Raw genomic sequence first — 57,671 nt, 5'->3', positions numbered from 1 at the left:
GGTTCAGATCCTCAATTCTCAGGTTTTAACCGTGCACTGAATGCTCGCCGTAGTATTGGCTCACTGGCAAAACCGCCGGTTTACCTTGCGGCACTTAGTGAGCCCGATCGTTTCCGTTTAAATACATGGTTATCTGATGAACCGCTGACATTAAAAGTGGGAAATCAAACGTGGAGTCCAAGGAACTATAGCCGTAACTTTAACGGTCGAATGATGCTGGTGGATGCACTAGCAAAATCACAAAATATCCCAACCGTTAACTTAGGGATGGCGATTGGTCTCGATCAAGTGATGAATACCTTTATTCGCTTAGGAGCACCAGCGGGGGCGATGGAGAAAGTCCCAGCGATGCTATTGGGTGCAGTAAACTTAACGCCAGCAGAAGTGGCTCAGGTTTATCAAACCATAGGTGGGGAAGGTAACCGAGCTAAACTGTCCGCGCTGCGTTCTGTGATCGATGGTGAAGGTACTGAACTTTATCAAAGCTACCCATCCGCTGAACGTGCCGTTCCTGCACAAGCCGCTTACCTAACTTTATACGGTATGCAGCAAGTGGTTCAGCAAGGCACTGGGCGTGTATTACTGAATAAATATGGGAAATACAATCTGGCGGGTAAAACTGGGACCACCAACGATCTGCGTGATAGCTGGTATGCGGGAATCGATGGTAAAGAAGTTGCCATTGTTTGGGTTGGACGCGATAACAACGGTCCAACACAATTAACCGGATCAACAGGGGCATTAAGAGTTTATCAACGTTATTTAGATAACCAAGCACCACTGACCCTGCTCAACCGTGCACCGGAAGGCATCACGGATATGCGTGTGATGATGGACGGCCAATTTAGCTGTTCAGACTTTGGTGGTGGCAGAATGTTACCAGTGTGGACTGATGACCCGCAAAGCCTATGCCAAGGTTCAACATCACAAGATCCTGCGTGGAATTTAAATGGGAATAGTGAGGCTCCGCAAGAGGATGGTGCAGCTCCTGACTGGGTGAAGGATATGTTCGGGGATTCTCCGTCATCCCCTTAATTCTCGTCATATTTCACGCTGTGGCTGTGTTGGTTTCACGCAGCCACTTGAGTCACATACTTATGTATGCTCCCCAAGATGTCTTTGTTCACCGCCTTGCCACAACATGAACTATTTAGAGAATTGCATTGTTCATGTTGTGTCTGCGTTGACTTAGTGTCATTGCTGGGGAATGTTATCCCGATAACTCCTCACTTGCCGCCTAGCTACAACGCACGGGATTTTGGAGAATATTGAGTCTGATTGAAAAAGAAAACCAGACCCAAAAATAGATAAAAAATAGGCGCCGTCTTTTGTAGATGGCGCCTATTTTTATGGGTGTTGTTTATTGCGAGGAATTATTCGGCTTTGATTTTTGCCAGTGCAATTTCTGCGGCATCAATGGTGCGTTGAATATCTTCATCGCTATGAGCGATTGACATAAAGCCCGCTTCAAATGCAGATGGTGCCAAGTAAACACCTTGCTCTAACATATAATGGAAGAATTTTTTGAAGCGTTCGACATCGCACTTCATCACGTCTTGGTAGCAAGTGACTTCTTTGGCATCAGTGAAGAATAGACCAAACATACCGCCAACATGGTTGATAACCATTGGAACGCCTTGGTCTTTAGACACCCGCACTAAACCACGAGCCAGTTTATCAGTGAGTTCGGTTAAGCGAGAATGAACGCCCGGTTGAGAAACTTCATTTAGACAGGCTAAACCAGCAGCCATGGCGACTGGGTTACCGGATAAAGTCCCCGCTTGGTAAACAGGACCAATGGGGGCTAATTTTTCCATCACTTCGTAGCGACCACCAAATGCACCGACTGGCATACCGCCACCGATAATCTTACCTAAGCAAGTCAAGTCAGGTTGCACATCGTAATAATCTTGTGCGCCACCTAATGCAACACGAAAGCCTGTCATCACTTCATCGATGATCAGAAGGGCATTAAATTCGTCACACAGTGTGCGTAGGCCCGGCAAAAATTCAGCAGTTGGTGGCACGCAGTTCATATTGCCAGCAACCGGTTCAACAATCACACAAGCGACTTCTTCAGGATAGTTTTCGAATGCTTGGCGAACAGACGCTAAATCGTTATAAGTGCAAGTTAATGTGTGTTTAACAAAATCTTCAGGTACGCCCGGAGAGTTTGGTTCGCCCATGGTAAGTGCGCCAGAACCCGCTTTGACTAATAAGCAGTCGGCATGGCCATGATAGCAACCTTCAAATTTGATAATTTTATCGCGACCGGTGTAGCCACGAGCAAGGCGGATAGCACTCATGGTTGCTTCAGTACCGGAGTTAACCATGCGTATCATATCGATAGATGGGACAAGCTCACACACCAGTTTTGCCATTTCAACTTCAGCAGCAGTTGGTGCACCAAAGCTTAAGCCTTTATTGACAGCTTTGATAACTGCATCACGGATAGCGGGGTGATTGTGACCGAGTACCATTGGACCCCATGAGCCAACGTAATCAATGTAAGCTTTACCATCAACGTCAAAAATATAAGCACCGTCAGCGCGTTCGATAAATAACGGGGTGCCGCCAACACCATTAAATGCGCGAACAGGCGAGTTAACACCGCCTGGGATCAGCTGTTGAGCTTCATTATATAATTCTTCGGAATGGTGCATCGCAGGGCTCCTGAAAGAGGATAAATAAAAAGTTGGCACCATTCTAAAGCACAGAGGCAATTAAACCAATGCCATCAATCACAATGATGAATAGCAACTCTGTGCTCAATTGCATAACAACACTTGAACCAATGACTCAGGTGACGGATAATTGGAAAATTGATCTAAGTGGGCTTTAGCTTACCTATGAATTTACCGGTCACCGGTCTGGAGTAAAAAATGAGTGATGATGCAGCTCTGCCTCTACAGTTTACTGATGCGGCAGCAATAAAAGTTAAAGATCTGGTTGCAGATGAAAACAACCCAAACCTGCGTCTGCGTGTCTATATTACAGGCGGTGGTTGCAGTGGTTTCCAATATGGTTTCACCTTTGATGATCAAATCAACGAAGGGGATATGACGATTGAGAAACAAGGTGTGGCGCTGGTTGTTGATCCAATGAGCCTGCAATATTTAGTGGGTGGTAGTGTGGATTATACTGAAGGGCTGGAAGGGTCGCGGTTTATTGTGACGAATCCGAATGCTAAGTCTACGTGTGGATGCGGGTCTTCTTTCAGCGTGTGATTTTCGTCATATTTTGCGCTGTGGCGTTGTTGGCTTCATTCGGCTACTCGGGTCACATACTTATGTATGCTCCCCGAGATATCCTCAATTGCCGCCTAGCCACAGCACAAACTATTTAGAAAACTTTTTTTCGTCATATTTCAAGTTGTGACTGTGTTGGCTTCATTCGGCTACTCGGGTCACATACTTATGTATGCTCCCCGATATATCCTCAATTGCCGCCTAGCCACAGCACAAACTATTTAGAAAACTTTTTTTCGTCATATTTCAATCGAAAAAAGTGAGTTGAATTCCCTTGTTGTCCTACCGTCTTAACTCAGTTCAAAAAATTCTTTTCTGTGAAGCTTGATTCTAAATCTTTATTTTCAATTCGGTAGCGCATTTAGTTGGTTGCACAGTTGCTCGGTGGCATTGATGATGCGCGGGCCGGCGCGGTGAAACCAATCCTCATTTAAGAGGATGATAGGGACGTTTAGCTGAGAGTGCCAGAATGCTTTTACAGCTTTTTCTTGCTCTTCAGAACCTGTCATGACGATAGCATCGGGTTTGCGGGTGAGTACTTGCTCACGGCTTACTTGGGGCCACGGCACTGCGCTATCTTCAAAAATATTCTGGGCGCCGCAGACCTTGAGCACATCATTTTGCAACGTATGATTTCCAGCGCTGAATAAAGGCTGTGTACCTAATTGAATAAATAGTTGCCTAGGTTTCTTATTATTAGCTAATTTATCTTTTTGCGCTTGTAATGTTGCTTGCATCTGAGCAATATTTCTTTCCGCGATCTCAGGGTGAGGGCTGTATTGCGATAATTCTGCTAAAGCAGAAATAACGCCATCAACAGTTTGTGGGTCAAAATAGACAATGGGAATACCGAGAGCTGCCAATTGATCCAACGGGCGCTGAGGATTTCCACCTCGCCATGCCAGAATCAAATCTGGTTTTAGGGCGATAATTCGTTCAACATTTAAACCCTGCCAATTAGAAACTTGTTCTAGCTTTTTTGCTGCGTTGGGGTAGTCGGAATAAGCGCTGACAGCAATTAAGTTCTCACCTAGCCCCGCAGCGTAAGCCAGTTCAGTATTCGCAGGAGAAAGCGAAATTACCCGTGATTTTTGTGCCGCAACTGCTGGGATGGCAATGCAAGCGAGCAGCAATAAGCTAAAGAGTGACTGAATGAGGTGTTTGATTGAAAGGGTTATCATCATAAATTCACTGAGTAGAGCGCAGAAATAAGGCATAAGTGAAACATACTTATGCCTGATAAATAAGGCGAATATACCTTAAGCGAGTTCAGCTAAAATGGCAGCGATCATCAATGATGATTGACGAGCGGCAACCGGTAAAAACTCATCAAAACTGGTATGGGACTCTTTATCGGCTACATCTGAAATTGCGCGCACGACTACGAAAGGTACGCCAAATTGGTAGCAAACATGGCCTACAGCTGCGGCTTCCATCTCTACGGCTGCGACTTGTGGGAAGTTTGCTTTAATGCGAGCTAAAGGCTCCGCGCCGTTGATAAAGGCATCGCCGCTACAAACCAGACCGCGAACAGCGTTCATACCCAGCGTATTGACGCATTTTTCTGTCACTTCAATCAGCTTAGGGTCAGCAATAAAAGCCGCAGGGCACTGCGCCATTTGACCCGGCTCATAACCAAATGCCGTCACATCGGCATCATGGTAACGAACTTCGGTAGAAACGACGATATCACCGACATTTAGGCGAGGATCTAAACCACCGGCAGAACCTGTGTTGAAAACCACATCAGGTTTGCAATGTTCTAATAGCAAGGTTGTGCCGATTGCAGCAGCCACTTTACCAATGCCGGATTTCAGAAGCGCAACATCAACCCCATTAATTTTACCCGTATAGATTTCGCAACCTGCACGGCTGAATGTTTGGCAGCCTTCGATTTGGGCGCGCAAAAGTGCAACTTCTTGTTCCATCGCGCCAATAATACCCACTTTAATCATTCTTCAGTTCCTCGTTTGCTACCTAGCTATAACACGAATTATTTAGGGTAAATATGCGCCATCGTGCTATAAACAACGTTTAAAAAGATGCGCGAAGTGTACCATTGAAAGGGGCTTTGTGGGGTATTTTTCCTGAGTTTTGCTTCTATACTTAGCAGTAAGTCTATATAGGGAAGGGATTTGCGTGAGAGAGATTAATTTTCTAAAAAAACTGAGTTTTCAACGTAACTACATTAGTGCTAAAGGTCAGAAAGTCTCTCCGCTGGATGAAGACGCGGTAAATCGTTTATTTGAAAGCGACCGTGGACGAATTATTAACTCTGCTGCTATCCGTCGTTTGCAACAAAAAACGCAAGTTTTTCCTCTAGAACAAAACTCCGCAGTTCGTAGCAGATTAACTCACTCCCTCGAAGTTCAACAAGTAGGGCGTTATATTAGCAAAACGGTACTTGGCGAATTAAAAAAGAAAAAATTGCTTGATGAATATGGGCTAACGGATCGTTGTGATGCATTTGAAAGCCTTGTCGAAATGTCGTGCTTAATGCACGATATTGGTAATCCTCCATTTGGGCACTTTGGCGAGGCAGCCATTCAGCGTTGGTTTAGCAAATTACTTGCGCCAGACTATATTTTCTCCCCAGAGGCTCCAGATCCTTGCCGCATCAAAGCATTACAACTGACCGGTAATGAAAAACAAGACTTGTTTCGTCGTCAACTCAAGCGTGACTTATGCTCATTCGAAGGGAATGCTCAAGGGTTACGAATGGCGCATCGTTTGCTCAAACTCAATCTGACTTATGCGCAAATCGGTTCGATTTTAAAATATACCCGCGGGGCTTACGACCTAGACCCTATTCCTGCAGAATTTGACTATTTAATGAAAAAACCGGGTTATTACTGGTCTGAAGCCGATTTTGTGAGTGAGTTGAGTAAAAAACTCGATATGGATCCTTATTGCCGTTTTCCTCTCACCTACATCATGGAAGCCGCCGATGATATTTCCTACTGCATTGCTGATCTCGATGATGCCGCAGAAAAAGGTATTTTTACGGTTGAGCAATTGATCGATTATTTAAACGTCGAGTGGGGGGAGGTTAAGCCGGGTGACTTGTTCGACCAAACCATTATGCGGGCGTTTAACAATATCAGCGATAACCACACAAGGCGTATCCAGCAAGATCAGTTTTTTATGTATCTGCGCGTGAATATCACAGGAAAATTAGCGCATTACAGCGCTCAGCGTTTTATCCAAAATCTGCCAGAAATTTATCACGGTAGCTTTAATAGCGCTTTGTTAGAGGATAAAAGCCAAGAACATCGGTTACTCAAAGTATTGAAAATGGTGGCATTTAAACATGTGTTTAACCATCATGAAGTTGAAGAATTAGAGCTTCAGGGATATCGAATTATTAGCGGTTTATTGGATGTGTATAGCCCATTATTGATGATGGATCGCGATGATTTTGCCTCTTTAGTAGAGCAGAATTACCACAAACATTTTTTTATTGAAACGAGACTGTTTCATAAATTGTCAAATAAGCATCGCTTGTCTTACAACGAGGCATTAGAAAAAATTTCTGCTACAAATGATGCGGATAGATCGATTTTAGAATTCTATTACCGCGCGAGATTAATTCAGGATTACATTAGCGGAATGACAGATCACTATGCCTATGAAGAATATAGAAAATTCATGGTAACTAATTAGAAATTTGCTCAAAAAGAGTATTAATAGGCAGACAAAAAAGCTAAGTGACCACCGCATTTGATAAAAAAATGCTATTATAGCTCGCCAATTTTGGAACAAATTATCTGAAATCGTGCGTTGCTTACAGCGCCATTTTTAACTGTGATTACGGGTTCAGATAGAATTAATTTAACACCACTTAGTGACTACTTATGGCCCAATTTTACTCGCCAAATCGCCGTACTACCCAACGCCGTCAGATGACGGTTGTCGTTGATAGCTTAGATGCCGCTGGGCAAGGTGTTGCTCGCCTAGATGGAAAGGCGGTCTTTATTGCAGGGCTGTTGCCTGGTGAAGAGGCTCAAATCGAGATTACTGAAGATAAACGCCATTTTGCAAAAGCGAAAGTAATTAAACGCCTAAGTAGTAGCCCTCAAAGAGTCAAACCTAGTTGCCGTTATTTCAACCAATGTGGCGGCTGTCAGCAGCAACATATTGACATTGCCTTGCAAAGAGAAAGCAAAGCCCAGTCTCTTCAACATCTAATGAGGCGAGAAACGGGTGTTACGAAGCCAGCCACTCCCGTGATCAGTGGTGAGGAATATGGCTATCGCCGTCGCGCGCGTTTAGGTCTGCAATACCAAAATAAATCACGGCATTTGGTGATGGGGTTTCGTCAAATTCAATCTAATACACTGGTCGATATTAAAAGTTGCCCGGTGCTATACACTGAACTAGATGCGCTACTTGCACCGCTTTCTGAGTGTTTAAATTCATTATCGATAGCCGCCAAATTAGGGCACGTTGAGCTTATTCATGCAGATAACGGTAACGTTATACTGCTACGCCACTTAGTCCCCGTTAACGTTTCAGATAGAAACCGTTTGCTAGAATTTGCTCAGAAACATCAAGTAAACATTTGGTTGGCGGGGGATGAAGGCGAATTACAGCCTCTTGAGCCATCAACACGGTTGCCAGAATATCAAGTTGCTGATGAATCATTGCAGTTTAATCCCTTGAATTTTATTCAGGTGAATGGGGAAATTAATCAGCAAATGGTGGCGCAAGCCATAGCATGGTTGGATATAAGCCCTGAAGATAGAGTATTGGATCTTTTCTGTGGTATGGGTAATTTTACGTTACCTATTGCGCGGATAGCAAAATCTGTCGTTGGTGTTGAGGGTGTTGAAAATTTAGTCAGTCAGGCCAGAAGTAATGCACAGCTCAACTCAATTAATAATGCATCATTCTATAATGCTAATTTGGAAGAACAAATCCATACTCAACCATGGGCGCAGCAAGGTTTCAATAAAGTATTGCTAGACCCTGCTAGAGCAGGCGCTGCAGGAGTAATGGAACATTTAACTAAACTGATGCCAGAAAAAATTGTCTATGTTTCTTGTAATCCAACAACATTAGCAAGAGACAGTAAAGTATTACTTGAAGGCGGGTATCAGTTACATCAGTTGCGGATGTTGGATATGTTTCCGCATACAAGTCATCTGGAATCAATGGCGCTATTCATTCGTAGCCCAGAGGGTTAACAGGTAGGGAGAATATATGGTTGCAGTAAGAAGTGCGCATTTAACCCCAGCAGGTGAATTTGACCCCGAAAAATGGGTCACTGGCTTGGGTTTGAATAATAAACAATCAGAAGAAAAACTCATCCATACCTGGCAGTATTGTCACGATAAATTATTGGGGCAAGAAATCGGTCCTCTGCTGCTATGGCGCGGCATTGAAATGACGGAAATCTTATCCACACTCAGTATGGATATAGAAAGCCTACAAGCCGCATTACTCTTCTCTCTGGTTGAAGAGGGAAAACTCGACGACCAATCTGTCATCGATGAATTTGGTCAATCCATTCATGCACTAGTTAAAGGTGTGATTGAGATGGATGCCATTCGCGAACTCAAAGCCACTCAATCGAATGAAACCAGCTCAGTACAGGTGGATAATATCCGTCGCATGCTTTTGTCGATGGTGGAAGATTTTCGCTGCGTTGTTATTAAGCTGGCAGAGCGTATCGCGCATTTACGTGAAGTTAAAGATGCCAGTGAAGATGAGCGAGTATTGGCAGCTAAAGAGTGCTCCAATATTTATGCGCCATTAGCCAACCGCTTAGGAATCGGACAATTAAAATGGGAATTGGAAGATTTCTGTTTCCGTTATCTGCATCCCGATGAATACAAAAAAATCGCAAAATTACTCCATGAGCGCCGAATTGATCGCGAAGAATACATTGATAATTTTGTGACCACATTACGTAAGTATATGCTCAAAGAGCAAATTCAAGCGGAAGTGTATGGTCGACCAAAACACATCTATAGCATCTGGCGCAAAATGCAGAAAAAATCATTAGCATTTGGTGAGCTGTATGATGTGCGAGCTGTGCGTATCGTGGTTGAGCGACTACAAGATTGTTATGCTGCGTTAGGGATTGTACATACTCATTACCGTCATTTACCGGATGAGTTTGATGACTATGTGGCGAACCCTAAACCGAATGGCTATCAATCAATTCATACCGTAGTACTGGGGCCAAATGGTAAAACGTTAGAAATCCAAATTCGTACTCGCCAAATGCATGAAGATGCAGAATTAGGTGTGGCGGCGCACTGGAAATATAAAGAAGGCTCAACTGGCGTTGGTAAAGGTAGTAGCTATGAAAACCGTATTGCGTGGCTACGTAAGTTAATCTCATGGCAAGAAGAGATGGCAGATTCTGGCGAAATACTGGATGAAGTTCGTAGCCAAGTATTTGATGACCGAGTTTACGTCTTTACGCCAAAAGGGGACGTTGTCGACTTACCAACGGGTTCCACGCCACTCGATTTTGCTTACCACATTCATAGTGATGTGGGGCATCGTTGTATCGGGGCGAAAATTGGTGGACGGATTGTACCGTTTAGCTATCAATTGCAGATGGGCGATCAAATTGAAATTATCACTCAAAAGCATCCAAACCCGAGTCGCGACTGGTTAAATCCAAACTTGGGTTATGTGACAACCAGCCGCGGCCGCGCAAAAATTCAAAACTGGTTCCGCAAACAAGATCGCGATAAAAATATTCTGGCTGGACGTCAGATTCTGGATAGTGAATTATCCCATCTGGATATCAGCTTGAGAGAAGCCGAAAAATTGTTGATTGCTCGCTACAATGTGCATTCATTGGATGAAGTCTTGGCGGGCATTGGCGGTGGTGATATCCGTATCAACCAGCTAGTTAATTTCTTACAAGCTAAGTTTAATAAAGTCACGGCGGAAGAAGAAGACCGCGCAGCAATGAAAACGCTGGAGAGTAAGTCAGCGTTACCAAGAGCGCCTTCCCATGGTAGTGGGCGTGTGGTCGTCGAAGGTGTGGGTAACTTAATGCACCATATAGCACGTTGTTGCCAGCCAATTCCGGGGGATGAAATCGTCGGGTTTATCACAAAAGGTCGCGGTATCTCTATTCATAGTGCCGATTGTGAACAACTTGCTGAATTGCAAAGCCACGCGCCAGAGCGCGTTATCGATGCTGTTTGGGGGGAAAATTACTCCAGTGGCTACTCGTTAGTTGTCAGAGTGATAGCCAATGACCGTAGTGGCTTACTGCGCGATATCACGACGATTTTAGCGAATGAAAAAGTCAATGTATTAGGGGTGAGTAGCCGCAGCGATGTGAAGCAGCAGCTCGCCACCATCGATATGACCATCGAGTTGTATAACATCGAAGTACTGGGACGAGTTCTGACGAAGTTAAATCAGTTGCCGGATGTTATCGAGGCGAAACGCCATTCTTCCTAATTTTCTTCATATTTCGAGCTGTAGGGGTGTTGGCTGCATTCACTAATCCTAGTCACATACTTATGTATGCTCCTAGGGATTAGTTCAATTGCCGCCTACCTACAACTCGAACTATTTTGAAAATGCATTTCCTTCATATTTTGGCGCGCAGCGTTGTTGGCTGCGCGCGCTCGCCTAGCTGTGCATCCAAACTATTTTGAAAATAATTTTTAATAGTTATTTTAATAAAAATCTGAAGATTTAGCGTATTCAATTTAATTTCGTTAAGGTATAACCCTCATTAAATCATAACTAACTAATTTATTGATAAGGGTTAAATATGCAGCAGGGCAATAAACAAATTGAACGGTTACTCACTATTATGGCGCGTTTGCGTGACCCGCAAAATGGCTGTCCGTGGGATACGCAACAGACGTTTAAGACCATTGCCCCTTATACCCTTGAAGAAACCTATGAAGTGCTCGATGCCATTGAGCGTGAAGACTTTACTGATTTAAAAGGTGAGTTGGGGGATTTGCTGTTTCAAGTGGTTTTTTATGCCCAAATGGCAAAAGAGCAAAACTTGTTTGATTTCGATGAAATTTGCCAAGCAGTGAGCGATAAACTAGAACGCCGCCATCCTCATATCTTTGATGCTAACAACCAACTGAGTAGCAGCGAAGTTATTGCGGGTTGGGAACTGCGTAAAGCAAAAGAACGTGCAGAAAAAGAGCAATATTCCGTATTGGATGATATTCCAAACACTTTACCAGCCTTAATGAAAGCCTACAAAATTCAAAAACGTTGTGCTTCTGTGGGCTTTGATTGGGACACCTTAGGTCCGGTGGCAGATAAAGTTACCGAAGAACTGGCCGAAGTGATGGAGGAGGCTACACAAGTCGTCGTTGATGAGCAGCACCTCGAAGAAGAAATTGGTGATTTACTGTTTGCGACGGTGAATTTATCTCGCCATTTAGGCCATAAGCCAGAAATTGCCTTACAAAAAGCATGCAATAAATTTGAGCGACGTTTTCGTGAAATCGAAAGGCGATTAGCAGAAAGTGGCAAAACGACAGAAACTGCTACACTTGATGAGATGGAAGCCTTGTGGGTTTCTATCAAATCAGATGAATAGTGTTTGTAGGTAGATACAATCGCGGATTGAAATAGTTATTCAAAATCAAACTTAATGCAAAATAGCATTTTTAAAGCTATACATGAAGCTGAAAGGATTTAGCTTTTACTCTATAATGTGTTAATCTTGCAAAACAGGTGAATAGTGCGGTAAAAAGTGACTATTTATCAAACGATAAATATTTTTATTTTTAACTTGCTGATATTATTAAGGTATTGATGAAAACTAACCTTATTACGCTTAGAACATTTGTAGGGAATTTAAGGTTCGGGTATACTGTTTTCCCGTCCTGTTATATCCATCATCTTTTAAACCTAAACGTTCAGGTTCAGCATGAAAACTAACTATATTTTTGTGACCGGCGGGGTCGTATCCTCTCTGGGTAAAGGCATTGCCGCAGCCTCATTGGCGGCTATACTCGAAGCCCGTGGACTCAATGTAACCATTATGAAATTGGATCCCTACATTAACGTAGATCCAGGTACTATGAGCCCAACCCAACACGGGGAAGTTTTCGTTACAGAAGACGGCGCTGAAACTGACTTGGATTTAGGTCATTATGAGCGTTTCATCCGTACTAAAATGACACGTCGCAATAACTTTACGACGGGGCGTGTTTATTCTGAAGTCTTACGCAAAGAGCGCCGTGGCGACTACTTAGGCGCGACTATCCAAGTTATCCCTCATATTACTAACGAAATTAAAGATCGCATCATCCGTGGTGGTGAAGGTCATGACGTCGTATTAGTTGAAATCGGCGGTACTGTTGGTGATATCGAATCTCTGCCATTCCTTGAAGCAATTCGTCAAATGGCGGCAGAAGTAGGTCGTGAGCATACATTGTATATGCACTTAACCTTAGTGCCGTATTTAGCGGCAGCAGGGGAAGTCAAAACCAAGCCTACACAGCACTCAGTCAAAGAATTACTGTCAATTGGCATTCAGCCAGATGTATTAATTTGCCGTTCAGACCGCGTTATTCCAGCGAACGAACGTGCGAAAATTGCACTGTTCTGTAATGTCCCAGAAAAAGCAGTTATTTCTCTGAAAGATGCAGATTCTATTTATAAAATTCCAGGCATGCTGAAAGCACAAGGTTTGGATGAATATATCTGTAGCCGCTTCCGTTTAGAATGCAAAGAAGCTGATTTGTCTGAGTGGGAACAAGTTATTTACGAAGAAGCCAATCCAGCGGGTGAAGTCACCATCGGTATGGTCGGTAAATATGTTGAATTACCAGATGCTTATAAATCGGTAATTGAAGCGCTGAAACATGCGGGCTTGAAAAATCGCTTAACCGTCAATATTAAATTGATTGATTCTCAAGATGTTGAAACCCGTGGGGTGGACTTACTGAAAGGTCTGGATGCTATTTTAGTTCCGGGTGGTTTCGGTTCTCGCGGTATTGAAGGGAAAATTCTAACTGCACAATATGCACGTGAGAACAAAATCCCATACTTAGGTATTTGCCTAGGCATGCAAGTTGCTCTGATTGAGTTTGCGCGTAATGTTGCGCATATGGAAGATGCTAACTCCACTGAATTCAAAGCAGATTGTAAATATCCAGTCGTTGCGCTAATTACAGAATGGCGTGATGAAGATGGCAATCTTGAAGTTCGTTCTGAAGAGAGCGATCTTGGTGGAACCATGCGTGTTGGCGGTCAACCATGTCATTTGACAGAGGGCAGCCTTGTTCATGGTATGTATGGCGTAGATACTATTATCGAACGCCATCGTCACCGTTATGAAGTGAATAATATGATGCTGAAACGCATCGAAGATGCTGGTCTGAATATTGCAGGCCGCTCTGTGGACAATAAACTGGTTGAGATTATCGAAAATCCAAACCATCCATGGTTTGTGGCTTGCCAGTTCCACCCTGAATTCACATCTACCCCAAGAGATGGTCATCCGTTGTTTGCAGGTTTTGTTAAAGCCGCTGGTAAGTACCAGAAAGGTGAGTTGAAATAAGATACGGGGAAGTCGGCATTTTTAGCTAACTTCCCGAAATTTAACTTGTACTGAGGAAAACCTAATGTCCAAAATTGTTAAAGTGATCGGTCGTGAAATCATTGACTCTCGTGGTAACCCAACTGTTGAAGCTGAAGTACATTTAGAAGGTGGTTTTGTTGGTTTAGCTGCAGCTCCATCAGGTGCATCTACAGGTTCTCGTGAAGCACTGGAACTGCGTGATGGTGATAAATCACGTTTTCTGGGTAAAGGTGTTCTGAAAGCTGTTGCAGCTGTAAACGGTCCAATCGCTCAAGCACTTATCGGTAAAGATGCTAAAGATCAAGCAAATATCGATAAAATCATGATTGACCTGGATGGTACAGAAAACAAATCTAAATTTGGTGCAAACGCAATTCTGGCTGTTTCTTTAGCAAACGCAAAAGCGGCAGCTGCGGCAAAAGGTATGCCTCTGTATGAGCATATTTCTGATCTGAACGGTACTCACGGTCAATATTCTATGCCTCTGCCAATGATGAACATCATCAATGGTGGTGAGCACGCAGATAACAACGTTGATATCCAAGAATTCATGATTCAACCTGTTGGCGCATCGACTCTGAAAGAAGCGGTTCGTATGGGTTCTGAAATCTTCCATCATTTAGCAAAAGTGCTGAAATCTAAAGGCATGAACACTGCCGTTGGTGATGAAGGTGGTTATGCTCCAAACTTAGAATCTAACGCTGCTGCACTGGCTGCTATCAAAGAAGCTGTTGAACAAGCAGGTTATGTTTTAGGTAAAGACGTTACTCTTGCTATGGACTGTGCAGCATCTGAGTTCTACAACAACGAAACAGGTAACTATGAACTGAAAGGCGAAGGCAAAACCTTCACTTCACAAGAGTTCACTCATTACCTAGAAGAGCTGACTAAACAGTACCCAATCGTTTCTATTGAAGATGGTTTAAATGAATCTGACTGGGATGGCTTCGCATACCAAACTAAAGTTCTTGGTGACAAAATCCAACTGGTTGGTGACGACCTGTTTGTAACCAACACTAAGATCTTAAAAGAAGGTATTGATAAAGGCATCGCTAACTCAATTCTGATCAAATTCAACCAAATTGGTTCTCTGACTGAAACGTTAGCTGCGATTAAAATGGCGAAAGATGCTGGCTATACAGCGGTAATCTCTCACCGTTCAGGTGAAACTGAAGATGCAACAATTGCTGATTTAGCAGTTGGTACTGCAGCAGGTCAAATCAAAACAGGTTCTATGAGCCGTTCTGACCGTGTTGCTAAGTACAACCAATTGATCCGCATTGAAGAAGCGTTAGGTAAAAATGCGCCATTCAATGGTCTGAAAGAAGTGAAAGGCCAAGCATAATTTTTAATTTGCTTTAGTCTAATAAACGGGAAGAGAAATCTTCCCGTTTTTTTTTGCATCTAAAATGCTTTTCGAATTATTTAATAAGTATAAAAAATCCAGATTAAGTATATTTAAATATTTTTATTTTTTATGTTACTAATATTAATGACATTTAAAAATTTAATGTCGTTGATAATTAATATGAATATTAAATAAGGATATTATTATGGGAAAGGACAGTCATGATTCATTATTTTCAACAACGAAAATAATAGAGCAGCGAGCGAAAGGAAGTACAACATTAAATAGATTGGTAACAGAAATAAAAACAGAATATAAAAATAATGGAGGATGGAGTGAATCAATAATTAATAAGAAAAAAGCATTAGAAAGTAAAATTACAAGTATTGCCTATTTTCACTACAGCGGTAATCGACCTGATGGTATTGTAGGTTTAACCATTGATGAACAGAAAATATTTTTAAGTGAGTTTAAAAAATTACTTACCGATAAACCAAGTGTTGAAGTTAGAGTCCAAGGTAAAAATGATGATTATTTTTCTAGCTTAGCTGACCATGATTTATTAGATGGTACTTCCTATCGATTTTTACCTAAAGATTATAAAGAACGATATAATAATCATTCAATGCTCATGTCTCGCTTAACAATAAATGTTAAAAAAGAAAATTTTATTTCTTTATCACAAGCATTAATGAAATTGTATGAACATGATCCAAATAAGCGGGTTATGCAGTCAAAAATTATGGGCCCTAAAAACTTAGGAAAATTAACTGATCAAGCGGTTATTTATTTTTCTAATGCAAATTTACAAGATGCGATTGAAGTTAGCCAACAACTGAGAGAATTAATGCCAGAAGATGCTTTTCTTGAGCATGTGCCAATAGGAATGTACCGGGTAGATAAAGGTATTTCTTATTCAGAAACCCTGAAAGGGCAGTCTAGTAGCCACGGAGAGGCTCGTGCGGAGATAATTGCTAAGGCTGTGACTGAATCATTATTAACAGAAAAACCAGTCGATAAATGCCTTGAGGCTCAGCTTAGAATTTATGGTTATGATGTTGAGCATCCTGCATTGCTCGCTCAATCTGTTCGAGAGGCTTACATTGATACTAGTTTAGCTGGCGGTGGGCATCCATCTGAACGTTTACCGAGTAAAAACATAGAAATATTTAAGCAAGATCCTGTTAGCTTCTCCCAGCAATATATTATTAATACGAAAGAGCTCAATGCAATTTTACAGGCTCCAAATGAAGGAAAGGTTATATTCACAAAAGGAAATAGTAATAACTATGTAGTGGAATTTATTGATGACAGTTATGGAGAGGATCAACCATCTTCTATTGAAAGCTATTTTTTAGAGTCAAAAATTAGAAATAAAGAAAGTAAGCAAGTCGAGTATATTGATATTCTAATTAAGTACCCAGATAAAAAATTTTTATTTACAGGATTATTACTTGGCGATTCTGTTGTTGTAACGGAACTTAATTCTGAAACATATCGTGTTTATCGTGATAATAGGCCTGACGCGTCATTGCTATACGATAATGTTGTTATGGCGGTAGATGAGCGAGACTATAATAATAGGGAAAATAATACAACAAAAGCTAGTTTATTTATGCATTATGAAAATGAAAAATGGAATTTAATTTTACAACCTCAAAAAGGAAAGTATTTTGCGATTACTGAAAGTAATGTTGTACAAGTACAACTACCGGGTGATTACTTACTTCCACTCAAACAGCAACGATTTGATATTTATCGGAATAAAATTCATCAAGACTTAAAAGTTGCAGCTAAAAAATTCAATATTACATTTAGTGATATTCCAAATGATGAAGATTTATTTGAAACTCCATCAGAGCAAAATACCTCAGTAAAAACGTGGTTAGATATCGGAGATGAAATTAAACGAAAACTGGATCATCAAATTACAGCTCTTAATCAATCTCGTGAAAAGTTAGAAATTGAATTCTCTCAAACAATAGATAGTGAAAAAAGAACAATATTAAAAAATATGATTGAGATGAATAAAACTATTATTTCATTAAATAAAAAACAATATAGTGAACTATTTCATGATTTGCGTGAAGTAGAATATGGATGGTTATGGCAGAGTGTGAAAGCTAAAAAAGGAATGAATGCTGTCATTAAAATTAATGACTATGATACGAATATCAGTGTTAATGCAAATTATGATTATCATCTAACAGTCAATGAACGCTACGATAATCTCATCTATTTGCATAAAGTCACACGTAATTTACGCTTTAAAAGTGAGTTTAATCTTGGGGCTAAGCAATATTTGGAGGTCACTGTTCCAGGTGTTGATGAAACGATGTCATCCCAACAATTAAAAAAATTGTATATAACAAGTGAGTATAATGCTAAAGAAAGAGGTGCATTATATCGGCTTATTCAAGAAGTTGGCCATTCAGAATACATATCAAAGGTTCTCACTCAAACGGGTAAATTCAGTGAGTTATTTTCTTCGTTAGGCAGCAAGACGAATCGATTGATACCACAAGACTTTTATTTATCCTTGATGAAGGGAGATTCGAGTGGACGTTGCTATCCCCTAGTTCGAGCAATGTCTGTTGCTTTGGCTCGTAATGGGCAAGCAGGGGCAGATATTCTCATTGATAAATTGTATATTGCAGCTGCTGATCCTGAAAGCCGAGATGCTCTGTTATTGCAATCGTCACTAAAAAATCTTCATTCCAATATCAATGCAGTTGAATCTTCTTTTTCCCATGGTGTGATGGAGCTAAAGCAGATACAAACATTGTTAGAAATGAAAGAGGAAACAAAACTATTTGCTCTGAATAGTAAAAAACATGCAATGCTAATTGGAAAGATTATTGTTGATGGTAAAAGTAGTTATTATTTTTATGATCCTAATTTTGGGTTATTTTCTTTTAAGAATAGTAAACGTTTATTTTCCGCACTAAAAACATTCTTTGTTGATAAAAAAATGGCAGATTACTACTCTTCATTTGAGCGAAATAATAAGCCAGCCTTTGAATTAGTTTTCATTAATACAGATGATATGGAAAGCGTTTCTGTAGGTGACCATTTAACCGTCAAGGATTTAAGTCTATTAGAGCCACTATCCATAAAATCAATTAAAGAGAAAGAAATTGATGCAATTATTTATCAGCAAGATGAAATTATTCATGACACAAAATTAAAAACCACACTGGCTATACTTGATGCCGAGTTATGGGGAGAGAGAATTAATGTTGCATCGATAAATCTATCTTCAGAGTACTCCCTTAATGAAAACTGGATCCCTTTATTTTCTTCAGTCGAAGTAATTGAAAATGATCGTTATAAAATAAAATTTATTAATATAAAAGATACGGAAATAACTCGATGGGTTGAAACATCTGATCACACATTTATGCGATTCCATCGCTATTCAATGGAGCAAATGGGTATATTTGGAAAGTATTATCAATTTGAAGAAAATAAAATACGCTTAAGAAACCATGAGGCAAATTCAATCTCTGTAGATGGACTAAATGCAGGTATTGCTATTCAATCACTTATTCAATGGATTGAGGAAAAAAATCTCGATAAATCATCTGTAAGAAGAAATGCGCCAAATTTATTTCTAGCATTAAAAATTCATAGCTATGTCAACTATACCATGATGGCTCATGGTGCTATGAATGATATGATAAAAATAAATCAGATAATAAAGCTAGGGCTTAATAATGAAAGTAATATCTCTGTAAAAGAAATTAGCTGCTTTTTTTCCTCTTTTGCTAAAACTGCAAATGAAGGGTTAACTGTCATATTTAGTGGCGCGTTAGTTGGTTTTGATATATATGAATTAAGTCATGCAGAAAATGACCCCCAACGTATTATTTTTGGTACTCAACTTGCATTTGACTCGGCGGGACTCACATCGGGCGTTACAGGTATTGGGCTTGGTGCAATGGGCAGTGCGACAGCCGCTGCCGCTTTAGGTAGTGCAAGTGTGATAGTTGCCGGGCTAGGGATTGGTTTTGTTGGTCTAGCCCGTAATTTCGCGATTATAGGGGAAGATGCTAAAGCCGTCGGAAGTTATTTTTATGCTTTAGACCAAGCATATAAAGGCAATGGTTATGATTACCTTGCTGATAAAGAAACATTTATTCCAAAATTTGGGGCTGTATTTAATACGATTGACATTAAAAATAATCAGATTCAATTTGATAGCCAATATATCTATCGTACAACTCCTCATTCAGCCGGTGGTGGTCGTAAAAATTATATCTTTTGGGCGGGCAATTTCCCAACGATGGTAAAAGATAAGCAGCAGGCAATAAATATTCGTCGAGGAATTGGCTATCAGGATGCGGTTCATCAAGTCGATTTTCAAAATGCTAAAGCAGTTATGTTACCCGTAATCCCTAAGTCATATATCAAGTATAGCTACAATTTATGGCCAGGCTGTACTTCCCGTAATGATAGTGGCTTTAATGTTATTCGACGTTTAGAGCAAGCGGATAATTTTGATTATGATTTTTATATTTTCCCAAGTGAAAATACAATCACCCAAATTTTTCATGAGTATGTAAATACGCCAATTGATATTATTTTGGATGAGGAAAATAGGGAACTAGTTGTTCCTCAATTAGCCAAAGAATGGTATGGAAAAATTGAGTATAAACTTAAGGGAAATGGTGGGGAATATAAGCTTAATCTTAATCAGGGTATAAAAGTTGTTCTCATGGATGATATTCAAGCGGATAAACCATCAAAATGGATTATTAATTCCAGCCTATTAGCTGATGATACTATTGAAATTAAAAATAATAATTTAATTATCGGTGGTGTAAAAATAGAGATCGATATTACCTGTAAGCAAGAGAAGATATGGGTGATTAATAAGAAAAGTGAAATAAATGAAATTGATATTTCTTCAGCTCAGATAAATATTGTTAGCGAAAATGAAAATCAGTGGAAAGATTCAACAGAGTCCTTGGATTCTCATCTACAACATTATGCAGATAAGCATCAATTGCATGGGCAATATATTGTTATTGATAATCATCAGTATAATGGTAAAAATGTAGGAAAAGCATTCTATGATGTTACCAATAAACGCTATATTTTCATTGATACTTTAGATGAAAATAAACAACATGCTATTCTAGGGTTTATTTCAAAAAGCGAAGCCTACTTTTATCTCCCTACGCAAAAATCCATCTGGAAAGTGGATATTGCGAGTGGATCTCTTGTCACAGAATACCAATTAAATCATGACATTGATCGTGCTTTTGAAATTATGCAGATATGGGGAGGGGGTGAGGATCTCTATTTTTCATGCCGCTATAATGACTCAAATGAGGTCGCTCATTTCCGACTGGGTCAAGATAATATTGAGATATTGAGCTTAAATGCGGAACATCAGCGATTAATAGAATTGGCTAAAACAGATCCCAAACTGACTCAAAGCACTGTACGAGACATTTTACATGGCTACATGATCAGTGGCGTGAAAAAGGAAAATAACCATACTAATCAAATTGATTCCAGAGCATCGGAGCTGTTGACTCTCTATGGTGTAGATCATAATCAAGTCGAACATCGTTATTGGCTAAGACGCTTAGACAATCTGTTAATAAAGCCCAACCTGTCACCTTCACTGGGTCATGGGGAAATATCGCTAAATCCTAAAATGGTACAGAGTCACTGGTCTATCCCTCATGACCTAGCTCTGATTGGAAATATATTTGACTCTACTGGAAACGAAGTTTTCTATTTCTATAGTGCAAAAAATAAAGAACTCTATCGGCAGGTTGGTCCTGGTCAGAATGTCTTGGATGCAACGAAACCCACAGCATGGTATATGAATATGCCATTTATAGAGAATGTAATTTTCTGGAAAGGTAGTTTATTTGTCGTTAATGTCGATGGTGTTATAGGCCAAATTAATGCCCAAGGTGAATTTCATCCGGTGGGATTGAATGAAAAGTGGTTTACAGAAAATCCTATTTGGTGGAGCAAATTGCAGGATTATTATTGCTGTAAAACGATCGCTTTATTGGGAATTAGGGACTCTTCAGGTCAGCAACTCATACCCGCCTGGTATGACAATGGAAAAATCATTGTTGCGTCTAGTTTATCCACTGAAAATAATCTGCAATTCTTAGGGGTAGATGCTGAAAATATGGGGGGATTGATCTTTGATACAGTGAATAAAAAACTGTATCGGCAATCAGCCATAAGTGAAATAGAATTAAACTCAGCTTTTGGTCAAGATCGGTTGCTTCTTTCCTCGACTGCGCTACCGGAGGCTGTAGATCTTTATCCAAATCTACAATTTAAGAACGTTAAGAACATAGGGCACGGTCTGTTGCTATCTGCTGAAAGTGGTGAAATTTTATATGTCGATATGCTTGAAAAGGAGAATGGAGAAAATCGTTCTCATATTGGTTCTTCGTTGATCATTCGAGGTGGCAAAGAGAATGATACTTTGGTTCCATCGATAATCAAAAATGTTAAACAAATCGTGTTAAATGCTGGTGATGGCCAAGATACGTATTCGATTTCACAAGATACTTGGCAACATTATCAAGCCATCATTATTGATAATAATGCTAATGACTTATTAGTTGATACCTTGATGCTACCGATTGAAAATTTAGATTCGTTGGTGGTTACTCGATATGATGATGACCTATTGGTAATCGATAATGAACAAAATACGGTGCTTATTTTACGCCAAGTTTTTGGTGTAGAAAAACAATCCCATCGGCACTTAAAGCTGCATTTTATCAATCATCCAAATAGCATTTCGATTGAGCAATTTATTGATCGCTATACTTCAGTTAGCGAGATAAAGCCTACGCAATACATTTATAATCATCAAAATATCGAGAGTGATAGTCATATGCGATTAATATCGGAGCACATGGCTGCGCTTGATAGCCGAGATTCATTAACTATGCCAAGAATGGATACCCATCTTGTACCAAATATGATGTTAGGCAACAACGCATCAAACCAAAATTTCACAAGGTAATTCCAAAATTTCACAAGGTAATTCATAAAAATGTAATCCAGCTTGAGTTTCATGGTCAAGCTGGATTGTAGGTCACAAAATCAAAATTGTACTATTTATGATAACTATCAAGTTGTTATATATTTTTAGTGGGAATGATTTATAGAGAAAATAAACGGGCTGTGATTTTATTAACTTATGAATTAAGTGATTAAATAACCTATTTTGTGAATCTATAGATAGATTTTTGATTATTTCACTATAAAACAGGTAAATTGCGGGGCACAGATCGCAATTTTGGACTATCCACATTTTCATCCCATTAAATTAACTCTATATTTTACTCCTTGTAAAAAACCATTAACAAAAAACAACTCAAATATTTATTTTTGCTTCCGAGCTATGGAGTTAACATGGATGCTTCCGAATCTTTGACACCAGCAGTTTCGCCAACCCCACCGAACAAGCGTGGTTGGATAATCTTAGCTGTTGATATTGTACTGCTTATTTTACTGTTGAAATTTTTGCCTTTTGATGACAAAGCAAATGCAGGGCTGGCTTTAATGGTCTTTGTTGGTGTTCTTTGGCTGACTGAGGCGATCCACGTAACGATTACTGCACTTTGTATTCCTTTACTCGCCGTGGGTCTTGGATTGATGGGAACGGGTGATGCATTAAAAGCATTTGCTAACCCAATTATCTTTTTATTTTTTGGTGGCTTTGCGTTAGCAACAGCTTTGCATATTCAAGGTCTGGATAGGCTGATTGCTAATCGCTTGTTAATGGCTGCACGTGGGCGCCTTTCTGTTGCTGTATTATTACTGTTTGGGGTAACTGCAGGGTTATCCATGTGGATCAGTAACACAGCAACAGCTGCTATGATGTTACCGTTAGTATTAGGGATTTTATCTAACTTAGATGTTCGTCATGAACGAAATACTTTTGTATTCGTCTTATTAGGTGTGGCATACAGTGCGAGCATTGGCGGATTGGGTACTATTGTGGGTAGCCCACCAAATGCGATAGCGGCATCTGCTCTTGGTTTAGACTTTTTATCTTGGATGAAATACGGTATTCCTATCATGGTGGTATTGCTGCCAATGATGTTTGTACTGATGTATATGATGTTGCGTCCAAATTTAAAGCATCGTTTTGACATTGAGCTAGAAGAAGTTAAATGGAATGGTAAACGTATTACTGCCATGGTTATCTTCTTATTAGCTGTTATTTGCTGGATCACGAGTACATTTATCAGTAGTGCACTAGGTGGAGTGAAAGACTTAGATACCATTATTGCTCTTAGCGCCGCCGTGTTGATTGCTATCACAGGTGTTGCTAGTTGGTCTCAAATTCAGAAAAACACTGAGTGGGGCGTCTTAATGCTGTTTGGTGGAGGTTTAACCTTGAGTGCAATTTTAAGCACGTCAGGGGCAAGTAAAATCATGGCTGACTGGATGCAAATGACATTTGGTCAAAGCCATTGGTTTGTGATTATTCTTGCAGTGACAACCTTTATTATTATTCTGACCGAGTTCACAAGTAACACGGCAAGTGCGGCGCTGTTAGTTCCAATCTTCGCTACCGTGGCTGAAGCATTAGGTATGCCAGTTATGGCATTAACCATGATTATTGGTATCGGTGCTTCTTGTGCCTTCATGCTGCCAGTTGCAACACCGCCAAACGCTATTGTATTTGGCTCTGGTTATATTCGACAAATTGAGATGGTACGAGTTGGTGCAGTACTGAACGTTGCTTGTATCATTGTCATTTCTCTGTTTGCTTGGTTCTTCTGGATTTAATTGAATCGATAGATTCTAAAAGTATGATAACGGCCCCAAAGAATGGGGCCGTTTTTTTATGCGCTGAGTATGGTGCTGTCTGCTGACATTAAAACATAATGTTTGGGAATGATAAGGATTAAGGTATTAAGAAAGGTCAATTCCAGTGGCCAGTAAAAACATAAAAACAATGTAAGCACTGAAGAAAACATAAGGCGATATTAATAGTAAGGATAAGGCAAAAAATCCGATTTTTAACCAACGATAATTTGAAACGGAAGATAACCACAGTGCCAATAACATCATCAAGACAATAGTGCTAAATCCGAGCCTCCCTATCAACCAAGAAACCACCGTAATTAATGCCAATAATGATGCTCCTTTTTATCCGTACTAACATTGTTTTATGATAGTGACCTGTAGATGACTTTCTTCACCATTCATGCAAAAAAAAGGTCACTTCATTTGAAGTGACCTTTAATTGAGTACTAAGTAAATTTAGTGAGCTGCGGGTGGCTGACTGTGTTCTGCGTTATCAATTTTCTTATCAAAGCGGCGACGGATCACCACAAAGAATACCGGAACGAAGAAGATAGCCAGGGATGTTGCTGCGAACATACCACCAAGTACACCAGTACCTACTGAGTTCTGCGCTGCAGAACCAGCACCATTACTGAATACCAGAGGGATAACACCCAGCATGAAGGCTAATGATGTCATCAGGATTGGTCTGAGACGCATTTTTACTGCATCCAGAGTAGCTTCAATCAATCCTTTTCCTTCTTTTTCCATCAAGTCTTTGGCGAATTCAACAATCAATATTGCGTTCTTCGCCGACAAACCAATGGTTGTTAATAGACCCACCTTGAAGTAAACGTCGTTATCTAAGCCTCGAACAGAGGTAAAGAGTAACGCACCGATGACACCAAGAGGAACCACTAACATAACTGAGAATGGTACCGACCAGCTTTCATATAGAGCTGCCAGACACAGGAATACAACAATCAGTGAGATAGCATATAGAGCAGGGGCCTGGTTTCCAGACAGACGCTCTTGGTATGACATTCCTGTCCACTCATAACCAATACCTTCCGGCAGGTTTTCTGTGGTCAGTTTTTCCATCATCAGCATCGCTGCACCGGTACTTTGACCTTCAGTAGCTTGACCTTGAATGTTCATTGCTGGAACACCGTTATAACGTTCTAAACGTGGTGAACCGAATTTCCATGGATCTTTGGACTCGTCTAAGAATGCAGAGAACGGGACCATTTTACCTTGGTTATTACGAACATACAGGCTGCTAATATCTGACGGTAACATACGGCTTTCCGCGTCACCTTGTACGTAAACTTTCTTCACACGACCACGGTCGATAAAGTCGTTTACATAGGTTCCACCAAACACCGAGCTCAGGGTTGCGTTGATATCACTAATTGCGACACCTTGAGCCTGTGCTTTTTGCTGGTCAATATAGATACGATATTGTGAAGTATCATCTTGACCGTTAGGGCGTACACCTTGCAGAATTTCAGGGTGTTTAGCTGCCAGTCCAAGTAACTGATTACGTGCTTCCATCAGTTTTTCATGACCTAAGCCGCCTTTATCAACCAATTCGAAGTCGAATCCGTTTGATGTACCTAATTCTACAATGGCTGGTAAGTTGAAGGCATAAATGAAGGCACCTTGCTTTTTCGATAATGCTGCGTTTGCGCGAGCAACGATAGCATCAACATGGTTTTCATCACCTTTACGCTCATCCCAGTTTTTCAGAACGACGAACGCTAGACCCATGTTTTGGCCTGCACCAGCAAAGCTAAAGCCACCAACTGTAAACACTGACTCAACGTTTTTACCTTCATCTTTTCTGAAGTAATCACTCACTTCATCCAAGATGACTTGGGTTTGTTCTTGTGTTGATCCTGGTGGTAACTGAACCATTGACAGGAATACACCTTGGTCTTCCGCAGGTAAGAATGAGGATGGTAGCTTCACGAACATAAACGCCATGCCGGCAACCAGCAGGAGGTAAATGACCAAGTAGCGACCTGTCCCATTCAACATACGGCTTACGCTGTCTGTATAATGGTGAGCTTGTTTCTCAAATGTACGGTTAAACCATCCAAAGAACCCTTTTGTCGAGCCATGACTGCCTTTTTCAATTGGCTTCAGGATCGTCGCACAGAGTGCAGGGGTCAGGATCATCGCCACCAATACCGATAACAGCATTGATGAAACAATCGTAATTGAGAACTGACGGTAAATCGCCCCTGTTGAACCACCGAAGAAGGCCATAGGGATAAATACCGCGGACAATACCATCGCAATACCAACCAGAGCACCTTGGATTTGTTCCATAGATTTCTTAGTTGCTTCTTTTGGTGGTAAGCCTTCTTCTTGCATCACACGTTCAACGTTTTCGACAACAACGATGGCGTCATCCACCAATAGACCGATGGCGAGGACCATGGCGAACATGGTCAAGGTGTTAATCGAATAACCAAACGCTGACAAGATAGCAAATGTCCCTAATAGGACAACTGGAACGGCAATGGTTGGGATCAGTGTGGCACGAATGTTCTGTAAGAACAGATACATAACTACAACAACCAACATGATTGCTTCAACCAGCGTTTTAACTACCTCGTTAATCGAAATTTTAACGAATGGTGTCGTATCGTATGGATAAACGACTTCTAACCCATCAGGGAAGAAGGGTTCCATATCAGCTAATGCAGCACGAACGTTATTTGCTGTATCCAGTGCGTTAGCACCTGTTGCGAGTTTAATACCGATACCCGCCGCTGGCATACCATTAAAACGTGCAATCGTACTGTAGTTTTCAGCACCTAACTGAACGGTAGCGACATCTTTCAGGCGAACTTGAGAACCATCTTGGTTCACTCGCAGTAAGATGTTGGAAAACTCTTCTACATTACTTAAACGGGTTTGAGCAATGATTGACACGTTCAAACGCTGACCGCCAACCGGAGGAGTTCCCCCTAATTGACCGGCAGCAACTTGGTTGTTTTGTACACGAATAGCATTAATGACATCCGAAGTTGCCATATTGTACTTAACCAGTTGCTCTGGTTTTAACCAAATACGCATTGCATATTGGGTACCAAACAGCTGAGTCTCACCGACACCATTTACACGGCTAAGAGGATCCTTAATATTCGAACCTACATAGTCGGCAATGTCGTATTGACCCATTGAGCCGTCTTTGGATATGAAGCCTGCAACCATTAGGAATGAGCTACTTGACTTATCGACACTGATACCTTGTTGCTGTACTTCTTGAGGTAAAAGTGGCATAGCCAATTGCAGCTTATTCTGTACCTGTACTTGGGCGATATCGCCATCAGTACCCGCTTCAAAGGTTAGCGTAATGCTTGCTGAACCTGATGAATCACTGGTTGATGACATATACACCAAATTATCGATACCGTTCATATTCTGTTCGATAACTTGGGTCACCGTATTTTGTACCGTCGATGCATCCGCACCTGGGTAGTTAGCTGAAATAGAAACAGCCGGCGGTGCAATCGTCGGGTACTGAGCTACAGGTAACTTGATAATTGCCAGCAGACCTGCAAGCATGGTGATAATCGCAATTACCCATGCAAAAATTGGTCTATCTATAAAAAACCTAGGCATTAATCAATAGCTCCCTTATTTAGACTGTTGTTCAGGTTTAGCCTGAGTGTCTACAATGGATTGGGTTTCTAAGTTTGCTTGCTTCGGAACAACAACCATTCCTGGTTTGATTTTCTGTAAGCCAAGTACAATGACGCGATCGCCATCTTTTAAGCCTTCAGTCACTAACCATTTATTGCCAATTGCTTGTCCAGCTTTAACTTTTCGAACTTCAACTTTGTTTTCTGCACCCACAACCATAACTTGTGCATCACCTTGAGGTGTACGCGCTAAGCCTTGTTGAGGAACCAGAATTGCATCTTGTTTAACACCATCTTCTAAGATAGCGCGCACAAACATACCCGGCATCAATTCTTTGTTAGGGTTAGGGAACACTGCACGCATAGTGATAGAACCAGTGGTTTCATCAACAGTGACGTCAGAGAATTCTAATTGACCCGACTGAGCGTACTCTTGACCATTGTTAATCACTAAGCTAACAGGAGCTTTGCCAGGCTCTTTTTGCAGAGCACCATTTTCAATTTCAGCTTTTAAACGTAAGAAATCTTCACTCGACTGAGTGACATCTACGTAGATAGGATCTAACTGCTGAACTCGCATCAGTTCAGTGGCTTGACCTGCAGAAACTAGCGCACCCTCAGTCACATTTGACTTACTTGTGCGACCACTAATTGGTGAAGTCACTTTAGTGTAGTCAAGGTTGATACGAGCGCTTTCAACAGCTGCTTCTGCCGCTTTTACTGCTGCAAGTGATTGTGCGTAGGTTGAATTCGCTTGGTCGTATTCTTGTTGGCTAATGTAGTTAGTACCAAGTAGTGGTTTATAACGTTTAACCGTTAATGCGGCGAGATTAGCATTTGCTTGCGCTTTTGCTAATTCTGCTTTAGCACTGTTATAGGTAGCTTGGAATGGAGCCGGGTCGATTTGGTATAAGGATACACCGGCCTCAACATCAGTACCTTCTTTATAGTTACGTTTAAGGATGATACCACTTACTTGTGGGCGAACTTCCGCAATACGGAATGCAGATGTACGACCTGGTAGTTCGGTCTTTATAGTCAGAGGTTCAGCTTTAAGCGTAACAATTCCTACATCAGGCGCCGGGCGTTCACCGCCACCTTTCTGTTCTTCGTTACAACCAGATAACGCTAAGCCGCCTGACAGAACCAACAGAGCCAGAGGTAACACCCCTCTGTTTATTCGCATAAGTTAACCTCAATTAATCGATATGAGTTCAAAACAAAAATAGGAAAAATAGCAAAAAATATGAATTATCACTATGCTATAGTACAAACATACACTAATGTATGTAAATCAGCTTTCGATAAAAACGGGTCACAATGGCACGAAAAACTAAACAACAGGCTGAAGAAACCCGTCAGGAAATATTAGATGCCGCTATCAAAACGTTTTCTGAGAGAGGTGTTTCAGCCACATCATTAGCCGATATAGCAAAAGCCGCGGGAGTGACCCGAGGGGCTATATACTGGCATTTTAAAAATAAAGTGGATCTCTTCCATCAAGCCTGTGAGTTTAGCGACAATCAAATTACTCAGGCTGAAGATTATTATCGTTCGAAATATACCAATGATCCACTTTTAATACTAAGAGAATTGTTAATTTATATTCTCACTGATTTCATTAGTATCCCCAAAAACCGCGCATTGATGGAAATCTTTTTCTTAAAATGTGAATTAGTAGGGGAAATGGCATCTGTCGTGGATTTTAAACGTGAAAACTATATGGCAATCCAGCAGCGCATTGTCAAAAATCTTCACGATTGTGTGGCCGCTGGGCAACTCCCTGAGAACTTAGATGTAGAATGCAGTGCGATAATGATCCGTGCATTGATGTCTGGCTTACTCGAAAACTGGTTATTACAGCCAGAGAGTTTTATGATAGGGACACATACAACGACGTTAGTTGATACTCTATTAGAGACACTCAAAAATAGTACGTCATTAAGAGTGTTATCAACGCATAACGATTAATCGGAGAAAGCCATGTCATCCATCCTGATCATTGCGAACGGTGCCCCTTATGGGAGTGAAATGTTATTTAACTCCCTACGCCTAGCCATCACGTTAAAAGAGCAACATCCCCAAACCTCATTAAAAATCTTCTTAATGTCCGATTCAGTCACTGCGGGATTAACAGCTCAAAAACCAAAAGAAGGTTATAATCTTCAGCAGATGCTTGAGATTTTAACCGCTCAAAATGTCCCCGTTAAATTGTGCAAAACTTGCACCGATGCTCGCGGTATCAGTGAATTACCATTAATTGATGGTGTTGAGATTGGTACTCTTGTCGACTTAGCAGCTTGGACGTTAGAAGCAGATAAAGTATTAACATTCTAAGTCGAAGATTAAGCTGCGGTTCTTTTTGAATTGCAGCTTAGTGTTGTATAAATGTAGGATTTTAAATATATCTCATGAGCTTACTGATGCAATTTAGAAAAATGCGGTCATATACTGTCAGACTATTTCTGGTGTTTTTTATTACCCTTTTTTCTTTCCATGTCATTGCCGCACCAACAAATAACCTCCCAACTAAAAATGAGCTCAAAACTGAACTCAATTCATTAAATAAAAAAAGTAGTGCGGGGCAGGAAGATAAATTAGCGATTGCAGATCTAGAGAAATCATTAAATTTTTATGATGAGCTAGATAAAATTGAGCAGCGTTCAGATGAACTGCAAAAAAAACTTAGCCATGCTGATGAAGAATCAAGAAAGGCAATTCAAGGCTTATCGCAGATAAAAAATCAAAGTGAAAATCCTGACATTAACTTTGACCATCAAATTGAAAATAGCAGTTTGCAGCAATTAGAAGCTATGCTGGCAACTTACCTTGAAAATCTACAATCCGAACAAAATGATTTAGCGACCTATAATAGCCAACTGATTGGTTTACAGACTCAGCCCGAACGCGCTCAGGCGATGATGCTAGATAACGCGAATCGGTTACAAGAGATCCGTAATGAGCTCAATACAACCATAACGGGCGCGAGCAAATTACGGCCCTCTCAAGTGAATATGCTGCAAATAGAGCAATATTTATTGCAGCAACAAAATGAATATCAAAAACGAGTATTACAGGCGAATACCCAGTTACAAGATGTACTGCAAAAACAGCGAGACTATACCGCTGCTTATATTGAGCAATTAGATAATCATATTCAGCGTATTCAGGGGGCTATTAGTAAGGAGCGCCTAAAAGATTCACAATCCACTGTCCGAGAAGCTCAAAATTCCTCGACTAATGATGTTGCTGTACAGCAGAATCCTATTCTTCAAAAAGAGATTGAAATTAACAATCAGCTCAGTAATCGCCTGATTGAAGTAACACAAGATGGCAATCGGATGGTGCAAAATGGTATCCGTGTAAAAACCTGGTTAGAGCGAGCCACCCAGTCTGAGCGCAACTTAAAAGAGCAAATTAATGTATTACGAGGTAGCTTATTGTTATCTCGAATTTTATTTCAACAACAAATCGATTTACCTCCTGATATCTTAACGAAAAACTTACCGGTCATTATTGCTGACTTGCGTTTGGAACAATTTGATATCAATCAGCAGCGTGATGCGTTATATCAAACCAACGATTACATTAATAATCTAGAGCACCAGCAAGCAGTAAAAGTTGGAGAGCAAGACAGTGCTGTTTTATTCACCTCCGATGATAAGAGCGCATTAGTCAAAATTTTGGATGTGCGTCGTGAGCTGCTGGATGAGCTCAATTTGCAGCTTGGTGGACAAATATCCCAAGCAATTAATTTACAGCTCGATCAAAATCAGTTACTGAGTGTAGTGGGGTCTTTAGAGCATACGTTGGCACAGCAAATATTTTGGGTAAACAGTAACAAACCCATGGATATTGAGTGGCTAAAAGCGTTCCCCGAAGCCGCTGCCAATCAGCTGACACATGTGGATTTTGATTTTTCACTCTCTAGTCTGAAAAAAGGCTTTATAAATTCGTTACCTGTTACTATCCCACTGTTACTTGCTGCACTGATTTTCATCTGGTTTAACCGAAAAATCAGTTTACGTTTGCAAGCGATCAATCAAAGTTTATCAAGTTTAAGGCACGACAGTGTTTTAAATACGCCATTAGCGCTGCTCTTGACGTTATTGCAAACTATACCAATCTCTTTAGTCGTGATAGCTATTGGTTACTGGTTCTTAAAAACTGGTAACTTACAAGGGGAGTTTGTTTGGGCTTATTGCTTACAACTCGCTATTTTCTGGGCGCTATTTGAGCTAACGTTCCGGGTTCTGAAGCCCGATGGAATTGCAGAAAAACACTTCAATATTGAACATTCTTATGCGCAAAAAATGCGTCGTAGAATGATTCGATTATCAATCCCATTGCTGCCATTAATCTTCTTCTCGACTTATGGGATGAGTAATCCAATGAAAGTGTCAGAGGATGTTATTGGTCAATTGGTGGTGTCGATTAGTTTATTGTTATTGTGCATTTTCACGATCCCATTTTGTAAGCAAGTCTGGCAAGAAAGTGGTAGTCATTTAACACGCTCTATTTTGATTACATTACTGACATTCTCACCACTGATTCTCATTGGATTAATGATTGCAGGGTATTATTACACCACGTTACGATTAGCTAACCGATGGTTAGATAGCCTGTATTTATTAGTGCTATGGTATATCACGTATAACGCATGCTTGCGTGGATTGAGCCTTGGGGCAAGGAAATTGGCGTATAAGCGAGCGCTTGAACGTCGAGCTATGTTGAAGCAAGAAGAGACGGAAAATGAACCAATCAAAGAGCCGCCAATGACGATTGAGCTGATTAGTCAGCAGTCATTGCGCTTAACGACGATGGTGCTATTTATTATTTTCGCCCTTGGTTTCTACGCGATTTGGTCAGATTTTATCACAATCTTTTCATTTTTAGACAGTGTAGAACTGTGGAGCTACGGAACAACCTCTGCGGAAGGCACCAATGTTGTCCGGTTTGTGACTTTAGCCAACCTTATCTTAGCAGTGGTGATTATTGTAGTGGCTTGGATCATGACGCGAAACTTACCCGGGTTATTGGAAGTTTTAGTGCTATCACGCTTGAAACTGCGCCAAGGGTCGACCTATGCCATCACCACGATACTGACTTATATTATTGTGAGTATTGGTGCGATATCCTCTCTTGGAATGATTGGCGTGACATGGAATCAATTGCAATGGTTAGCCGCAGCCCTAACCGTTGGTCTGGGTTTTGGTTTACAGGAAATTTTCGCTAACTTCGTTTCGGGGATCATTTTACTGTTTGAAAGACCGATTCGAATCGGTGATACGGTCACAATTGGGACGTATTCAGGAACGATTAGTAAAATCCGCATTCGTGCAACTACCATTGTGGACTTCGATCGCAAAGAGGTGATCATCCCGAACAAGGCATTTGTGACTGAAAGGTTGATCAACTGGTCTCTATCCGACACCGTGACTCGTATTACGGTATCTATCGGGGTGGCATACGGATCCGATCTGGATAAGGTCAAGCGGGTGTTGCTGCAAGCAGCGACATCAAACAGTAAAGTGATGGCAGAACCTGCACCCGGTGTGTATTTCTTAAGTTTTGGTGCGAGTACGTTAGATCACGAGCTGCGTTTCTATGTTCGTCAAATTGGTGATCGTGCAGTGACTAGTGATGAAGTGAATCGTGAGATTGATAGACTTTGCCGCGAAAACGATATCAATATTGCATTTAATCAGCTTGAAGTTCATCTGCACAATAGTCAAGGGGATGAAGTGCAGGAAGTTAAACGCATAGCAAAAGATGGCCAAGATAAAACTGAGGGTTAAAAGACATCAATCTTCACTGTGGCAGGCTGCTTCGGCAGCTTGCTTATTTAAATAATCGTGCTTAACGATATCTAAGGCTTTTAATACCACATCCGTTTCGACGTCTGATGACTCCAGCAGATAAATAAGGTCGACAGCGAGTTGGATCTCTATCGGGGCATTTTCCAGTGTTCCCATGGGGGCTCCTATCTTTATTCTAAAAATTGATTTTCTTGATGTTCAATGGCTTTTTCAATGCGCAAAAGTGCTTGTCGGCAACGATATAAACGACCCGCTAAAACCGCTAATTCCTTTTGACACTGATGCTGTAAATGGTGGTCAGTTAAACCACTTAAATAGAGCTCTTTTTCACTTACCATTGATTGTAAGCGTCGCTCGTAATCTTGATGTTGTGATAAACGTTCATATAAATCAACCTGTTCCTTTTTTGCACGGAATGAAGATTCTTTTTCGCGTAAGGATTGGGTAGATAGCTCCCGAGAGATTGCTTGCATCTGATGAACAATTTTTTCAGTTAGAAAGTTAACTTGCTGAGTGTGTTTGAGAGTGACACTATGGCACAGTTGCTGATAAAGGTTATTAAGCTCTTTTTGGCAATCACCGAGTCGAGTCGACTTATGGCTGAATAGTTGCATATCAAACCGAGAGTGTGAAAACTCCTGATCCTTTATCGGAGTCACTCGCGCCTCTAATTCATCGATCTGCTTTTTTAAAGCCTCTAAGAGAGCCTGTGTTTTCATTTTTTATTCTCAATAAATGTGAAAAGTGGCGGAATATTGATATCCAGCAATAAAACTTAGCGCAAAAAGGCGGCTTCTTATTGCATTTTTATGGTAGTTTGCATAGATTCTACCCTTTCGTATTTACTTACTACATTATTGGTTTTTATTATGACCGCTAAAGAGCAACAACTGCAATTGATTAAAGAGAGTATCGCATCTATCCCTGACTATCCGAAGGAAGGTGTTTTATTTCGCGATATTACCACACTGCTAAATGAACCTGCCGCTTATCAAGCGACGATTGATATGCTGGTTGAACATTACAAAGACAAAGGTGTGACGAAAATTGTCGGTACTGAAGCCCGCGGTTTCCTATTTGGCGCTCCTGTTGCTTTACGCCTCGGTATTGGCTTTGTTCCAGTGCGTAAAAAAGGTAAATTACCGCGTGAAGTGTTAAGTATGACCTACGATTTGGAATACGGCACTGACACACTGGAAATTCACAAAGACAGTATTGCGCCAAAAGACAATGTACTTGTGGTTGATGATTTACTGGCGACAGGTGGCACTGTTGAAGCAACGGTGAAAATGATCAAACAGTTAGGCGCCAAAGTTGTTGATGCTGCATTTGTTATCGGCCTACCTGATTTAGGTGGCGTTGAGCGCTTAGAAAAACAAGGCGTCACTTCCTACTGTTTAGTTGAGTTTCCCGGCCACTAATCTGATTTGCACTCACACTCTCTTTACTATTTTTACTACAGTCTCGCCGTAAAGGTTGAGGCTGTGGTAGCATGGTACTATTATTAGATCTATCAATGTACCATGTTTAATTACAGTGGAATCCATGAGCTATCAGGTACTTGCCCGTAAGTGGCGCCCCCAAAAATTTTCGGACGTTGTTGGTCAGCAGCATGTTCTGACTGCACTTGCCAATGGGCTTGAGCACCAACGGCTTCATCACGCTTATCTATTTTCTGGCACTCGCGGTGTTGGAAAAACGACGATCGCCCGCTTATTTGCGAAAGGCTTAAATTGCGAAAACGGCATTACAGCGACGCCTTGCGGAAAGTGTGCCAATTGCTTGGAAATTGAACAAGGTCGTTTTGTTGACCTGATTGAGATTGACGCCGCCTCACGAACCAAAGTTGAAGATACTCGCGATCTACTGGATAACGTCCAGTACGCACCTGCTCGCGGACGTTTCAAAGTTTACTTGATTGACGAAGTACACATGTTATCTCGACATAGCTTCAATGCGCTGTTGAAAACTCTTGAAGAGCCACCAGAACATGTGAAATTTTTACTTGCTACAACGGATCCGCAAAAACTTCCTGTTACGATTTTATCTCGTTGCCTACAATTCCATTTAAAAGCATTAGATGTTGATCAAATCAGTGAACAGCTGGAATTGATTCTGAATGCAGAAAATATTGAGCATGATACTCGTGGCCGCCAACTCATTGCCCGTGCTGCCGATGGCAGCTTACGTGATGCGTTAAGTTTAACGGACCAAGCGATTGCAATGGGGCAGGGAACGGTTACTGCAGAAATCGTGAGCCAGATGCTGGGCACCTTAGATGATGAGCAGCCGTTGGCGATTATTGAAGCATTAGTTCGTGCGGATGGCTTAGCTGTAATGGCTCAGGTTGAACAGGCAGCTTCTCGTGGGGCTGATTGGGAAAACCTCTTGGTTGAAATTTTAGCCCAGCTTCACCGTATCGCTATGATCCAGCTACTTCCTCCAGAAAAAGAGACCGACCCGTCATCAACGCAAGGTCGATTGAGGCAAGTCGCAAGAATTATTTCTCCTGCAGATCTGCAACTGTTTTACCAAACATTGTTGGTAGGACGAAAAGAGCTGGCATTTGCACCGGAAAGGCGTATGGGCGTGGAGATGGCATTATTACGTGCCTTAGCCTTCCACCCCAAAAATATTATTGAAGAAATTGAGCTGCCGCCGAAATTAGTTGCAAGTGATTCAGTACCTTCATTTCAGTCAGAATCAGTTCCCGTAACGGTAAAACGTCAAGTTCCACCGCCAGTGAGCGCTGAAAATTTGCCAGAAAATAGCCCGACCTTGCAGTTATTAAAAGCGAGGCAGGCGCTACAAGCACCACAAAGTGAGGATCCGAGTCCAAAAAAGACTAATCCGGTGACGTCCGAAAGGGCTAAGCCGGCGGCATCAGCATTGGAAAGGCTGGCCGCGGTGACCAGCAAGCATCAGCAAAATATGCTGAATAAGGCAACACAAAGCACTAAGCCAACTAAACCAAAACCGTATCAATGGCGACCTCAGAACGGAGAGGTGCTAGACGTAAAAGATGCCGTTACCACGCCAGCTGAAATTAAAGAGGCGCTGGAATACGAAAAAACCCCTGAATTAGCAGCAAAAATTGTTGAAGAAGGTCGTGTTAGAGATAGTTGGTCCGGTGAAATAGCACAATTAAATATTCCAAAGCTAGTTGAACAATTGGCTTTGAATTCATATAAAGAAGAGTTAAGTGAGTCGCAAATCGTTTTACACTTACGCTCATCTCAGCGCCATCTTGATAAACCCAATGCGCACCAAGTATTGCAAGATGCATTGAGTCAACATTATGGTCGCCCTGTTGAACTGAATGTCGTTCAAGATGATAATACTGCGGTAAAAACACCGCTGGAATGGCGTCAGGCGATTTATGAAGAAAAACTGGCGCAAGCTCGTCAGTCTATTATTGCGGATAAAACGATTCAAAAATTGCAGTCAATGTTTGATGCGCAGTTGGATGAAGAGAGTATTCGCCCCGTTTAACGCTACAGTCTAGCTAATTAAGCTGTAGCCTCAGTTGTGAGAGAAAAATATGTTTGGTAAAGGTGGATTGGGTAACCTGATGAAACAGGCCCAGCAAATGCAAGATAAAATGCAAAAAGTTCAGGAAGAAATCGCTCAACTCGAAGCTACAGGTGAATCTGGAGCAGGTTTAGTGAAAGTGACTATTAATGGTTCACATAACTGCCGTCGTGTTGAAATCGACCCTAGCCTGTTAGAAGATGATAAAGATATGCTGGAAGACTTGATTGCTGCGGCATTCAACGATGCAGCACGTCGCATTGAAGAGACTCAAAAAGAAAAAATGGCTAGCGTATCAAGCGGTATGCAGTTACCACCAGGCTTTAAGATGCCATTCTAATGCAAACGAGTCCGCTTCTTGAATCATTAATGGAAGCTCTGCGCTGCCTCCCCGGTGTGGGACCCAAGTCAGCGCAGCGAATGGCTTTTCATCTTTTACAACGCGACCGCAGTGGCGGAATGCGTTTGGCTCAGTCGCTGACTCGTGCAATGTCCGAAATCGGGCATTGCAGCGATTGTCGGACATTCACAGAACAAGATATTTGCAATATCTGCGATAACCCTCGTCGCCAGCAAAATGGGCTGATCTGTGTCGTAGAAAGCCCTGCCGATATCTATGCAATAGAACAAACTGGTCAATTTTCAGGTCGATATTTTGTTCTCATGGGGCATTTATCGCCATTAGATGGTATTGGTCCAATGGATATTGGGTTGGATAGGCTGGAAGAAAGATTGTCATCTGAAACCATTACGGAAGTCATTTTGGCGACTAACCCGACAGTCGAAGGGGAAGCGACCGCAAACTATATTGGGCAGATGTGTGCGCAGTATGGGGTTGTGGCGAGTAGGATTGCCCATGGGGTGCCTGTCGGCGGGGAGTTGGAGATGGTTGACGGAACTACACTTTCTCACTCGTTGGCGGGGCGCCAACGGCTCTAAAGTCCTCGTCATACTTTGCGCCGTAGCGTTGTTGTCTTCATGCATCAACCCTAGTCACATACTTTTGTATGCTCCCAGGGATTAATGCATTCGACGCCTAGCTACGGCACAAATTATTTAGAGGATGATAGTGGGAGTGGTCTTTTAAAGGTAAAAGCAAAAAAACAAAAACATCGTAGTCTTCTGTAATTTCCTTTCATTCATATTAATTTGGCGGCTAATTTGTGGTTAGTGGTTGAATTCTATTTTTTTGTCCCCAGATTAGTTTCCATCGATAAGTCAAAACTAACTATTAGATTGATGAAATAGAGGCGATTAATGAGTATGAAAGGACAAGAAACTCGTGGGTTTCAATCAGAAGTCAAACAACTGCTACAGTTGATGATCCACTCTCTTTACTCAAACAAAGAAATCTTTCTGCGTGAGTTGATCTCCAACGCATCCGATGCGGCAGATAAACTGCGTTTCCGTGCATTATCTAAGCCTGAATTGTATGAAAATGATGGCGAATTACGCGTACGTATCAGTGCAGATAAAGATAAAGGAACTCTGACCATCAGTGATAACGGTATTGGTATGAGCCGTGATGAAGTCATTGATAATTTAGGGACTATCGCTAAATCGGGTACGAAAGCATTTTTAGAATCATTGGGCAGTGATCAAGTTAAAGACAGCCAAATGATCGGTCAATTTGGGGTTGGTTTTTACTCTGCATTTATTGTGGCTGATAAAGTCACTGTGCGTAGCCGTGCTGCCGGTGCCCCAGCAAGTGAAGGGGTATTTTGGGAGTCTGAAGGTGAAGGCGAATACACCATCGCTGACATCGAAAAAGCCGACCGAGGTACTGAAATCACACTGCATCTACGCGATGATGAAAAAGAGTTTTTAGATAACTGGCGTTTACGTTCAGTCATCAGCAAATATTCTGACCACATTGCTCTGCCTGTCGAAATCGAAGAGAAAAATGAAGAAGACGGTACGGTGACTTGGGAGAAAATTAACCAAGCCAAAGCACTGTGGACGCGTAGCAAATCTGAAATCTCAGATGAAGAATATGCAGAGTTTTATAAACATGTTTCCCACGACTATGCAGATCCATTAACTTGGGCACATAACCGTGTTGAGGGGAAACAAGAGTATACTAGCTTGCTGTATATTCCATCTAAAGCCCCATTTGATCTGTGGAACCGCGACCAACGTCACGGCTTAAAACTGTACGTTCAACGCGTCTTTATTATGGATGATGCTGAACAATTTATGCCGAACTATCTGCGTTTCGTTCGTGGTGTCTTGGATTCTAATGATTTGCCACTGAACGTTTCACGCGAAATTTTACAAGATAGCGCGTTGACGCGTAATCTGCGCAGTGCATTAACTAAACGTGTTCTGCAAACGCTTGAAAAATTAGCGAAAAATGACGCTGAAAAATACCAAACTTTCTGGCAGCAATTCGGTTTAGTCATGAAAGAAGGCCCAGCGGAAGATATGAGTAATGGTGAAGCCATTGCTAAACTTCTACGCTTTGCGTCGACTCATAACGACAGCAGTGTACAAAATGTATCACTGGAAGAGTATGTGAGCCGCATGGTCGAAGGTCAGGATAAAATTTACTACATTACTGCAGACAGCTATGCGGCGGCGAAAAGTAGCCCTCACTTAGAGCTGTTCCGCAAAAAAGGCATTGAAGTTCTGCTATTATCCGACCGCATTGACGAGTGGATGATGAACTACTTATCTGAATTTGATGGTAAGCCGTTCCAATCTGTCAGCAAAGCGGATGAGTCTTTAGACAAATTAGCGGATGAGAACAAAGCGGAGCAAGAAGAAGCTGAGAAGCAGTTAGAGCCATTTGTTGAGCGTGTGAAAACGTTCTTAGGTGAGCGAGTTAAGGATGTAAAATTAACACATCGTTTAACGGATACACCTGCGATCGTAACCACGGATGCCGATGAAATGAGCACCCAGATGGCGAAATTATTCGCAGCTGCGGGGCAAGCAGCGCCTGAAGTTAAATATAACTTTGAGCTGAATCCAAACCATCCACTGGTGAAAAAAGCCGCTGAAGTGGAGCAGGAAGCGTTGTTTGCAGATTGGATTGATGTGTTATTAGACCAAGCTTTATTCGCTGAGCGCGGCACATTGGAAGATCCAAACTTATTCATCAAAAAGGTTAACGAATTGCTTTTGAAATAATTCGCTGATTCACTTTCGTTTTCGAGCGTAAACCACGCGAAATATCATTTTTTTGCGTGGTTTTTTTCTTTTGCGAAAAAAGATAAATGGGAAAACGTTTACGTGTCTTCTTGAGTAAGATGCCATGCTAATGGTATGGTAGAGCGTTTTCTTTTCAAATTATAAAAAACTAAATAGCAAGGGGTTTACGCAATGCGTATCATTCTGCTTGGCGCTCCAGGCGCTGGTAAGGGCACTCAAGCTCAATTTATTATGGAGAAGTTTGGGATCCCTCAGATTTCAACCGGTGACATGTTACGTGCCGCTGTAAAATCAGGGAGCGAGTTAGGTATACAAGCTAAAGAGCTGATGGATAACGGTAAATTAGTAACTGATGAATTAGTTATCGCATTAGTTAAAGAGCGCATCAAACAAGATGACTGCCGCAATGGCTTCTTGTTGGATGGGTTCCCACGTACGATCCCTCAAGCTGATGCCATGAAAGAAGCGGGCATCAACGTTGATTATGTTCTTGAATTTGACGTTCCAGATGACATCATTGTTGAACGTATCATTGGTCGCCGTGTTCATGCGCCTTCTGGACGTGTTTATCACGTTACTTTCAACCCACCTAAAGTTGAAAACAAAGATGACGTGACTGGTGAAGAGTTAACTATCCGTAAAGACGACCAAGAAGATACTGTTCGTAAGCGTTTAGTTGAATACCATTCATTGACTGCACCATTAATCGCTTATTATCAAAATGAAGCGAATACCAGCAGCACTCAATACTTCAAATTAGATGGTACCCGTAAAGTTGCTGAAGTTAGCGCTGAATTAGCAAAAATTTTAGGTTAATAACTTTTTGAGTTTCATATACCAAGGCAGCGCTTATCCGCTGCCTTTGTTTTTGTGCCACAAGTTAGCAAAAATAGTTATTAAAACCTGTTATTGTTGGGAATAATTATCAATTAGGAGCTGTTCTGATGTTAGAAAAAAAATATGGAATACTATTGGTAAATTTGGGAACTCCCGATGCCCCAACAGCCTCAGCAGTGAAACGCTATTTAGCCGAATTTTTGACAGATCCACGGGTTATCGATCTTTCTCCACTGATCTGGAAACCTATTTTATACGGTGCGATTTTGCCGATCCGCGCATCAAAAGTGGCAAAATTATATGATTCAATCTGGATGGATGAAGGTTCTCCATTATTGGTTTATTCTCAGCGTCAGAAAGAAAAATTATCTGCATTTTTTCCTAATACGCCGATTGAGCTGGGAATGACTTACGGTTCGCCGTCAATAAAGAGTGCTATCGATAACTTAATTGCACAAAATGTGACAGAATTAGTCGTTTTACCTTTGTATCCTCAATATTCCTGCACCACGACTGCCGCCGTTTATGAAGCTATCACTCGTGCTTTTAAACCTATACGGACTATCCCGTCAGTGCAGTTTATCCGTAGTTACGCCACCCATCCTGCGTATATTCAAGCCTTAGCGGAATCTATTGAGGCCAGTTTTGCTGAACACGGTGAACCGGATAGGTTGATCCTCTCTTTCCATGGTATCCCGCAGCGTTATTGTGATTCAGGGGATATTTATGATAAAGAGTGCGAGCAAACCACAGAATTATTAAAGCAGACCCTGAAATTCCCAAGTGAGCGAGTGTTAATGACTTACCAATCTCGATTTGGTCGAGAACCGTGGTTAAGCCCATACACTGATCAGACGATGAAAAAGCTACCGTCAGAGGGAGTTAAGTCAGTGCAAGTGGTTTGCCCAGGGTTTTCTGTGGACTGTTTAGAAACATTAGAAGAAATTAGCGAGCAAAATAAAGAATTTTTCTTGCACAATGGTGGTGAGCAATATCGTTATATTCCTGCACTGAATGACAGCGATATCAGCATTAATATGATTCGGTTAATTCTGAAAGATATCTTATAACGAGATGATTTCTTAGTTAATCTGATAAAGATGCCTAATGAATGTATCCAAAGCCCAATTTTTGTTTATAATTGACGGCTTGATGTTTAATTAAAAGAACTTGTTGTTTGGAATAAATATGACTGATAAACCAAACTTGTCTCCTGAATTAAAAAATCAGCTAGAGCAAAATCCAGATTTTCAACTACAGAAAAATGATGAAATCGACTTAATGGCGCTGGTCGCTGTTTTATTTAAAAATAAATATTTAATTATCATTTTTACTGTTGTCATTACTGCTTTAAGTATTGGGGTGGTTAAAACGTTACCTCAAAAGTGGACAAGTGAGGCAATCATTATCCAACCTACGTCTGAAGAGACGAAAGAGATAAGTGAATTTGCAGCGCGATTAAGCGCATTAGATTTTAATATCGACCTCGGTTCTGCACGTATTTATAATGAATTTATTACCCAATATCGTTCTAAAGTTAATCAAGAAGATTATGTGAGAAGTACAGAATATTATCAAAGTTTGCTCGCTAAACTGGGTGATAAGAACGATGTTCAGGAAGAGCAGAGACTGGTTAATCGTATCATTTCAGACTCTATTAAACTGAAGTACAACGCAAAAGAAAAAGACAGTGATGATAGCGATATTATCCTTTCTTTTACTGCACCCACAGCGATTGAAGCTCAAGACCTGTTAAATGGCTATATTCGCTATACGGCGTCTCAAGTACGTAAGCGTTTTAAAACGGAAATTGATAATGCCATTTCACGTCAGTTGATTTATAGCGTTGAAGCTTTAAAAAATGATACTGCAAAAATCCAAATTGCTTACGATGTTAAAATTGAACGTTTAAAACGTGCAATTACCATCGCAAAGGCTGCTGGAATTACACGCCCAATAGCGCGAGATGCAGTGGCAATCAATGACGATCCAGATTACCCAATTGCATTAGGTTCTGAGGCGTTAGAAGAAAAATTAGCAATCGAACTGAAAAATCGTGACCTTGCATTAATTAGTGAAAAACTGCAAAACTCAAAAATGCATATTGATAACCTCAATGGGTTAACCACTAAAGAATTAGATTTCCAGCCTGTAAGATTTATCCTGACACCTGATTTACCGATAGCAAAAGATTCTCCTAAGTCGGCATTAATTGTGGCATTAGGGGCTATTCTTGGCTTGATTTTAAGTTGTGCTTTTGTATTAGGGCGTGATCTGTACCGCAACTATAACGGTCAAAATAGACACTATAAGTAATCAATCTATCAAATTATTGATTATGAACCAGCACCTTTCATGGAAGGGTGCTGGTTTTATTTTATCGTGCTAGAATACGCAAATGTTCCTTTTTTGATATTTCCAATATGAAATTCCCCGGTCAACGCAAATCAAAACACTATTTCCCTGTTAGTCTCAGAGATCCTCTCTTGAAACCCATGAAAGAGATGATGACAGATGATGAAAACTGCAAATCCTATATCGTTGGTATCGACCAAACGTTAGTCGACATTGAAGCAAAAATTGATGATGAGTTTATTGAACGCTATCAATTAAGCAAAGGCCATTCTCTGGTTATTGAAGATGATGTTGCAGAAGCACTCTATAAAGAGCTAACGGATAAATCACTTATTACCCATGAATTTGCGGGGGGAACCATCGGTAATACGCTACACAATTATTCAGTATTAGCCGATGACCGCTCGGTATTATTGGGAACCATGTGCAACAGCATTCAAATTGGTAGCTATGCTTACCGTTATCTATGCCATACTTCAAGTCGCATGGACTTAAATTATTTGCAAGGGGTTGACGGTCCCATTGGTCGCTGTTTTACGCTAATCACTGAAAATGGTGAGCGGACTTTTGCAATAAGCCCGGGTCATATGAATCGTTTACATCCAAGCAGTATTCCTGAAGAGATTATTGCAGGTGCGTCTGCACTGGTATTAACTGCTTACTTAGTCCGTTGCAAGCCCGGTGAAACGATGCCAGAAGCGACAATGCAAGCTATCCATTATGCCAAAAAACATAATGTTCCGGTGGTATTAACACTGGGTACTAAGTTTGTGATTGCACAAGACCCTCAATTTTGGCGCGATTTCCTTGCTGAACACGTTTCTGTGGTCGCAATGAATGAGGATGAAGCGCTTGAACTGACGGGCTTTAGCGATCCTCTATTAGCATCTAATATGGCGCTGGATTGGGTTGACCTTGTTCTTTGTACCGCAGGTCCAGCAGGGCTGTATATGGCCGGATTTACAGAAGAAGACTCTAAGCGCAAAACTCAGCATCCATTGTTACCGGGAGCCATCGCTGAATTCAATCTTTATGAATTTAGCCGAGCAATGCGTTTGCAGGATTGCAAGCAACCATTGCGCATATTCTCTCATATCGAACCGTATATGGGGGGGCCAGAGAAAATTATGAACACCAATGGTGCTGGAGATGGTGCGTTATCAGCTTTATTGCATGATATTACTGCAAACTCGTATCATCGTTCGAATGTGCCAAATTCCAGTAAGCATGAGCGGCAATATTTGACCTACTCTTCGTTAGCTCAGGTTTGTAAATATGCCAACCGAGTCAGCTACCAAGTGCTTTCTCAACACTCACCGCGCTTAACCCGTGGGTTGCCGGAAAAAGAAGACAGCTTAGAAGAATCGTACTGGGATCGTTAACTTGAAAGTAAAAACACCTCAATAAATGTTGAGGTGTTTTTGTTTGTATTGCAGTGACTTCACATTGAAGTTATTAAGCTTCTTTGGTAATACCTGCTGGGTTCTCGGCTTTAACTGCGTCAATGGCCTTAGCATCTTCCTCTTCATAACGCATCGCTTGCGGCACTGAAATCTTAATCGCAATAAACACCGCTAAGAACCCACCGACTAATTTACCTAATAAAATAGGCAAGACGAGACTTGGTTGGAAGTTAGCAGTAAAGGCTAGGTGATCACCGATAGTCGCTTGCGCACAAACCCCAAATGCCACACATAACACTTTATCTCTTGCTCGCATATCTTTGAATAAGTGGTACGTTGCAATAATGTTTGCCAACACCATAATAAAACCTAAAGATCCGGTATCACTCAGCTTTAAGCGACGACTTAACGTGTTTACTAGTGGTTTACAATAGCGCTGGAACAGATAACAGATAGGGAAAGTACCTGCGAGCATGATCCCGATATAACCTGCAATTTCAATCGCTCGGAATAATTCATTTTGGTCTGCAAATAATGGGTCGAAGCCCCATGCTCCAAAAACTTTACTGAAGAAACCGGTAAAATGCTCAACGATGGAAAATGCCAAAACAAGTTTAATAAAGGCATCCATGATCTTACCGAAGATCAGAAAGCCAGTTACCATCAGCATTGGACGATATTTTAACCCTGCGGCTAGTAAGAAACAGAAGACAAACAGCGGCATTAGGTACTGAAGCATCGTCAAGAAGTCCAATGTCAGCTGGTGGGTTGTTGGGGAATTGGTCGAGATAATCTCCCGCACGGGAATATTGTTGAAAGTGATCAGCAGCAAAGAGGCTAACACCGCAAACGGGATCGAAATCAATCCTGCCATTGCCCCTAAGGCGAGATATTTGTGATCCTTACGATTTAACATGGTTAAACCGACAGGGATCAGGTAAACAATGGTGGCACCAGAGGTATAGCCGATCAACATCGCAGTGATCCACATATCTCTGTTGGTGGTTAAGGCATCAGCTAATTGATATCCGCCCATATCGACGGCGATAATTGATAGCGCGGCAATAGATACATCGGATCCCACTGAGCTAAAAACGGGACCTAAAATATACGAAATCAGCTGTGAAAGTAGAGGAACTGCGGCCATGATCCCTGCTTGAGCAAGGAATACAGGACCGATAGAGAAAATACCGTTAACAAACTCTTTTCCGAGATCGCTGGCAGGTCTCACTATCGATGCAACGGCACCGATCACGGCCCCGCACATGATTAAGTAGATAATGTAGTTTCCGAATTCGGCCATAGTAGGGTTTCCTTTCTTTTTTATTGTTGGAAAATTAATTTCTGAGCTGGCGAGAACGGGCAATAATGTCGCGATACTGTTCCATTACGCCCTGCATATTCGTGCCATCAGGGCGTGTGATACTGGTATTGCGTCTTACTGCCATGTCATGGGTGATCCCTAAACCTTTACGAGCAAGTAAGGCGGCCCCGAGAGCTGTGACTTCACGATTTGCTGGTGCTTCAATATTTTTTTGTAATAAATTGGCTAAAAACTGCTTAAAGTACTGATTTGACGATAGCCCCCCATCCACAGAAATGGATTGTCCTAATGGGGAAATCTTCTCCATTGCAAAAATAACTTCCGCAGAGCGAGCGGCAATCCCTTCTAATATCGATTGCATCATATCTTTCTTATCGGTATCTAATGAAAGCCCCGCCCACAGCCCTGCGGCACTGCGATCCCAATATGGACAACCCAAACCAGATAGCGCAGGAACAAAGGCTAAACCGCGTTTAATGGCTGATTCATCACGAAAATCGGTTAATTCATCAAAGTCATCAAATAGGCCAATTTTTCTAGCCCAATTGACGGCTGAGGCTGCGTTATAGACTCCTCCATCCAAGCCAAAAACTGGTGCCTCCCCTGGGAATTTCCAGCATAGGGTAGGCAGTAAACCTGATTCATGGGTTTGGGGAATATCATTGCCTGTTAGTGCCTGCAAGAATGCCCCAGTTCCAAAGGTAATTTTGGCATCCCCTTGATTACGGCAACCATGACCAAAGGTTCCGGCAAACTGATCAACAATAATGGCGGTGACTGGCGTGAGATGCCCATCGAGATTAATGGCACCAAAATCACCAATGTTATCGCGCAGTGGTGGTAAGCAGTGAATAGGAACACCAAAAATTTCACACAGCTGTGGATCCCATTCCAAGGTATGGATATTCAGCAGTGAGGTGCGTGATGCAGAGTTATAATCAGTGACGAACACATCGCATAATCGGTCTAGGAAAAAGGCATCCATAGTGCCAATTCGTAGACGATTTTTATCTGCAAGTGATTTTGCTCCAACGACGTTATCAATGATCCAACCCATCTTACTGGCGGAAAAATAAGGGTCTAACGGTAACCCAGATTTAGCCTGTACAATGGATTCCAATCCCGCATCTTTAAGTTTTTGAATCGTTTTTTCTGTGCGAAGATCTTGCCAAACAATTGCGTTATACAGGGGATGTTTAGTTTCAGAATCCCATGCAACAATACTTTCCCCTTGGTGACAAATACCAATCGCATCCACAACCTCACAACTATTTAGACACTTTATAATGTTGGCCAGAATCTCTTCAGGATCATGTTCCACCCAACCACTGTTCAGTGTGATCTGTTTATGAGGAATACTCATCGGAGAGTGGTAGTGACCCCCTTCTTCAAAGACGACGACCCGGGTTCCCGTTGTTCCCTGATCGATAGCGGCATAACGTTGATTGAGCATCGGTGAATTCCCCAGTGTTATAAATGTTGTTAATTGGTTTGTTTTTTTGCTTACTATCGTTTAATCGGAAATAAAATCCACAAAAAACTCACAATAACTTCTATGAATGTGAGAACTGTCACAATAAAGTAACAATGTGAGAGGTTGTTGAGTTATTCCTGTGAGTTGTGTTGTTTTAATTATTGTGATTGTGGGAATTATGTGGTTTTATGTGTTCAAGTTTGAGATTAAGGATTTCAGCCATGAATATTAATAATAAAAAAATTTGGGATGTCATTGTCATTGGCGGTGGTGTCATTGGCTGTGCGGTGACACGAAAATTCACATTGATGGGGGCCAATACGCTGCTACTAGAACGTGGCGGCGATATTCTATCTGGAGCCAGTAAGGCAAATAGCGCACTGTTACATACAGGTTTTGATGCCACACCAGGGACTTTAGAACTTGAATGTATGCAAGATGGGTATCAGGAATTCATTGATATTAGAGAAAAAATGAATTTACCATTACTCAAAACAGGGGCACTCGTCGTTGCTTGGAACGACGAGCAGCGGAGCAAATTACCCGGTATTGTAGAACAGGCGCATACAAACCATGTTCTAGATGTGGGGATGATCGATAAAGACGAACTTTATCGTCGGGAACCTCATTTAGCATCGGGGGCGCTTGCCGCAGTCGAAGTTCCTGGAGAAGCGGTCATTGACCCATGGAGTACCCCGCTGGCTTATTTAACTCAAGCCGTAAAACATGGGGCTGAATATCAGTTTCACTGCGAAGTGACCGCGGGTGAGCTAAATGAGGGAATCTGGAAATTAGTCACATCTAAAGGTGAATTTTCTGCCCGTTTAGTGATTAACTGTGCTGGAATTAATGGGGATATTGTGGAATCTATCTGCCATCCATCTCCATTTGAAATTAAGCCGCGCAAAGGGCAATTTTTAGTGTATGACAAAGCGGCAGCTGCGGATATTAATGCGATCATTTTACCTGTACCAACTGCCATCACTAAAGGCGTATTGCTCTCAAAAACTATCTTTGGCAACTTATTACTGGGGCCAACCGCAGAAGAGCAGAGTGACCGTTGGAAAGCCGAAGTAAAAGAAGACGTTCTTCAAGATTTAATTGACCAAGGCTCACGAATGCTTCCTTCGTTACATAATTACAGTGTGACGGCAACGTATGCGGGTCTTCGTCCTGCAACAGAAGAAAAACATTATCGAATTAATGATTATCCAGATAAACAGTGGATATGTGCTGGGGGAATTCGTTCGACGGGTTTAACCGCAGCGCTGGGTGTTGCTAATCACCTTGGAAAGCTTTATCAAGAAAATTTCACGCCATTATTTGAACTATCACCACCAACAGAGCTAATTTGGCCAACCATGCCAATGTTATCTGAATACGATAAACGGGACTATCAATGTAAAAGTAATGGCGGCATTGTTTGTCACTGTGAATTAGTGACTCAGCGAGAAATTGAAGCTGCATTTGACTCTGATATTCCTCCTGAGTGTTTAGGTGCTCTACGCCGTAGAACCCGGGTCATGATGGGGCGTTGCAATGGTTTTTATTGCAGCAGTCAGGTGGCTGAAATAATTAATGGTCGCTTTGACAACACATTAGCCGTGGAGGCCGTGAAATGAGTTTTAATTATGATGTGATCATTATTGGTTCTGGTCCTGCTGGAGTAGCTGCCGCGCAAACTCTACGTCGTCGTGGGATCCATAATATTGCTATTTTGGAGCGTGAAGCTCATGCAGGGGGTGTTCCTCGCCATTGCCAGCATCCTACCTTTGGCGTACTTGCCTTTAAACGCCCAATGAAAGGCAATAAATTTGCAGAGAAAATCATCAAGGATTTAGGTGATACGAGGATTTTTACTCGAAGTACAGTGACTCAATTGCAACCTAATGGTGTATTGACAGTCAGCATGCCTGAGGGCGTCGTTGAAATGCGAGGAAAACGTATTTTAATTGCGACAGGGGTACGTGAAACGCCTCGTCATCCTCGCTTGGTTTCAGGATTAAGACCTCAAGGAATATTGACGGCGGGGGCACTCCAACAATTCGTTTATCTCACGGGTAAAAAGCCGTGTTTAAATCCAGTGATTGTGGGCAGTGAGCTCGTTAGTTTCTCTGCTCTATGGACGTTAAAAAATGCGGGAGTTAAAGCTCAAGCAATGATCGAAAGTGGTGAACGAATTCTTTCGTTCAAGCCTGCAACGTTATTTGCCAAAGCCATGGGAACACCCGTTTATTTAAAGAGTAAAATCACTGAAATTGGTGGGCTAGACCGCGTTGAGTATGTGATGGTAGAAACCGCAGGAAAATCTCACAAAATAGTCTGTGACTCTGTAATTTTTACGGGGGGATTTGTTGGTGAAAATACACTGATCCGTAAAAGTCATCTTGAATATGAAGCCAGTACGGGGAAACCAAATACCGACCAATGGGGACGCTGTTCGGATGCCTGTTATTACGCTGCGGGTAATATGTTACACCCAGCGGATATGGGGGATCAGTGTTATCAGGAGGGGCTATTGACTGGCCAATATATTGCAGATGATTTACTGGCTAATCATCATAGAGAGATATCTCAGTCAGTTTGTAAATTGCCAGTACAGTTTGCCGAGCCTATCCGGTTTACGGTTCCTGCTTGTATTGATATGGCGAGTATCTCTGGCAAAAATGTTGATTTCAACATTAAAGTCAACACAGCGGTGACTGGGACTATCCGAGTTATGGCTGGAAATTCACTCCTGTATGAGAAACGCCACCGCTGTTTACCGACGCGACGTATTTTGCTGAAAAATATCGATTTAACAAAAATACAGCCGAGTGCTACTGAAATTACAGTCACTGTTGTATAGTGCTGGAAATGTTAAATGGTCAAGAAGGATTAAACTATGTGTGAAGGGCGCTCCTCTAAAGTACGACATCAAACCATCATTGAGATGCTATCTACTCAAGGGCAAGTGTATGTACAGGAGCTTGCAACACATTTTAATGTGGCGCAGGAAACTATCCGTCGAGATCTTAGCAAACTAGAAACTCAAAAATTATTGAAGAAAGTTCATGGTGGTGCGGTCAACATTCAGTCTAAATTTGAGCGTAATTTTACAGAAAGAGCGCAAGCAGCTGTCGATGAAAAAAGGGCAATTGCAGCAAAAGCCGCTGAGTTGATTAAGCCCGGTGACACGCTATTTATTGATTTTGGAACGACCACTTTTGAATTTAGCCAGCGAATTAAATTGATTGATAATATTACGGTAATTACCAATTCACCCTTATTAGCCAATACGTTGCAGGAAAATACAACGATTGAAACCATTCTCATTGGTGGTCAATTTAATGCGGCACAAAATGCCTGTTTAGGGGCAATTGCTCTGAAGAATATTACTGAGTTTTTTGCCGACTATGCAGTTATTGGCGCGGGAGCTTTCCATCCTCAACATGGCGTTATGGATCAGCATGTTGATGAAGCAGCAATAGCGCAAAAAATGATGGAAAATAGCGATAAGTTAATGGTGTTAGCGGATGGCACTAAAGCGCATAAGCATGCGATTAACTTCGTAGCTGGATGGGAGAATATTGATTTTCTAGTGACAACCAGTAAAGATTTTAAGTTTACAGAAAATAAAAAGCGTCCAAATACGAAAATTATTATTGCTGATATTCAATAGTTCATCGCAAACCACAGTACTAAAAAATTTAATTTAGCACCCCAAGGAAAATAATTAAATTATTTTTCATGGGGTTACTTTATCTAAAAATGGTCAAAAATACACACAAGGGAACCAAATGAAACTCTACTTTATTGCTTGCCCATATTCAGACCCAGATAGTGAAGTCGTAGAAATGCGCTTCCAAACGTGCACTCAATTTGCTGCTGAACTAGCGGTTAAGGGGATTGCAACGTATAGCCAAATTACGATGACCCATCCAATTAACCAATATCTAGCTTCTCAAGGGCAAAAAGTAGCTTGGTCAGAGATTGATATGGCGTTTTTAAAGCGTTGTGATGGATTGATTGTTTTAACATTACCAGGCTGGGAGAAAAGTGGTGGTGTGGCTGCTGAGATTCAATTCTTTAAAGATAAAGGTTTGCCAGTTTGGACAAATGAAGAATTTATTGAACAGTTAGTAAATTGATTTTTAAATTCAAATAAAAAAGCCGTAACTTTTAATAGGTTACGGCTTTTATTATAGGTGGTTAGTGGCTCGGTTTTAGATATTCATCTAAATTTTTACTCTCGCCTTTATTACTATCATTATCTGTAAAATCAGTAATAGTGCAGCCGAACTCTTCAATATCATTACACATTAAGGTTGCCATCGATTTCGCAATCTCATGCTCCCCAATAATAATATGGTCAGCGCCACGTTCTTTGATAAAGCTAACTTCATCATCGTAATGAGCACGAACAACAACAGTAATATTCGGATTGAGTTCTTTAGCGGTTGCGACAATCTCACCTGCTTCATAGCCATTAGGAATGGTAAGCAATAGGGATTTTGCACATTCGATACGGGCTAAGTTTAGAATTTCTTTACTGGCTCCGTTGCCTAAAATTGCACAGAAACCATTTTCAGCAAGTTCTTCAAAGCGGGCTCGAGTATCTTCAACCACCACGAGTGGAATTTCACGACGACGTAGTTTGTCTGCGAGCATACCGCCAACTCGACCATAACCAACAATCACCGCGTGGCCACAAATATTCACTGGAATTTGCGTTTCTTCTTCCAGTGTTTCTTCAAGCAGTTGTTCTTCGATAGTTTCGGTTTTTTCCAGATACTTATCCAATAAGGTGAACAATATCGGATTGAGCATGATAGAAACAATTGCACCGGCTAAGACTAAGTTTTGTGCATCTTTATCCATCACGCCAAGAGTCAGCCCCATACCAGCCAGAATAAAGGCAAACTCACCAATCTGTGCCAAGCTGACTGAAATGGTTAATGCGGTTCGCCGTGAGTGCCCGAACATTCGAACGAGTACCAACGCCGCCGCAGATTTACCAATAATGATGATGGCAAGAACCGCTAGAATTCCCAACGGTTGTTCGATGAGTACGATAGGGTCGAATAACATGCCCACAGACACAAAGAACAGTACTGCAAAAGCATCACGCAGCGGTAATGTATCTTGAGCCGCACGGTGGCTAAGCTCGGATTCATTCAGTACCATACCGGCGAAGAAAGCACCTAATGCGAATGAAGCATCAAAAATTGCGACAGCAGCATAGGCAATACCCAATGCGAGAGCTAAAACTGCAAGCGTAAATAACTCTCGGGAACCGGTTGAGGCAGTACGGGATAATATCCATGGGATAACTTTACGCCCGACTACAATCATGATCAGAATAAAGGCGACAACTTTACCAATGGTCCAAGCTAGGCTCATGGATAATTCAACAATACTGGTCTCATTGCTTTCCATAATTCCTGCAGCGGCAGGTAGGAGAACCAAGGTCAGTACCATGGCTAAGTCTTCTACGATCAGCCAGCCAATCGCAATTTGTCCACGCTGACTTTCAATCAATTGCCGCTCTTCAAGGGCGCGTAGTAATACAACGGTACTTGCTGTTGAGAGACATAGGCCAAAGACGATACCTGTAAATATCCCCCATCCGAATAACATGGATAAGCCGAGACCTAATAAGGTTGCTACAGCAATTTGGGCGATTGCACCGGGGATAGCGATGGCTTTTACAGCTAACAAATCTTTCAATGAGAAGTGCAAACCGACACCAAACATCAATAGAATGACCCCGATCTCTGCGAGTTCAGGGGCTAATGTAGTATCAGCAACAAATCCGGGGGTAAAAGGGCCAGCTAATACTCCCGCCATGAGATACCCCACAAGCGGGGATATTTTTAAGCGCTGAGCAAGCATTCCTAATAAGTATGCAAGGGCGAGACCACCAACAATGGTTGTAATTAAGGGCGTTGAATGCTCCATTTAGTCTCCTCTGGGTTATTTATGTATAAAAAGGTGGGTACATGCCTTTGACTTTCAAAATGTTGATGGTGTTTATCACCATTTTGAAACACAAATTGCATGATTTTTGTATTTTAACGGTTTTGGAGATAAATTTCTTTAAAAAAATACATTTTTTCTAAAAAAAATCGAGGTGATGGTGCTAAATCGTTACAAGATTTTCATTTTTATCATAATTGTGGGTATCTTTTGTGAAATAAATACTGGATTATCTATACTTATATTTTCATAAGTATAGATAAAATAAGGTTATAATTCTATTTATTGCTAATATTTGGTAGTAATACAGTGAAAATCCCCAGTAATGGTAAAAATGCACAGTATTGATAAACTTGCTCAATGCTGGTTTGGTCGGCAATGTACCCAAGAACGGCTGCCCCAACGCCACCCATACCAAAGGCTAGGCCAAAAAACAAACCTGAAACCATTCCTGTTTTACCTGGAATAAGCTCTTGAGCATACACGAGTATTGCGGAGAATGCTGAGGCAAGGATCATACCGATAATCACGGTGAGCACCCCAGTCCAGAATAATGAAGCGTGAGGTAAAAGTAAGGTAAACGGCGCTACGCCAAGGATTGAGAACCAAATAACATATTTGCGTCCAATCTTATCACCGATAGGACCTCCAATCATTGTTCCAGCAGCAACAGCAAATAAAAACACAAACAGGTGGATTTGGGCGTTTTGTACGGAAACGCCAAATTTATCGATTAAATAGAATGTGTAGTAGCTGCTAATACTTGCTAGATAGAAATACTTTGAGAAAATCAAAATAAGCAAAATACTCAAAGAACCGATAACGACTTTTCTTGGCAATATTTTGATATCACTAGAATTAATCGGCATTTTTTTCGCTGCACGATGCTGTTGTTTATACCAGCTACTGACTTGCAATAGAATAATGATAGCGAGCAAGGCGGCAAAGGAGAACCAACCGATATTGCCTTTGCCATACGGTTCAATAACTAAAGCAGCAAGTAGCGGGCCTAACGAAGCGCCTAGGTTTCCCCCAACTTGGAAAAAGGACTGAGCTAAGCCATGGCGGCCACCAGATGCCATACGTGCAACTCGAGAGGATTCAGGGTGAAATACCGATGACCCCGTTCCCACTAATGCCGCGGCAATTAATATCATTGGGAAAGTTTCCGCCATCGCTAGCAGCAATAACCCCGTTAAAGTAAAACCCATACCAATGGGTAATGAGTATGGCTGCGGGTGTTTATCCGTGTAGTAACCAATCACCGGCTGTAATAGTGAAGCGGTAACTTGGTAGGTCAGGGTAATCATCCCAATTTGAGCAAAACTGAGGGAGAAATCAGATTGTAGTAAAGGATAAATCGCCAGAATCAACGACTGGATCATGTCATTCAGTAAATGGGAAAAACTAATTGCAGTCAGGATACTAAAGACCGTTTTTCCTGTCTTATTCGTTGGCTTTGTTCCACTCGTTGGCGCAGTTTGCTCACTCATTTTAATAACCACTTTAGTTTGTTACGCAATTGTAACCAATATAACTAATTTAGAAATTATTGAAATGGCAATATGAGGCACTTTGTAAAATTGATTAAATAAATTATACGACTTAGATCTCATTTCTCTGCAACGGCTTTCTTATTATGCAGTAGTGCTCAGATCCTATCGTGGTTTTTGTGCTATAAGACTGTTTTCGGTGACACTCAATCCTCTACCTCATTCGTAGAAAAATTCCTCTCTCAGGGAGAATGTATGAAATTGACATTTAAGGCTTCCGCATGTGCATTGACCGTCTCTTTGGCGTTATTGCCAGCTATGATGGCAAATGCGTGGGAAAAAGATAAAACTTACAATATCACTATCTTACACACCAATGATCATCATGGTCACTTTTGGCACAACGAAAAAGGCGAGTATGGTTTAGCTGCACAAAAAACCGTTGTAGATCAAATTCGTGACGAAGTGACAAAGCAAGGTGGCAGTGTATTATTACTTTCTGGCGGTGATATTAATACCGGTGTTCCGGAATCAGATTTACAAGATGCTGAACCTGATTTTAAAGGAATGAACTTAGTGGGTTACGATGCTATGGCATTAGGTAACCATGAGTTTGATAACCCTCTAGAGGTATTAAAACAGCAAGAAAAATGGGCAACCTTCCCATTCTTATCAGCCAATATTTATCAGACCAGTACTGGCAAACGCCTATTTAAGCCTTATCAGGTTTTTGATAAGCAAGGGGTGAAAATCGCAGTTCTTGGCTTAACAACAGATGATACGGCCAAGATTGGTAACCCAGCTAACTTCCCTGATGTGGAATTCCGAGTTCCAGCAGCAGAAGCCAAGAAAGTGGTTGAAGAGCTGCGTGCGACAGAGAAGCCAGATATTATTATCGCCGCAACCCATATGGGACATTATGACAATGGTAATCATGGTTCTAATGCCCCTGGTGATGTAGAAATGGCTCGTAGCTTACCGGAAGGATATTTAGACATGATAGTGGGTGGCCACTCACAAGATCCTGTTTGTATGTCCCAAGAGAACAAAAACTATAAACAAGAAGAGTATGTTCCGGGAACAGCATGCGCGCCAGATAACCAAAATGGGACTTGGATTGTTCAAGCCCATGAATGGGGTAAATATGTCGGTCGTGCAGATTTTGAATTTAAAAATGGCAAATTCACATTAAAACACTACCAGTTAATCCCGATTAACTTGAAGAAGAAAGTGAAGAAAGACGATGACACAACGGAATATGTCTATTACACCCAAGAAATCGCACATAATCCAGAAATGACCAAATTACTGACACCATACCAAGATAAAGGTGACCAGCAACTAGGCGTCAAAGTGGGGTCCGTGGATGGGAAATTAGTCGGTGACCGCAATAAAGTTCGTTTTGAACAGACCAATATGGGGCATTTATTGCTGGCGGCACAAAAAGAGCGTGCAGGGGCTGATTTCGCTATCATGAGTGGTGGCGGTGTACGTGACTCTATCGAGAGTGGCGATATCACCTACAAAGATGTATTAAAAGTACAGCCATTTGCAAATGAGTTGGTATATGTCGACTTTAAAGGCGAGGAAGTCCTCCCTTACTTGCAAGCCGTTGCAAATATGAAGCCAGACTCAGGTGCGTATGGGCAGTTTTATAATGTCTCACTTACGCTGAATGCCGATGGTAGCATTAGTGATGTGAAAATCGATGGCAAGCCTGTTGATAAGAACAAAACATACCGTATGGCGACATTAAACTTTAATGCGATTGGCGGTGATGGCTATCCACCAATCGATAATCATCCAAACTATGTCAATACAGGCTTTGTCGATGCGGAAGTGCTCAAAGGCTATATTGAGAAACATTCGCCATTAAAAGTGGCAGATTATGAACCGAAAGGTGAAATTGTTTATAAAAATAAATAATGGATAATCTGTACTCAAAAGCCCCTTGATTGGGGCTTTTTGATTCAATGGGGTGAATTAATCTTTTTTAATCTCGGCAAACGTTGCATTTAGGACGCTCGCTAAATCATTTGGTGCAAGCTCTAAATCTAGCCCACGTTTTCCACCAGAAATAAACATCGTAGCAAACTCTTGAGCTTGGCTATCAATCACGGTCGGAAGCCGCTTCTTTTGCCCCAATGGGCTAATACCACCAAGCAAATAACCCGTGGTTTTTTGTGCAATTTGCGGGTCAGCCATTTCGACTTTTTTGACTTTAAAGACTTTGGCGACCAGTTTCAAATCGAGTTGACCAGAAACTGGTGTAACAGCAACGGCCAACGTTTTTTGATCCCCATTAAGTGCAACTAATAAGGTTTTAAAAACCTGTTTTGCATCTAACCCCAATTTTTGAACTGCTTCATCCCCAAAGTTATTTTCATTGGGATCATGGTCATAAGGATGGAGCGTGAATTTAATTTTCTGTTTTTCGAGTAACTTGACTGCTGGCGTCATAATTATACCTTTTATTTTTCAATGACCGTGTTTATTAACTATCGTTGCGTAAATAATCAATCAGACTATGTTCACCAAACAGGTGTAAGGCACCCACTGCCACGACATAGTTGCCATTAGGTAATGTTTTCAATTTATCTGCCCATTCCTGATTTCGACGCGTCATCAGCACATTATAAACGTCTTCACTGAAGGTATTGGGTAATGTAGCGCAATGTTCAGGTTGATAATCTAGCCACCAGCTAATCATCGTTTGCAGTGAACGTGCATTAGTGCGCC

General features: G+C 41.3%; 41 protein-coding genes (2 of these 41 running past the window's edge). 27 read left to right on the top strand and 14 right to left on the bottom strand.

Features of this window, described 5'->3' with window-relative positions; genetic code table 11:
- Nucleotides 1-1,035, top strand: partial view of a bifunctional glycosyl transferase/transpeptidase gene (gene mrcB, locus PROVRUST_RS12270; RefSeq protein WP_006815154.1) — the final stretch only. The gene continues 1,494 nt to the left of window position 1, outside the view; only the last 1,035 of its 2,529 coding nucleotides appear in the window; its start codon lies beyond the left edge, outside the window; its stop codon occupies nt 1,033-1,035.
- Nucleotides 1,036-1,373: 338 nt separating this feature from the next.
- On the opposite strand, the gene hemL is transcribed toward mrcB, so the two are convergent.
- Complete coding sequence (gene hemL / locus PROVRUST_RS12265) at nt 1,374-2,663, bottom strand: glutamate-1-semialdehyde 2,1-aminomutase (protein ID WP_006815153.1); 1,290 nt, start codon at nt 2,661-2,663, stop codon at nt 1,374-1,376.
- A 219-nt stretch (nt 2,664-2,882) separates the two neighbouring features.
- Here hemL and erpA point away from each other — a divergent pair, with 219 nt between their 5' ends.
- The gene (gene erpA / locus PROVRUST_RS12260) at nt 2,883-3,227 is read left to right on the top strand and encodes an iron-sulfur cluster insertion protein ErpA (RefSeq protein ID WP_006659315.1); all 345 of its coding nucleotides are present in this window, start codon (nt 2,883-2,885) and stop codon (nt 3,225-3,227) included.
- Nucleotides 3,228-3,592: 365 nt separating this feature from the next.
- Here the strand turns inward: erpA and btuF are convergent, their stop codons facing one another.
- Nucleotides 3,593-4,432 carry a vitamin B12 ABC transporter substrate-binding protein BtuF gene (gene btuF, locus PROVRUST_RS12255; RefSeq protein ID WP_455566566.1) on the bottom strand — a complete coding sequence of 280 codons (840 nt, stop codon included), beginning with the start codon at nt 4,430-4,432 and terminating at the stop codon, nt 3,593-3,595.
- A gap of 75 nt (nt 4,433-4,507) precedes the next feature.
- Nucleotides 4,508-5,200, bottom strand: coding sequence for a 5'-methylthioadenosine/S-adenosylhomocysteine nucleosidase (gene mtnN / locus PROVRUST_RS12250; RefSeq protein ID WP_039855446.1), 693 nt, complete (start codon nt 5,198-5,200; stop codon nt 4,508-4,510).
- 187 nt (nt 5,201-5,387) lie between these two features.
- Here mtnN and dgt point away from each other — a divergent pair, with 187 nt between their 5' ends.
- The 8 genes from dgt to PROVRUST_RS12210 all read left to right on the top strand — a co-directional run bounded on the left by dgt (nt 5,388) and on the right by PROVRUST_RS12210 (nt 23,929).
- Nucleotides 5,388-6,911 carry a dGTPase gene (dgt, locus tag PROVRUST_RS12245; RefSeq protein WP_006815150.1) on the top strand — a complete coding sequence of 508 codons (1,524 nt, stop codon included), beginning with the start codon at nt 5,388-5,390 and terminating at the stop codon, nt 6,909-6,911.
- 191 nt (nt 6,912-7,102) lie between these two features.
- Nucleotides 7,103-8,434 (top strand): 23S rRNA (uracil(1939)-C(5))-methyltransferase RlmD, encoded by a 1,332-nt coding sequence (gene rlmD / locus PROVRUST_RS12240; protein WP_039855179.1) that lies wholly within the window; start codon nt 7,103-7,105, stop codon nt 8,432-8,434.
- Nucleotides 8,435-8,450: 16 nt separating this feature from the next.
- Nucleotides 8,451-10,682, top strand: a complete 2,232-nt coding sequence (relA, locus tag PROVRUST_RS12235) for a GTP diphosphokinase (RefSeq protein WP_006815148.1) — start codon at nt 8,451-8,453, stop codon at nt 10,680-10,682.
- 319 nt (nt 10,683-11,001) lie between these two features.
- Nucleotides 11,002-11,796 carry a nucleoside triphosphate pyrophosphohydrolase gene (gene mazG / locus PROVRUST_RS12230; RefSeq protein ID WP_006815146.1) on the top strand — a complete coding sequence of 265 codons (795 nt, stop codon included), beginning with the start codon at nt 11,002-11,004 and terminating at the stop codon, nt 11,794-11,796.
- 333 nt (nt 11,797-12,129) lie between these two features.
- Complete coding sequence (pyrG, locus tag PROVRUST_RS12225) at nt 12,130-13,767, top strand: glutamine hydrolyzing CTP synthase (RefSeq protein ID WP_006815145.1); 1,638 nt, start codon at nt 12,130-12,132, stop codon at nt 13,765-13,767.
- 64 nt (nt 13,768-13,831) lie between these two features.
- Entirely contained in the window at nt 13,832-15,133 is a 1,302-nt protein-coding gene (gene eno / locus PROVRUST_RS12220; protein ID WP_006815144.1) for a phosphopyruvate hydratase, read from the top strand.
- 208 nt (nt 15,134-15,341) lie between these two features.
- Nucleotides 15,342-22,151: a TcdA/TcdB pore-forming domain-containing protein gene (locus PROVRUST_RS12215; RefSeq protein ID WP_006815143.1), complete on the top strand. Its 6,810-nt coding sequence runs from the start codon at nt 15,342-15,344 to the stop codon at nt 22,149-22,151.
- A gap of 392 nt (nt 22,152-22,543) precedes the next feature.
- The gene (locus tag PROVRUST_RS12210) at nt 22,544-23,929 is read left to right on the top strand and encodes an SLC13 family permease (RefSeq protein WP_006815142.1); all 1,386 of its coding nucleotides are present in this window, start codon (nt 22,544-22,546) and stop codon (nt 23,927-23,929) included.
- A 126-nt stretch (nt 23,930-24,055) separates the two neighbouring features.
- Here PROVRUST_RS12210 and PROVRUST_RS12205 read toward each other — a convergent pair whose 3' ends face one another.
- From PROVRUST_RS12205 to PROVRUST_RS12195, 3 genes are all read right to left on the bottom strand, one after another.
- Entirely contained in the window at nt 24,056-24,277 is a 222-nt protein-coding gene (locus PROVRUST_RS12205; RefSeq protein ID WP_039855177.1) for a hypothetical protein, read from the bottom strand.
- Nucleotides 24,278-24,406: 129 nt separating this feature from the next.
- A complete protein-coding gene (locus PROVRUST_RS12200) occupies nt 24,407-27,565 on the bottom strand; it encodes an efflux RND transporter permease subunit (RefSeq protein ID WP_006815140.1) in 3,159 nt (1,052 codons plus the stop codon).
- Between the two features lie 15 nt (nt 27,566-27,580).
- The gene (locus PROVRUST_RS12195) at nt 27,581-28,771 is read right to left on the bottom strand and encodes an efflux RND transporter periplasmic adaptor subunit (RefSeq protein ID WP_006815139.1); all 1,191 of its coding nucleotides are present in this window, start codon (nt 28,769-28,771) and stop codon (nt 27,581-27,583) included.
- A gap of 134 nt (nt 28,772-28,905) precedes the next feature.
- Between PROVRUST_RS12195 and acrR the strand changes: the two genes are divergently transcribed.
- The 3 genes from acrR (at nt 28,906) to mscK (ending at nt 33,383) form a co-directional block, all read left to right on the top strand.
- Entirely contained in the window at nt 28,906-29,556 is a 651-nt protein-coding gene (gene acrR, locus PROVRUST_RS12190; RefSeq protein WP_006815138.1) for a multidrug efflux transporter transcriptional repressor AcrR, read from the top strand.
- A gap of 12 nt (nt 29,557-29,568) precedes the next feature.
- A complete protein-coding gene (locus PROVRUST_RS12185; RefSeq protein WP_006815137.1) occupies nt 29,569-29,922 on the top strand; it encodes a DsrE/DsrF/TusD sulfur relay family protein in 354 nt (117 codons plus the stop codon).
- Nucleotides 29,923-29,996: 74 nt separating this feature from the next.
- Complete coding sequence (gene mscK, locus PROVRUST_RS12180) at nt 29,997-33,383, top strand: mechanosensitive channel MscK (protein WP_006815136.1); 3,387 nt, start codon at nt 29,997-29,999, stop codon at nt 33,381-33,383.
- 6 nt (nt 33,384-33,389) lie between these two features.
- Here mscK and PROVRUST_RS19345 read toward each other — a convergent pair whose 3' ends face one another.
- Nucleotides 33,390-33,560 carry a DUF2496 domain-containing protein gene (locus tag PROVRUST_RS19345; RefSeq protein WP_006815135.1) on the bottom strand — a complete coding sequence of 57 codons (171 nt, stop codon included), beginning with the start codon at nt 33,558-33,560 and terminating at the stop codon, nt 33,390-33,392.
- A 14-nt stretch (nt 33,561-33,574) separates the two neighbouring features.
- The gene (priC, locus tag PROVRUST_RS12170; RefSeq protein ID WP_006815134.1) at nt 33,575-34,123 is read right to left on the bottom strand and encodes a primosomal replication protein PriC; all 549 of its coding nucleotides are present in this window, start codon (nt 34,121-34,123) and stop codon (nt 33,575-33,577) included.
- A gap of 150 nt (nt 34,124-34,273) precedes the next feature.
- On the opposite strand from priC, the gene apt reads away from it, so the two are divergent.
- From apt to PROVRUST_RS12125, 9 genes are all read left to right on the top strand, one after another.
- Nucleotides 34,274-34,825 (top strand): adenine phosphoribosyltransferase, encoded by a 552-nt coding sequence (apt, locus tag PROVRUST_RS12165; RefSeq protein WP_006815133.1) that lies wholly within the window; start codon nt 34,274-34,276, stop codon nt 34,823-34,825.
- A gap of 124 nt (nt 34,826-34,949) precedes the next feature.
- The gene (dnaX, locus tag PROVRUST_RS12160) at nt 34,950-36,896 is read left to right on the top strand and encodes a DNA polymerase III subunit gamma/tau (protein WP_006815132.1); all 1,947 of its coding nucleotides are present in this window, start codon (nt 34,950-34,952) and stop codon (nt 36,894-36,896) included.
- Between the two features lie 49 nt (nt 36,897-36,945).
- Nucleotides 36,946-37,275, top strand: coding sequence for a YbaB/EbfC family nucleoid-associated protein (locus PROVRUST_RS12155; protein WP_006659291.1), 330 nt, complete (start codon nt 36,946-36,948; stop codon nt 37,273-37,275).
- A complete protein-coding gene (recR, locus tag PROVRUST_RS12150; RefSeq protein ID WP_006815131.1) occupies nt 37,275-37,874 on the top strand; it encodes a recombination mediator RecR in 600 nt (199 codons plus the stop codon). Before PROVRUST_RS12155 ends, recR begins: the two co-directional genes overlap by 1 nt.
- Before the next feature lie 318 nt (nt 37,875-38,192).
- Entirely contained in the window at nt 38,193-40,067 is a 1,875-nt protein-coding gene (gene htpG / locus PROVRUST_RS12145) for a molecular chaperone HtpG (protein ID WP_006815130.1), read from the top strand.
- A 192-nt stretch (nt 40,068-40,259) separates the two neighbouring features.
- The gene (adk, locus tag PROVRUST_RS12140) at nt 40,260-40,904 is read left to right on the top strand and encodes an adenylate kinase (RefSeq protein WP_006815129.1); all 645 of its coding nucleotides are present in this window, start codon (nt 40,260-40,262) and stop codon (nt 40,902-40,904) included.
- 128 nt (nt 40,905-41,032) lie between these two features.
- A complete protein-coding gene (hemH, locus tag PROVRUST_RS12135; protein ID WP_006815128.1) occupies nt 41,033-41,995 on the top strand; it encodes a ferrochelatase in 963 nt (320 codons plus the stop codon).
- Nucleotides 41,996-42,113: 118 nt separating this feature from the next.
- On the top strand, nt 42,114-43,241 hold the full coding sequence (gene wzz(fepE) / locus PROVRUST_RS12130; RefSeq protein ID WP_006815127.1) for an LPS O-antigen length regulator Wzz(fepE): 1,128 nt from the start codon (nt 42,114-42,116) through the stop codon (nt 43,239-43,241).
- A gap of 107 nt (nt 43,242-43,348) precedes the next feature.
- Entirely contained in the window at nt 43,349-44,662 is a 1,314-nt protein-coding gene (locus PROVRUST_RS12125) for an inosine/guanosine kinase (protein WP_006815126.1), read from the top strand.
- Between the two features lie 73 nt (nt 44,663-44,735).
- Here the strand turns inward: PROVRUST_RS12125 and eutH are convergent, their stop codons facing one another.
- Both eutH and PROVRUST_RS12115 read right to left on the bottom strand, forming a co-directional pair.
- Nucleotides 44,736-45,986 (bottom strand): ethanolamine utilization protein EutH, encoded by a 1,251-nt coding sequence (gene eutH, locus PROVRUST_RS12120; RefSeq protein ID WP_006815125.1) that lies wholly within the window; start codon nt 45,984-45,986, stop codon nt 44,736-44,738.
- 34 nt (nt 45,987-46,020) lie between these two features.
- Nucleotides 46,021-47,460 (bottom strand): FGGY family carbohydrate kinase, encoded by a 1,440-nt coding sequence (locus tag PROVRUST_RS12115; RefSeq protein WP_006815124.1) that lies wholly within the window; start codon nt 47,458-47,460, stop codon nt 46,021-46,023.
- Nucleotides 47,461-47,702: 242 nt separating this feature from the next.
- Between PROVRUST_RS12115 and PROVRUST_RS12110 the strand changes: the two genes are divergently transcribed.
- The 4 genes from PROVRUST_RS12110 to PROVRUST_RS12095 all read left to right on the top strand — a co-directional run bounded on the left by PROVRUST_RS12110 (nt 47,703) and on the right by PROVRUST_RS12095 (nt 51,611).
- Nucleotides 47,703-49,103: an NAD(P)/FAD-dependent oxidoreductase gene (locus tag PROVRUST_RS12110; RefSeq protein WP_006815123.1), complete on the top strand. Its 1,401-nt coding sequence runs from the start codon at nt 47,703-47,705 to the stop codon at nt 49,101-49,103.
- On the top strand, nt 49,100-50,329 hold the full coding sequence (locus tag PROVRUST_RS12105) for an FAD-dependent oxidoreductase (RefSeq protein WP_006815122.1): 1,230 nt from the start codon (nt 49,100-49,102) through the stop codon (nt 50,327-50,329). Before PROVRUST_RS12110 ends, PROVRUST_RS12105 begins: the two co-directional genes overlap by 4 nt.
- Nucleotides 50,330-50,365: 36 nt before the next feature.
- Nucleotides 50,366-51,142 (top strand): DeoR/GlpR family DNA-binding transcription regulator, encoded by a 777-nt coding sequence (locus PROVRUST_RS12100; RefSeq protein WP_039855172.1) that lies wholly within the window; start codon nt 50,366-50,368, stop codon nt 51,140-51,142.
- Between the two features lie 118 nt (nt 51,143-51,260).
- Nucleotides 51,261-51,611 (top strand): DUF1937 family protein, encoded by a 351-nt coding sequence (locus tag PROVRUST_RS12095; RefSeq protein ID WP_006815120.1) that lies wholly within the window; start codon nt 51,261-51,263, stop codon nt 51,609-51,611.
- Between the two features lie 61 nt (nt 51,612-51,672).
- Here the strand turns inward: PROVRUST_RS12095 and ybaL are convergent, their stop codons facing one another.
- Together ybaL and PROVRUST_RS12085 are read right to left on the bottom strand one after the other, a co-directional pair.
- On the bottom strand, nt 51,673-53,421 hold the full coding sequence (gene ybaL, locus PROVRUST_RS12090) for a YbaL family putative K(+) efflux transporter (protein ID WP_006815119.1): 1,749 nt from the start codon (nt 53,419-53,421) through the stop codon (nt 51,673-51,675).
- A 296-nt stretch (nt 53,422-53,717) separates the two neighbouring features.
- The gene (locus PROVRUST_RS12085; protein ID WP_006815117.1) at nt 53,718-54,932 is read right to left on the bottom strand and encodes an MFS transporter; all 1,215 of its coding nucleotides are present in this window, start codon (nt 54,930-54,932) and stop codon (nt 53,718-53,720) included.
- Between the two features lie 255 nt (nt 54,933-55,187).
- On the opposite strand from PROVRUST_RS12085, the gene ushA reads away from it, so the two are divergent.
- The gene (gene ushA / locus PROVRUST_RS12080) at nt 55,188-56,858 is read left to right on the top strand and encodes a bifunctional UDP-sugar hydrolase/5'-nucleotidase UshA (RefSeq protein ID WP_006815115.1); all 1,671 of its coding nucleotides are present in this window, start codon (nt 55,188-55,190) and stop codon (nt 56,856-56,858) included.
- A gap of 57 nt (nt 56,859-56,915) precedes the next feature.
- Here ushA and ybaK read toward each other — a convergent pair whose 3' ends face one another.
- Together ybaK and PROVRUST_RS12070 are read right to left on the bottom strand one after the other, a co-directional pair.
- Nucleotides 56,916-57,392: a Cys-tRNA(Pro)/Cys-tRNA(Cys) deacylase YbaK gene (gene ybaK, locus PROVRUST_RS12075; RefSeq protein WP_006815113.1), complete on the bottom strand. Its 477-nt coding sequence runs from the start codon at nt 57,390-57,392 to the stop codon at nt 56,916-56,918.
- A 34-nt stretch (nt 57,393-57,426) separates the two neighbouring features.
- Nucleotides 57,427-57,671, bottom strand: partial view of a TraB/GumN family protein gene (locus tag PROVRUST_RS12070; protein ID WP_006815112.1) — the 3' end only. Its footprint extends 562 nt past the window's final position; 245 of the gene's 807 nt are visible here — the last part of the coding sequence; its start codon lies beyond the right edge, outside the window — the gene reads right to left on this strand; its stop codon occupies nt 57,427-57,429.

The organism is Providencia rustigianii DSM 4541 (genome assembly GCF_000156395.1).
In the GTDB taxonomy this organism is placed as follows: Bacteria; Pseudomonadota; Gammaproteobacteria; order Enterobacterales; family Enterobacteriaceae; genus Providencia; species Providencia rustigianii.
The sequence above is the reverse complement of the archived record's forward strand: the minus strand, read 5'-3'. Positions and strand labels throughout refer to the sequence as shown.

What these genes read in the sequence shown, in the direction of transcription:
- hemL (WP_006815153.1), bottom strand. Translation starts at nt 2,663, where the DNA reads ATGCACCATTCCGAAGAATTATATAATGAAGCTCAACAGCTGATCCCA.
- erpA (WP_006659315.1), top strand. Translation starts at nt 2,883, where the DNA reads ATGAGTGATGATGCAGCTCTGCCTCTACAGTTTACTGATGCGGCAGCA.
- btuF (WP_455566566.1), bottom strand. Translation starts at nt 4,432, where the DNA reads ATGATGATAACCCTTTCAATCAAACACCTCATTCAGTCACTCTTTAGC.
- rlmD (WP_039855179.1), top strand. Translation starts at nt 7,103, where the DNA reads ATGGCCCAATTTTACTCGCCAAATCGCCGTACTACCCAACGCCGTCAG.
- relA (WP_006815148.1), top strand. Translation starts at nt 8,451, where the DNA reads ATGGTTGCAGTAAGAAGTGCGCATTTAACCCCAGCAGGTGAATTTGAC.
- mazG (WP_006815146.1), top strand. Translation starts at nt 11,002, where the DNA reads ATGCAGCAGGGCAATAAACAAATTGAACGGTTACTCACTATTATGGCG.
- pyrG (WP_006815145.1), top strand. Translation starts at nt 12,130, where the DNA reads ATGAAAACTAACTATATTTTTGTGACCGGCGGGGTCGTATCCTCTCTG.
- eno (WP_006815144.1), top strand. Translation starts at nt 13,832, where the DNA reads ATGTCCAAAATTGTTAAAGTGATCGGTCGTGAAATCATTGACTCTCGT.
- PROVRUST_RS12215 (WP_006815143.1), top strand. Translation starts at nt 15,342, where the DNA reads ATGGGAAAGGACAGTCATGATTCATTATTTTCAACAACGAAAATAATA.
- PROVRUST_RS12210 (WP_006815142.1), top strand. Translation starts at nt 22,544, where the DNA reads ATGGATGCTTCCGAATCTTTGACACCAGCAGTTTCGCCAACCCCACCG.
- PROVRUST_RS12200 (WP_006815140.1), bottom strand. Translation starts at nt 27,565, where the DNA reads ATGCCTAGGTTTTTTATAGATAGACCAATTTTTGCATGGGTAATTGCG.
- PROVRUST_RS12195 (WP_006815139.1), bottom strand. Translation starts at nt 28,771, where the DNA reads ATGCGAATAAACAGAGGGGTGTTACCTCTGGCTCTGTTGGTTCTGTCA.
- acrR (WP_006815138.1), top strand. Translation starts at nt 28,906, where the DNA reads ATGGCACGAAAAACTAAACAACAGGCTGAAGAAACCCGTCAGGAAATA.
- PROVRUST_RS12185 (WP_006815137.1), top strand. Translation starts at nt 29,569, where the DNA reads ATGTCATCCATCCTGATCATTGCGAACGGTGCCCCTTATGGGAGTGAA.
- mscK (WP_006815136.1), top strand. Translation starts at nt 29,997, where the DNA reads ATGAGCTTACTGATGCAATTTAGAAAAATGCGGTCATATACTGTCAGA.
- PROVRUST_RS19345 (WP_006815135.1), bottom strand. Translation starts at nt 33,560, where the DNA reads ATGGGAACACTGGAAAATGCCCCGATAGAGATCCAACTCGCTGTCGAC.
- priC (WP_006815134.1), bottom strand. Translation starts at nt 34,123, where the DNA reads ATGAAAACACAGGCTCTCTTAGAGGCTTTAAAAAAGCAGATCGATGAA.
- apt (WP_006815133.1), top strand. Translation starts at nt 34,274, where the DNA reads ATGACCGCTAAAGAGCAACAACTGCAATTGATTAAAGAGAGTATCGCA.
- dnaX (WP_006815132.1), top strand. Translation starts at nt 34,950, where the DNA reads ATGAGCTATCAGGTACTTGCCCGTAAGTGGCGCCCCCAAAAATTTTCG.
- PROVRUST_RS12155 (WP_006659291.1), top strand. Translation starts at nt 36,946, where the DNA reads ATGTTTGGTAAAGGTGGATTGGGTAACCTGATGAAACAGGCCCAGCAA.
- recR (WP_006815131.1), top strand. Translation starts at nt 37,275, where the DNA reads ATGCAAACGAGTCCGCTTCTTGAATCATTAATGGAAGCTCTGCGCTGC.
- htpG (WP_006815130.1), top strand. Translation starts at nt 38,193, where the DNA reads ATGAGTATGAAAGGACAAGAAACTCGTGGGTTTCAATCAGAAGTCAAA.
- adk (WP_006815129.1), top strand. Translation starts at nt 40,260, where the DNA reads ATGCGTATCATTCTGCTTGGCGCTCCAGGCGCTGGTAAGGGCACTCAA.
- hemH (WP_006815128.1), top strand. Translation starts at nt 41,033, where the DNA reads ATGTTAGAAAAAAAATATGGAATACTATTGGTAAATTTGGGAACTCCC.
- PROVRUST_RS12125 (WP_006815126.1), top strand. Translation starts at nt 43,349, where the DNA reads ATGAAATTCCCCGGTCAACGCAAATCAAAACACTATTTCCCTGTTAGT.
- eutH (WP_006815125.1), bottom strand. Translation starts at nt 45,986, where the DNA reads ATGGCCGAATTCGGAAACTACATTATCTACTTAATCATGTGCGGGGCC.
- PROVRUST_RS12115 (WP_006815124.1), bottom strand. Translation starts at nt 47,460, where the DNA reads ATGCTCAATCAACGTTATGCCGCTATCGATCAGGGAACAACGGGAACC.
- PROVRUST_RS12110 (WP_006815123.1), top strand. Translation starts at nt 47,703, where the DNA reads ATGAATATTAATAATAAAAAAATTTGGGATGTCATTGTCATTGGCGGT.
- PROVRUST_RS12105 (WP_006815122.1), top strand. Translation starts at nt 49,100, where the DNA reads ATGAGTTTTAATTATGATGTGATCATTATTGGTTCTGGTCCTGCTGGA.
- PROVRUST_RS12100 (WP_039855172.1), top strand. Translation starts at nt 50,366, where the DNA reads ATGTGTGAAGGGCGCTCCTCTAAAGTACGACATCAAACCATCATTGAG.
- PROVRUST_RS12095 (WP_006815120.1), top strand. Translation starts at nt 51,261, where the DNA reads ATGAAACTCTACTTTATTGCTTGCCCATATTCAGACCCAGATAGTGAA.
- ybaL (WP_006815119.1), bottom strand. Translation starts at nt 53,421, where the DNA reads ATGGAGCATTCAACGCCCTTAATTACAACCATTGTTGGTGGTCTCGCC.
- PROVRUST_RS12085 (WP_006815117.1), bottom strand. Translation starts at nt 54,932, where the DNA reads ATGAGTGAGCAAACTGCGCCAACGAGTGGAACAAAGCCAACGAATAAG.
- ushA (WP_006815115.1), top strand. Translation starts at nt 55,188, where the DNA reads ATGAAATTGACATTTAAGGCTTCCGCATGTGCATTGACCGTCTCTTTG.
- ybaK (WP_006815113.1), bottom strand. Translation starts at nt 57,392, where the DNA reads ATGACGCCAGCAGTCAAGTTACTCGAAAAACAGAAAATTAAATTCACG.